The sequence below is a fragment of the Ignatzschineria sp. F8392 genome, from assembly GCF_002252045.1.
Classification (GTDB): domain Bacteria; phylum Pseudomonadota; class Gammaproteobacteria; order Cardiobacteriales; family Wohlfahrtiimonadaceae; genus Ignatzschineria.
Genome location: NZ_NEFF01000005.1, coordinates 57672 through 115342, shown reverse-complemented (window position 1 = coordinate 115342; position 57671 = coordinate 57672). Strand labels below are relative to the sequence as shown.

General features: G+C 40.6%; 40 protein-coding genes (2 of these 40 cut by a window edge). 17 read left to right on the top strand and 23 right to left on the bottom strand.

All coding sequences use genetic code 11. The annotated features are described in order from the left end of the window. Positions 1–771, bottom strand: partial view of a Trk system potassium transporter TrkA gene (gene trkA / locus B9T19_RS08610; RefSeq protein ID WP_094568223.1) — the 5' portion only. 609 nt of this gene lie to the left of the window's left edge; the window shows 771 of its 1380 coding nt (coding positions 1–771); its start codon is at positions 769–771; its stop codon lies off the left edge, out of view. A 1097-nt stretch (positions 772–1868) separates the two neighbouring features. Between trkA and mgtE the strand changes: the two genes are divergently transcribed. Together mgtE and B9T19_RS08600 are read left to right on the top strand one after the other, a co-directional pair. Beyond that, a complete protein-coding gene (mgtE, locus tag B9T19_RS08605; RefSeq protein ID WP_094568222.1) occupies positions 1869–2897 on the top strand; it encodes a magnesium transporter in 1029 nt (342 codons plus the stop codon). 415 nt (positions 2898–3312) lie between these two features. Next, on the top strand, positions 3313–4590 hold the full coding sequence (locus B9T19_RS08600; RefSeq protein WP_233146832.1) for an MFS transporter: 1278 nt from the start codon (positions 3313–3315) through the stop codon (positions 4588–4590). A 243-nt stretch (positions 4591–4833) separates the two neighbouring features. On the opposite strand, the gene B9T19_RS08595 is transcribed toward B9T19_RS08600, so the two are convergent. Next, positions 4834–5496, bottom strand: coding sequence for a fumarylacetoacetate hydrolase family protein (locus tag B9T19_RS08595; RefSeq protein WP_094568221.1), 663 nt, complete (start codon positions 5494–5496; stop codon positions 4834–4836). Between the two features lie 584 nt (positions 5497–6080). On the opposite strand from B9T19_RS08595, the gene B9T19_RS08590 reads away from it, so the two are divergent. Beyond that, on the top strand, positions 6081–6773 hold the full coding sequence (locus B9T19_RS08590; RefSeq protein WP_094568220.1) for a VIT family protein: 693 nt from the start codon (positions 6081–6083) through the stop codon (positions 6771–6773). Between the two features lie 126 nt (positions 6774–6899). Here B9T19_RS08590 and B9T19_RS08585 read toward each other — a convergent pair whose 3' ends face one another. The 4 genes from B9T19_RS08585 to fdnG form a co-directional block, all read right to left on the bottom strand. Beyond that, positions 6900–7808, bottom strand: a complete 909-nt coding sequence (locus B9T19_RS08585) for a formate dehydrogenase accessory protein FdhE (protein ID WP_094568219.1) — start codon at positions 7806–7808, stop codon at positions 6900–6902. Between the two features lie 292 nt (positions 7809–8100). Further along, a complete protein-coding gene (locus B9T19_RS08580) occupies positions 8101–8769 on the bottom strand; it encodes a formate dehydrogenase subunit gamma (protein WP_094568218.1) in 669 nt (222 codons plus the stop codon). 3 nt (positions 8770–8772) lie between these two features. Beyond that, positions 8773–9678, bottom strand: a complete 906-nt coding sequence (gene fdxH, locus B9T19_RS08575; RefSeq protein WP_094568217.1) for a formate dehydrogenase subunit beta — start codon at positions 9676–9678, stop codon at positions 8773–8775. Positions 9679–9694: 16 nt separating this feature from the next. Beyond that, positions 9695–12745 (bottom strand): formate dehydrogenase-N subunit alpha, encoded by a 3051-nt coding sequence (gene fdnG / locus B9T19_RS08570; RefSeq protein WP_094568216.1) that lies wholly within the window; start codon positions 12743–12745, stop codon positions 9695–9697. Positions 12746–13556: 811 nt separating this feature from the next. On the opposite strand from fdnG, the gene B9T19_RS08565 reads away from it, so the two are divergent. Beyond that, the gene (locus B9T19_RS08565) at positions 13557–14306 is read left to right on the top strand and encodes a Nif3-like dinuclear metal center hexameric protein (RefSeq protein WP_094568215.1); all 750 of its coding nucleotides are present in this window, start codon (positions 13557–13559) and stop codon (positions 14304–14306) included. A gap of 410 nt (positions 14307–14716) precedes the next feature. Beyond that, the gene (locus tag B9T19_RS08560) at positions 14717–18235 is read left to right on the top strand and encodes a translocation/assembly module TamB domain-containing protein (RefSeq protein WP_094568214.1); all 3519 of its coding nucleotides are present in this window, start codon (positions 14717–14719) and stop codon (positions 18233–18235) included. A 547-nt stretch (positions 18236–18782) separates the two neighbouring features. Here the strand turns inward: B9T19_RS08560 and B9T19_RS08555 are convergent. Continuing rightward, the gene (locus tag B9T19_RS08555) at positions 18783–20420 is read right to left on the bottom strand and encodes an FMN-binding glutamate synthase family protein (RefSeq protein ID WP_233146831.1); all 1638 of its coding nucleotides are present in this window, start codon (positions 20418–20420) and stop codon (positions 18783–18785) included. A gap of 519 nt (positions 20421–20939) precedes the next feature. Between B9T19_RS08555 and B9T19_RS08550 the strand changes: the two genes are divergently transcribed. The 3 genes from B9T19_RS08550 to B9T19_RS08540 all read left to right on the top strand — a co-directional run bounded on the left by B9T19_RS08550 (position 20940) and on the right by B9T19_RS08540 (position 25826). Then, positions 20940–21614, top strand: a complete 675-nt coding sequence (locus B9T19_RS08550) for a hypothetical protein (protein WP_094568213.1) — start codon at positions 20940–20942, stop codon at positions 21612–21614. Next, positions 21611–22165: a regulatory protein RecX gene (locus B9T19_RS08545; RefSeq protein ID WP_094568212.1), complete on the top strand. Its 555-nt coding sequence runs from the start codon at positions 21611–21613 to the stop codon at positions 22163–22165. Before B9T19_RS08550 ends, B9T19_RS08545 begins: the two co-directional genes overlap by 4 nt. Before the next feature lie 235 nt (positions 22166–22400). Continuing rightward, positions 22401–25826: an FAD-dependent oxidoreductase gene (locus B9T19_RS08540; RefSeq protein ID WP_094568211.1), complete on the top strand. Its 3426-nt coding sequence runs from the start codon at positions 22401–22403 to the stop codon at positions 25824–25826. A gap of 262 nt (positions 25827–26088) precedes the next feature. Here the strand turns inward: B9T19_RS08540 and B9T19_RS08535 are convergent, their stop codons facing one another. Then, positions 26089–26400: a YqfO family protein gene (locus B9T19_RS08535; RefSeq protein ID WP_094568210.1), complete on the bottom strand. Its 312-nt coding sequence runs from the start codon at positions 26398–26400 to the stop codon at positions 26089–26091. 199 nt (positions 26401–26599) lie between these two features. On the opposite strand from B9T19_RS08535, the gene rluA reads away from it, so the two are divergent. After that, positions 26600–27259: a bifunctional tRNA pseudouridine(32) synthase/23S rRNA pseudouridine(746) synthase RluA gene (rluA, locus tag B9T19_RS08530; RefSeq protein WP_094568209.1), complete on the top strand. Its 660-nt coding sequence runs from the start codon at positions 26600–26602 to the stop codon at positions 27257–27259. An 81-nt stretch (positions 27260–27340) separates the two neighbouring features. Here rluA and B9T19_RS08525 read toward each other — a convergent pair whose 3' ends face one another. Then, positions 27341–28528: a M20 aminoacylase family protein gene (locus B9T19_RS08525; RefSeq protein ID WP_094568208.1), complete on the bottom strand. Its 1188-nt coding sequence runs from the start codon at positions 28526–28528 to the stop codon at positions 27341–27343. 397 nt (positions 28529–28925) lie between these two features. Between B9T19_RS08525 and B9T19_RS08520 the strand changes: the two genes are divergently transcribed. Both B9T19_RS08520 and tpx read left to right on the top strand, forming a co-directional pair. Further along, a complete protein-coding gene (locus tag B9T19_RS08520) occupies positions 28926–29954 on the top strand; it encodes a PTS transporter subunit IIC (RefSeq protein ID WP_233146830.1) in 1029 nt (342 codons plus the stop codon). Positions 29955–30073: 119 nt separating this feature from the next. Continuing rightward, entirely contained in the window at positions 30074–30580 is a 507-nt protein-coding gene (tpx, locus tag B9T19_RS08515; RefSeq protein ID WP_094568207.1) for a thiol peroxidase, read from the top strand. Positions 30581–30727: 147 nt separating this feature from the next. Here the strand turns inward: tpx and B9T19_RS08510 are convergent, their stop codons facing one another. The 3 genes from B9T19_RS08510 to kynU all read right to left on the bottom strand — a co-directional run bounded on the left by B9T19_RS08510 (position 30728) and on the right by kynU (position 34573). Further along, positions 30728–31549: an alpha/beta hydrolase gene (locus B9T19_RS08510; protein ID WP_094568206.1), complete on the bottom strand. Its 822-nt coding sequence runs from the start codon at positions 31547–31549 to the stop codon at positions 30728–30730. Between the two features lie 63 nt (positions 31550–31612). Beyond that, positions 31613–33013, bottom strand: coding sequence for an amino acid permease (locus B9T19_RS08505; protein ID WP_094568205.1), 1401 nt, complete (start codon positions 33011–33013; stop codon positions 31613–31615). Between the two features lie 309 nt (positions 33014–33322). Then, the gene (kynU, locus tag B9T19_RS08500; protein ID WP_094568204.1) at positions 33323–34573 is read right to left on the bottom strand and encodes a kynureninase; all 1251 of its coding nucleotides are present in this window, start codon (positions 34571–34573) and stop codon (positions 33323–33325) included. Positions 34574–35149: 576 nt separating this feature from the next. Between kynU and B9T19_RS08495 the strand changes: the two genes are divergently transcribed. Then, a complete protein-coding gene (locus B9T19_RS08495; RefSeq protein ID WP_094568203.1) occupies positions 35150–35593 on the top strand; it encodes an Lrp/AsnC family transcriptional regulator in 444 nt (147 codons plus the stop codon). Positions 35594–35749: 156 nt separating this feature from the next. Here B9T19_RS08495 and B9T19_RS08490 read toward each other — a convergent pair whose 3' ends face one another. From B9T19_RS08490 to B9T19_RS08445, 10 genes are all read right to left on the bottom strand, one after another. Next, the gene (locus tag B9T19_RS08490) at positions 35750–36118 is read right to left on the bottom strand and encodes a glutaredoxin domain-containing protein (protein WP_094568202.1); all 369 of its coding nucleotides are present in this window, start codon (positions 36116–36118) and stop codon (positions 35750–35752) included. Between the two features lie 221 nt (positions 36119–36339). Beyond that, positions 36340–36795 (bottom strand): YaiI/YqxD family protein, encoded by a 456-nt coding sequence (locus B9T19_RS08485; RefSeq protein ID WP_094568201.1) that lies wholly within the window; start codon positions 36793–36795, stop codon positions 36340–36342. Positions 36796–36918: 123 nt separating this feature from the next. After that, a complete protein-coding gene (locus B9T19_RS08480; RefSeq protein ID WP_094568200.1) occupies positions 36919–37353 on the bottom strand; it encodes a universal stress protein in 435 nt (144 codons plus the stop codon). 314 nt (positions 37354–37667) lie between these two features. Next, the gene (locus B9T19_RS08475; RefSeq protein WP_094568199.1) at positions 37668–38945 is read right to left on the bottom strand and encodes a cytosine deaminase; all 1278 of its coding nucleotides are present in this window, start codon (positions 38943–38945) and stop codon (positions 37668–37670) included. 22 nt (positions 38946–38967) lie between these two features. After that, the gene (gene codB / locus B9T19_RS08470) at positions 38968–40203 is read right to left on the bottom strand and encodes a cytosine permease (RefSeq protein WP_094568198.1); all 1236 of its coding nucleotides are present in this window, start codon (positions 40201–40203) and stop codon (positions 38968–38970) included. Between the two features lie 338 nt (positions 40204–40541). Beyond that, positions 40542–41537, bottom strand: a complete 996-nt coding sequence (gene gap, locus B9T19_RS08465; protein ID WP_094568197.1) for a type I glyceraldehyde-3-phosphate dehydrogenase — start codon at positions 41535–41537, stop codon at positions 40542–40544. A 337-nt stretch (positions 41538–41874) separates the two neighbouring features. Beyond that, the gene (locus B9T19_RS08460) at positions 41875–43356 is read right to left on the bottom strand and encodes a leucyl aminopeptidase (protein WP_094568286.1); all 1482 of its coding nucleotides are present in this window, start codon (positions 43354–43356) and stop codon (positions 41875–41877) included. 397 nt (positions 43357–43753) lie between these two features. Next, complete coding sequence (miaB, locus tag B9T19_RS08455; protein ID WP_094568196.1) at positions 43754–45097, bottom strand: tRNA (N6-isopentenyl adenosine(37)-C2)-methylthiotransferase MiaB; 1344 nt, start codon at positions 45095–45097, stop codon at positions 43754–43756. A gap of 187 nt (positions 45098–45284) precedes the next feature. Next, positions 45285–46094, bottom strand: a complete 810-nt coding sequence (gene pgeF, locus B9T19_RS08450) for a peptidoglycan editing factor PgeF (RefSeq protein ID WP_158214388.1) — start codon at positions 46092–46094, stop codon at positions 45285–45287. Next, positions 46075–47073, bottom strand: coding sequence for an RluA family pseudouridine synthase (locus B9T19_RS08445; protein WP_094568194.1), 999 nt, complete (start codon positions 47071–47073; stop codon positions 46075–46077). The genes pgeF and B9T19_RS08445 overlap by 20 nt, the downstream gene beginning before the upstream one ends. An 84-nt stretch (positions 47074–47157) precedes the next feature. On the opposite strand from B9T19_RS08445, the gene B9T19_RS08440 reads away from it, so the two are divergent. From B9T19_RS08440 to B9T19_RS08430, 3 genes are all read left to right on the top strand, one after another. Further along, positions 47158–47955 (top strand): outer membrane protein assembly factor BamD, encoded by a 798-nt coding sequence (locus B9T19_RS08440; protein WP_233146828.1) that lies wholly within the window; start codon positions 47158–47160, stop codon positions 47953–47955. A gap of 670 nt (positions 47956–48625) precedes the next feature. Beyond that, complete coding sequence (locus B9T19_RS08435) at positions 48626–49906, top strand: 3-deoxy-D-manno-octulosonic acid transferase (protein WP_094568192.1); 1281 nt, start codon at positions 48626–48628, stop codon at positions 49904–49906. A 441-nt stretch (positions 49907–50347) separates the two neighbouring features. Next, entirely contained in the window at positions 50348–52561 is a 2214-nt protein-coding gene (locus B9T19_RS08430; protein ID WP_198959072.1) for an NADP-dependent isocitrate dehydrogenase, read from the top strand. Positions 52562–52730: 169 nt separating this feature from the next. On the opposite strand, the gene leuS is transcribed toward B9T19_RS08430, so the two are convergent. Further along, positions 52731–55316 carry a leucine--tRNA ligase gene (leuS, locus tag B9T19_RS08425; RefSeq protein WP_094568190.1) on the bottom strand — a complete coding sequence of 862 codons (2586 nt, stop codon included), beginning with the start codon at positions 55314–55316 and terminating at the stop codon, positions 52731–52733. Positions 55317–55918: 602 nt separating this feature from the next. Here leuS and B9T19_RS08420 point away from each other — a divergent pair. Further along, positions 55919–56689: an ABC transporter ATP-binding protein gene (locus tag B9T19_RS08420; RefSeq protein ID WP_094568189.1), complete on the top strand. Its 771-nt coding sequence runs from the start codon at positions 55919–55921 to the stop codon at positions 56687–56689. A 146-nt stretch (positions 56690–56835) separates the two neighbouring features. Further along, on the top strand, positions 56836–57671 hold the 5' portion of the coding sequence (locus B9T19_RS08415; protein ID WP_158214387.1) for a cysteine desulfurase family protein. The gene runs 805 nt beyond the window's last position; 836 of the gene's 1641 nt are visible here — the first part of the coding sequence; its start codon is at positions 56836–56838; its stop codon lies off the right edge, out of view.

The following is a 57671-nucleotide window of genomic DNA, read 5'->3' as shown; positions in this document are numbered from 1 at the left end:
ATAAGATTCAAGCGCTTCCGCTAATGCCGCGCCGATATTACCACCACCGGCAATGGTGACTTTTTTGGCAATTCTCTGTTTAGATTGAAAGAGCTCAATGACCTCTCTTGCATCTGAACGGGCACAGAGAAAATAGATCTCATCATCCTCTTCTAAAATAGTCTCATCATGAGGAATAAATTCGCTTCCTTCCCGATAGATAGCGACATAGTTAATATTGAGATGGCGTGTTCGGCGTTTAATCTTAGCAAAACGGCGTCCATAGAGTTGAGAGTTCTTCTCTACACCGATAGAGACAATAAGCGCTTCCCCCTTAGAGAAGCGTAAAACATCGAGTGCGCCCGGCAATTCAATAATGTTTTTAATATAGTTGGTGATTAAAATCTCAGGGCTAATGACAACATCGATATGGAAGGTGGAGTCGAGCTTATTTCCGAAAAGATCGCTATGGCGAACATAATCGCGTGAACGAACCCTTGCAACCTTTAATTTAATTCCAAAAACGGTATGAGCGATTTGGCAGGCAACAATATTCACCTCATCGCTCGATGTTACAGCAATAATCACATCCATATTTTCGGCGCCGGCCTCCTTTAATAAGATAGGAGAAGCCGCATTACCGCGGATTGTGCGGATATCATACCGCTCTTTAAGAGCAGCTAATGGGGCATATTGATTATCGATAATGGTGATATCGTTTTGTGCTTCTTTTGACAAAACATGGGCAACAGTAGAACCTACTTGTCCGGCACCAAGAATCAAAATTTTCATGACTGCGATTATTCCTTTTGAAAGACGCTTAAAATAATAGCTCAAAATAGAGGGATATTGTATCTGTTTTTCTAATTGACTGCTTCTTAGATTCTTTTACGAAGTCGTTATTAAGTTGCCATCTAGTTGCCACCTAGTTGCTATCTAGCGTTATCAAGAGATTATTGAGATGTGATGAGCACATTATCGGATTGGTTGTGGTAGATAGATTCATTATCTCACTATATCTTTCTTAAAGTAGGTGGCGAAATAGATGATGAAAAGAGGAGAGTTATCACAACGATAGCGGGAAGTGAGAGATGATGAGATAGATCGCTTGCTTTTCTCCATTTCATTGCTCTAAATCCATTTTTAGGGTATAATTCTTGTCTCAAAATACCTAGAAGGTAGACTTATCAATATCTCAAAAGCTCTGATTTTGCTGTAGTCTATATAGATAGATGCAGTAGACATATACGGTCACATATACGGTCAATGGGGTGAGGGTTTTGAGGTAGTAATGAGTCTACTTTTTTCATTTGATTTGATTAATACTCTTTCATGAAGTTTTCTACTTTAACTTTCTATTTCAACTTTCTATTTTAATTTTACTTCGATTTTTTTACTTCAATTTTGGTTTTAGTCTTTCTGTTTTAGACTTTTAGTTAAAATTATGGATAGGATTCTAATAGAGGGATTCTAATAGAGAGTTTGTAATAGAGTTTTTGCAATAGGAATAGAGGGTCAATAGTAGTTGTTAAAATTCACTGTTGGGGTAATTCTTAAATCAATTCAAATTAATTCAAATCAGATCAAGTAGGTTCAAGTTGGTTCAGATCGATTATTCAAAGATTATTCAAGTCGATTAGATTAAAGTAGTTTAGTTAGATAATGATTCCTCGTTAGGTGAGGTTGCTGTAGAGTCGGAAGCTATTGCCCAGAGAATATTCGAAAATATGGATGGGTTAAAAGAGATAATTGAGTGAAGATTGTCTCGAATATAGTGAAAACAAGGGGAGATCATCTCTTCTAGGAGCGCACCTTCAGATAAGCGATATACTTCACTCTATCTCATTAGAGATCATCATCGATCACATGTAGTCACAGGAGGATGCTTTATGGTTCATCATCAAAATGCAAAAAAAGCGCATGAGTTTGCAGAAGAGACGGTCGGATCGTTAATGGATTTCGATTTTATCTGCGTTCCTGAAACCTATACAGTGAGTGAGACCTTTAAATATTTGAGGAAAAACGTTCATGGTAAGGCGAATATTCACTACAGCTATGTGATCGATCCTTTAGGGGTGTTGGTTGGCGTCCTCTCATTAAGAGAGTTATTAGGCGCTGATGAGAATGCTATCTTAAAAGATATTATGGCGCCTACGACACTTAAACTCTCTTATGATCTTGACCAAGAGAAAGCGGCTAAAATTTTCCAAGACTCAGATCTTGTCACATTGCCTGTGATCGATACTAATGGACGAATGATCGGTGTACTCCATGTTGATGAGATGATGGATGTTTTGCAACAAGAGGCGACCGAAGATATCCATAAGATGGCATCGATCTCTGTAGATGAGGATGAAGAGGTTAAAGGCTTGCTCGAATCTTCCATGGGATGGCTCTATAAGAAACGTATTGGATGGCTTGTGATTCTTGTGTTTGTTAACCTCCTTTCTGGTGCTGGAATTGCCAGTTACGAAGAGTTGCTCAATCAACATATCTATGTTGTCTTCTTTCTTCCTCTATTAATTGCAAGTGGTGGAAATACAGGATCACAATCAACGACACTTGTTATTCGAGCTATGGCAGTCGGTGATGTTACGATGCGAGATTGGGGTAGGGTCTTTGCTAAAGAGGCTTTAGTATCATTTGCACTAGGAATTACAATGGCGGCAGCGATCGCGGTGATCGGTTACTATCGTGGTAGTGATTATGGTGCCGGAACAGAGACGGCGATTATTATTGCTTTATCGATGGTAATTGTTGTAATGTTTGGTGGTCTATTAGGGGCTATTATTCCTTTTGTCTTTAGATTATTTAAGCTCGATCCGGCAACCGCAAGTACACCCCTTATTACCTCAATTTGTGATATCGCGGGTGTCTTTATCTACTTAGGAATCGCTAGTCTTTTCTTGCAGTTATAGGTGAGTGGTCAGCGTGATCAGAGAATCTAAATGTATTATCTAACCATATTGTATAGATGCATAGATGTGTAGATGTATGAAAGAGAGTTAACTTATGCTCTATGAGAAGAAGTGATCGGTGATCCTTATCATCGATCCTTTTTTATTGTTTATGAGATAGTTATGGGATAATTCTGAGATCTTGAGATGAGAGGTAGGGTTTAACTTGAGGACTTAGTTAAGCGCTTGGATAAAGTTTTCAACTCAATAATTGAAGTTGAAGGTAAAATCAAAATCAAAATCAAAATCAAAATCAAAATCAAAGTTACAGTTACAGTTACAGTTACAGTTACAGTGATAGCTTACGTTAAAGCTTAAAGTGAAATTTAAAGCGAAGTTTAAAGTAAAGTTTAAATAAGAGTTAAGAGAGGATCGTGTGAAGAGAGAAGAGGGGTTTTTAACAACAATCGGCTACTATTTTTCTCGGCAGAATCTCTCTGTAGCACTTCTTGGTTTTGCTTCAGGATTGCCGATCTTGATGACACTCTCAACGTTAACCTATTGGCTCTCTACTTTAGGGGTGCAAAAGAGCGCAATTGGTCTTGCGTCACTTTTAGGATTGCCTTATCTCCTTAAGTTTTTATGGGCACCACTCCTTGATCTTTTTACTCTTCCTCTTTTAGGGCGTTTAGGGCATCGTAAAGGATGGATCTTACTTTTTCAGCTTATTATTGCCGGCATATTTGCACTTTTAGCATTTATCGATCCCACAGAGAATCCTTATCTTTTAGGCGTCTTAATCTTTCTATTAGCGACTGCATCGGCAAGCCTTGATATTGTGGTAGATGCTTATCGTATCGACTCTTTAGATGAGGAGACGCAAGCTTATGGTGCCAGCAGTTATCTTTTTATGTATCGTATTGCGATGCTGTTGATGGGGGCCGGAGTTTTAGCGCTCTCCGATTTTTATAGCTGGTCACTCATATTTCAAGGTGTAGCATTGCTCTTTCTCTTGATTTTTCTCTTAACGCTCTTGATAAAAGAGCCAAAAAGAGAGGAGGTTGTTACAGAGCCCAATGCGCCATTAGTGGTACCTTTGAAGCGATTTATGGAGGGTTTTGTCCAATTTTTTAAGCGAGATAAAGCGCTTCTATTTCTACTTTTGGTTATCTGTTATAAGTTGCCCGATGCTGTCTCTGGAATAATGGTTACTCCTTTCTATCATGAGATGGGCTACAGTGGTGCTGAAATTGGTGCGGTGACTAAGGTCTATGGCTTAATTGCAACATTATTAGGCGCATTTTTGGCTGCAACCATTATTCATAAATTGGGGCTCTATCGAAGCCTAGTTGTTTCTGCGATTTTAATCGGGATTACCAATTTGGGATATCTGCTAATTATCGCAAAACCTAACTTATGGATGTTGATTGTAGCCATCAGTGGTGAGAATTTTATCTCTGGCTTTTCAAGTGCGCTCTTTATTATGTTTTTAGGGCTATTGTGTGATCGTAATGCTTCTGCTACACAATATGCACTATTAAGTGCTTTGGCTTCTTTTGGTTTGCGCGTATTTGGTGGAGCATCGGGCTTCCTCGCGGAAGGACTTGGATGGGAGGGATTCTTTATCAGCACGGCGATTCTCTTTATTCCTAGTCTACTGCTGATTCTTCTTCTAAAGCCCTCTATTGTTAAAATGAGAGTCCCAACTTCTTAGGCTTTACCCTCTTAATCTTAAGTTTTTTTATAGGGGAACGTAGAGGTCTAGGACTGTATAAGAGAAGATCATAGCCATAATATCATTGACGTTTTTGAGCTTTGGAGTATTGGAGCTAAAGCGTTGATAATCGTTAGTTTAGGTTTATAGAGATCGCTGAAAGATCTCTATAAACTAAGTATCACTGAAAGTATCGCTAACTTCCGTTTCTATTGAGAAAGATTGGGAAAGGGTTAAGAAAGGTTAAGAAGCATTAACTTTAAAGTTCGCTGTAACCTGATCTTCTAAAGTTAATGTGAGTTGATCTCCAGGAGCAAGCTTACCAACTCCTTCAGGCGTGCCGGTGTAGATAATATCTCCTTTTGAGAGACCATAGATAGTCGAAAGGTAGGCAATAATCTCCGCAATAGGATAGAGCATCATTTTAGAGTGACCATTCTGTTTTAACTCACCATTTTGTTTAAAAGTGAAGGTGATATCGGTGGGATCTTTGATCTTATCAGCCGAAATAAAGGTGCTGACAATTGCCGCTCCCGGAAAGCCTTTACATTTTGTCCAGGGCTCGCCTCGCTCTTTGATTTGATCTTGGAGATCACGCGCCGTTAAATCGAGTCCTACACCATATCCGCCAATAACTGAGAGAGCGGATTCTTCAGAGAGATTTTTAGCATCTTCTTTAATGTAGATGACCAATTCCGCCTCATAGTGAATGGCATCTGAGAAGGAGGGCAGTGTAATAAGATCGCCCTCCACAGCAAGTGCCGAAGTGGGCTTTAAAAATACCAGCGGTTCTGTTGGTGTGGCGTTATTAAGCTCTGCAATATGTTTTGCATAATTTCTTCCGATACAGAAAATATTCTGAATTGGAAAATTACTACCTTCAATTGTTATTTCTGCTCTTTTCATCTCTTCTCCTAAGGTTGAATATTGAATGTTATAAGTTGTTTACACGACGCTTTTTTAAGCGTGATTGAATACTATTTTTTAGTGTAATAGATCTCCGGCAAGTATGTTAGCCCATTTATAGCTAAGGTGACTTTTTATACAGATTGTAATTGATACAGCTTTTTAGAGTTACTGCTATTTTTTTAGTAGAGGCTATTTGGTAGAAGTTATTTAGTAGAGATTATTCTTTAATCTCTCATTTTGAAAGAGAGATAATAGAAGCGAGATATAATATATTTAATCTATATAATGAAGGTTATAGGGATAAAATAAGAGAGAAATGAAAATAGATAGCTTAATTATCACGATAAATCTATCACGATAAATCATAAATTATCAATTATGAAACGTGATAGATAGCACCATCAAATAGTCGTTATAAGTTGGATAGGGCTGAGAAGATTAAAATAGAGATATATTGAATAGAACTCTATTGAATAGAAGTTTATTGAATAGAAGTCTATTAAAAAATATTTAAAATATTACGAAAGAGTAAATAAAAGAGTAAATAAAAGAGTAATTACAAAGAGTAGAGGAGCTACTTTATGGCAAAGAAAGAGAAGAGATCGACAGATATAGAGAACCGATTAAATGTACTAAGGGCAGGTGTTTTAGGAGCTAATGATGGCATTATCTCTACAGCCGGATTGGTTATTGGGGTTGCAAGTGCGACAACAAATTTAATGACTATCTTAATTGCAGGGCTTGCGGGTTTATTAGCGGGTGCCTTATCGATGGCAGGGGGAGAATATTCTTCTGTAAGTACACAAAAAGATGTAGAGAAAGCGGAAGTAGAGAAAGAGAAAAAGTTATTAGATAGCGATTATGATGGTGAAAAAGCCGCTTTAACGCACTACTATGAAGAGAAAGGGCTCTCATCAGATTTAGCATCGCAAGTAGCAACGGAGTTGATGAAAGAGGATGCCTTAGCTGCGCGTGTTCAGGCGAAGCTCAATATCACATTAGGAGAGTATGTTAATCCTTGGAATGCTGCATTCTCTTCTATTATCTCTTTCTCCTGCGGTGCGATTATTCCACTTCTCTTTATTCTTTTCTTGCCCCAAGAATTTAAGATTGTAGGGACCTTTGCTGCCGTCTCATTAGCTCTTGCTTTAACAGGGTTTGTCAGTGCAGCATTAGGGGGCGCACCTCGATTAAAAGCGGTTATTCGAAATGTAATTGTAGGGATGTTAACAATGGCTGTTACCTATGGTTTAGGGCATATAGCACATATTTAAGGGTAATTAATTACTACTGAGATTGAGTATTTTTGTGAAGAGTATCTATTATTATCCATAAAGAAAAGAGGGGCCAGCTCGTTATGATGTGAGTCAGCCCCTCTTATTTTATGCCTTTTAGTGGCATTATAATAGGTAAGGATTAACTCCAAAGGTTTGATAATTCTCTTCAGTTAAACGAATTGATAATGGTAATGTTAAGAGATCTTCGATAAAGGGATCTGCGAGTAGAGTTTTAGTGCGATCTGTAACCTTGAGGTAGGTCTGGCACTCATCACAAACTTCTGCATAGATTGGGCTTTTATCTCCCTCGATACGCTGTTGATAGAGCGATTTGTTGCTCATACACTCGGTACATTGACCTCTGACGACATGCCATTTTGTTTCACAAAATGAGCAGTAGAGATAGCGAAGCCCATCTTCACTATTATCGAGAACGCTACTAATTGCCGGCATTTTACAACAAGGACAGAGGTCTCGTTCTCTGAGCTGGTAGTTCTTATCAATCTCTAGTTGCGCTGCGGCATGATGAAGGGTTACCTGTAATGCTGCTAGGAGAAAGATACGCTCTTCTGCTGCAATCTTATCGAGTTCTAATGTTAAGAGCTGTTGAAGAAGGGTCTTGAGAGTGATTTGATCTTGGCTCTTCTCTTTAATCGTTGCAATGATGGATAATATATTGTGATAGGGATGATCAGCAGTTCCATCGATCTCTTGTGTGAATATCAATTTTAGTTTTTGGCAGATCGTTTTTAGTGCGACTTGGAATTGGGTGAGTGTTTCGTTTGTGATGGCAATAAAAGGAGGAGTCTCTTGAAGGGTAATCTTCTTTTTCTCTGTAGAGTTAAGGCTCGCTAATTGTTGGAATGCATTCTCTTGCACCATCACAATATGAAGTAGGAAGGGGAGCGCCGTCATATCGGGGTGATTTTTGATGGCCTCTTTGAGTACTTTTTGTCGGTAAGGATAGTGACTCCCTTTAGGGGGGAGGATCTGAATAATCTCTTTGATACCACCAACAGGGATATTAGTCATAATTTATTCTCTTTTGGGTTCTCTTAAAATTTAGATAGTTGATATTGAAGTGGGATATTGAAATCAACTAGTGAAGTCTAATAGACTAATAAGTCTATTAGTATAAAGTATGGATGAAATAAAGTGTTGAAGTAGGCATTGAAATAGGAGAGCTCCCTTAATCTTAGCATTACATCTCGCTTTACAAAGATCTTAGGAGCTCTCTTTTAGATACCATTACTCATTACTTTTCATAATGATATCTTGATATAGTTTTGAGTAATTTTTTAGTTGTTTGCTGAGTTTACCTGAACTATTTCTTTAAAGGCTCATTATCTTGGCTATTTTTGCTCTCTGATTGCTCAACACCTGCCATCACTTCTTTATACCAAAGTGGGTGATGTGATTTAGCCCATTTCTCTGTAACGACACCTTCTGTCATCGCACGAATAGTCCCTTTTACCCAGATTGCCGCATAGACATGCACAATAATTGATGCAATGAGGATTAAGGCAAACCAAGCATGAAGTAGAATCGCAACACGGCGAAGAGGAATACTGAAAGCATTCGCAAAATAGGGCTGCCACATCATGATTCCAGTAATGATTAACACAATCATTGAGAGTGTCATTACCCAGAACATCACTTTCTGGCCGGCATTATATTTCCCAACATTCGGAAGATGCTCACCTGTAATAACCTCTTTAACAGAGAGCGCCCACTTCACATCCTCTTGATTGATAAAGTTTCGCTTTACATAGCGGAAAAACTGGATAAAGAAGCCAATAAACATGATGACACCAACGAAAGGATGGACAATACGAGCCATCTGCGGTGTACCAAAGATTTGGCTAAACCAGAAGAAGCTAGGGTAGAAGAAAGCTAATCCTGAAAAAGCAAGGAGAATGAAGCAGAAAGCTACTACCCAGTGATTAATGCGTTCCGATGCGGAATATCGCTGTATAAGTCTCTCTTTTGCCATAATCTACTCTCCTTTACCTTTTGATTTTTTAGGATCAATAACTTCTTTTCCTTCATCAGGATCATCTGCACGGCTAGGTCCTACAGTAACGTAGTGTAAAAAGCCAGTGAAGACCGCCGCTGCAATACCAAATGTAGAAAGGGGTTTTAAGATACCTTTCCAGAGACTTGTAACAGGGCTGATCTTTGGATCTTTCGGAAGGTTGCTATAGAGCTCTGGTTTATCAGCATGTTGAAGAACATACATGACATGCGTTCCGCCAACGCCTGCGGGGTCATAGAGTCCTGCATTTTCATAACCACGAGCATTGAGATCTTTGATTCGATCTGAGGCATATACTTTCATATCCTCTTTAGAGCCAAATTGGATCGCGCCTGTTGGGCAAGACTTAACACATGCCGGTTCTTGACCAACAGCAAGACGATCAGAACAGAGAGAACATTTATAGGCTTTGTTATCTTTTTTGCTCAGACGTGGGATATTAAATGGACAGCCTGTAATACAGTAACCACATCCAATACAGTTCTCCTGATTAAAATCAACAACACCATTATTGTATTGAACGATCGCTCCAGGAGAAGGGCATGCCTTTAAGCATCCCGGATCTTCACAGTGCATACAGCCGTCTTTACGGATTAACCACTCCAATTTGCCATTTTCTGTCGTCTCATTAAAGCGCATTACCGTCCAAGACTCATTGGTTAAATCAGGAGGGTTATTGTAAGTACCATCACATGTCCCTACGACATCGCGCAGATCATTCCATTCAGAGCAGGCAACCTGACATGCTTTACAGCCGATACAAGCTGAAACATCGATCAATTTTGCTACTTCAATGCCTTGACGTACATCTGGGGATTTAGTTGAAGTCGCAGAACGACGTTTAATATCTAAAGATTCTAAAATCATTTTTATCTATATCCTTTTATGCATTGAGTGGCTCAACATTCACAAGGAATGTCTTATATTCCGGTGTCTGTGTATTTGCATCACCGACCGCAACAGGTAAGAAGTTGGTCAAGAAGCCTTTCTTCGCAACGCTCTCAAATCCCCAGTGAACGGGAATTCCAACTTGATGTACCGTTTTGCCATCAACTTTAAGTGGCATGATTCGCTTAGTGACAACTGCAACAGCTTCAACATAACCACGATTTGAAGAGACCTTAACACGATCACCTAACTTGATCCCTTTCTCTTTTGCTAATGCTTCGCCAATTTCGACAAATTGCTCTGGTTGCGTAATCGCGGCAAGAAGTGCATTTTTAGTCCAGAATTGGAAATGCTCTGTTAAGCGATAAGTTGTTCCCACATAAGGGAATTTGTCGTGTGTACCAAGCATGTCACGATCTCGCTTAAAGATTCTAACTGCCGGATTATTAACCGGTGTATAGAGCGGATTGTAGCCAAGCGGTGTCTCCATCGCTTCAAAGTGGGTTGGGAAAGGACCATCAACTAATTTATCGCTTGATGAGAGTCGACCAACACCTTCAGGATTCATAATAAATGGATCCATAGGGCTACCTGGAGCTGCGGTTGCATCAAAGTCAGGAACATCCCAACCGATCCAGCGCTCACCATTCCATTTGAAGAGACGGCGATGAGGATCCCAAGGTCGTCCCATGCGATCAGCAGAAGCTCTGTTGTAGAGTATGCGACGATTTGCCGGCCATGCCCAAGCCCAACCTAATGTAATACCAAGACCGGATGGATCGCTATTATCACGACGCGCCATCTGATTTCCTTCTTCCGTCCAAGATCCCGTATAGATCCAGCAACCTGCCGCCGTTGAACCATCATCTCGTAATTCAGAGAAGCTACCTAAAAGCTCTCCTTTCTTACGGATTAATTTGCCATTATCATCATAAAGATCTTCTAGTGCGTAACCATTTTGCTCTTTAGTGATCTCTTCTGAGCTCGGATAAAGTGGCTGAGCATAATCCCATTGGATATGCATAATAGGATCGGGGAAGGCACCACCTTCTTTTTTGTAGAGCTCACGTAACTTAAAGAGAAGGCGAGAGAGAATTTCTGTATCCCCTTTTGATTCACCAGGGCCATCAGCTGCTTGATAGTGCCACTGTAACCAGCGAGCAGAGTTGACAATAGAACCTGAGCCTTCAACGAAGCAGTGTGCAGGGAGACGATATACTGTTGTCATCACCTCTTTGGGGTCGATATTGTTATGTGCGCCATGATTTTCCCAGAAACTACCCGTTTCTGTTGTTTGTGGGTCAATCACAACAAGATATTTTAATTTCGCTAATGCTTGACGATTCTTATTGGTGTCAGGAATCGCCGCTAATGGGTTAAATCCTTGGCAGATATAACCATTCATCTCCCCTTGATCCATCATCTCAAAAGCTTTAATGATGTCATACATTTTGTCCCATTTAGGGAGATAATCGAAGGCAAAATTATTCTCTTTGGTCGCGTAAGGACCATAGAAAGTCTTCATCATACTATTGAAGAACTTCGGTGTGTTTTGCCAATAGTTCATCTGCCCAGGACGAAGAGCTTTGGGGGTTGTCTCACGAATATACTTCTCATAAGTATTCTGAGAATCGCTTGGAAGATTGAGGTATGCCGGGAGCTGCGTGGAGAGAAGACCTAAGTCTGTCAATCCTTGGATATTTGAGTGCCCACGTAAGGCGTTAACACCACCTCCAGGAACGCCCATATTTCCTAAAAGAAGCTGAACCATCGCCATTGTGCGGATCATCTGTGTTCCAACAGTATGTTGTGTCCAGCCTAATGCGTAGAGGATCGTGGAGGCTTTATCATTAGCGGCACATTCACCTAAAGTTTCAGCGATATAGAGGAAATCTTTCATCGGTGTGCCGGTAACGCGTTCGACCATCTCAGGAGTATAGCGATCGTAGTGGGCGCGCATCATATTGAAGACACAACGAGGATGTTGAAGTGTCTCATCTACTTTAGCGTAACCATTCTCATCGAGCTCATAGGTCCATGATTCCCGGTCATAGCGTTGTAACTCTTCATTCCAACCCGAGAAATAACCATCTTCAAAGTCATAATCGGGATGCATAATGAATTTTGCATTCGTATACTCTTTTACATACTCCAAGTTGATCTTGTTATTATCGATCAACCAGCGGATTAAGCCACCTAAGAAGACAATATCAGAGCCAGAGCGGATCGGAGCATAGAAATCTGCAACCGCAGAAGTTCTATTGAAGCGTGGATCGACACTTAATAATTTAGCGCCTCGTTTTTTGGCTTCAATCGCCCATTTGAATCCCACAGGATGTGCTTCGGCCGCATTTCCTCCCATTACGAGGATCACATCAGCATTACGAATATCGACCCAGTGATTGGTCATTGCTCCACGACCAAAGGTTGCCGCTAAGCTTGCAACTGTTGAGCCATGGCAGACACGTGCCTGGTTATCGATCGCAATCATTCCTAAAGCACGAATAAATTTACCAGTGACAAATCCATTCTCATTAGTAGTTGCAGAAGTTGCTAAAAATCCGGTGGAGGTCCAGCGATTGACAGTCACGCCATCGCTATTTTTTGTTTGGAAATTGGCATCACGATCATCCTTCATCCAGCGTGCAATCTCATCAATGGCTTGATCCCAAGAGATGGGTTCCCACTTATCAGAGCCAGGACGTCTTACCTCTGGATACTTAACGCGATTAGGGCTATGAACAAAGTCGATAACGCCGGCACCTTTAGGGCAGAGTGAACCACGACTTACCGGATGATCAGGGTCTCCCTCAATATGAATAATCTCAGCCTTGGAGTTTTTCGGTTTACCGCCCATAGAGTAGACTAACATTCCACAACCGACAGAGCAGTAAGTACAGACGGTTCTTGTCTCTTTAGCTTTTAAGATCTTATATTCTCTAACAGCTGCTTCTGAAATGCTCGGCATCATTCCTAATGCTGCGAGGCTTGTAGCACCAACGGTGCCCGCCGACACTTTGAAAAATTGTCGTCTTGATAATTCCATCGTTATTTCCTTTAAACTTTTATAGTTTAATGAGGTAGAAAGAGCTCATTAATTAGGTCAACTATCCTGATCTGATATTTCTCTGCAATTTCTCTCTACGGCCTCTATTTTATCGCTGTATACACCATTGCTCATAGAAAAATCGTTATTTCTGCTCAATCAATTTATGATAGAAAGCAATCGTCAAATTGCTTTTAATGATAAATGGATCTAATTATCAGGAGTTTAGGTTGTTATATTATGGATATAATTAACAGATAATGACTCAAATATATATTTATCGATATTGGAACTTTAACGATCGACTTCTGTTGAAGATTATAGATCTGCAGAAATACTCTCGAAAATAGTACCGAGAAATGCACCGAAAAATATATCGGCAATGCTACTATGCCGTTGCACTCAAGAGTCATAAAATGGTACAGAGTCCTAGATTATATCGTTATTGTTGTCAATAATCTATATGGCTGATTTACATTTATATGGAATCATTGTAAGCGAATCACTTTGAAGCATGATTGAGCATCATTAAAATATAAAATATCAAGGGTTAGATACATCTTTTAGTGAAAAAGGGATGCTCAATAGCTGAAAAAGACATAGAATAGAGCAATTGCTTCATTTGCCGGGGCTATTGGGATCTGCAAAAGGGGCTTGCAGAGAGTATTGCTCCATTAGATATTGACCAATCGGTATTTAAAAAACTTTAAAGGTTTAAAGGTTTAAAGTTTTAGAAGTTTAGGACACTAGGACACTAGAACATTAGAACACTAGAAGTTTAGGAAATTAAAAATTTAGAAAAACCATAGCTATGAATAACTTACAATTAGAAAAAATTATCAATGAGAAGTTAGAGAGTAACGGGATCAAAGATTATGTCCCTAATGGATTGCAGGTGGAGGGGCGATCGGAGGTTAAACATATTGTTGCCGGAGTAACAGCAAGTCTAGAGTTGATTGAATGTGCATTAGAGCGTAACGCCGATGCATTGCTTGTTCATCATGGCTACTTCTGGAAGAGTGAATCACCCCTTATTCGAGGGATGAAGTATGAGCGTATCAAAAAATTGATAGAGGGCGGTATTAATCTCTATGCTTATCACCTTCCATTAGATCTTCATCCTGAGCTTGGTAATAATGCACAATTAGCAGAACTTTGGGAAATTGAAAATGTAGCGCCTATATCTACGGATAACCCTCTAGTCTTAACAGGAGATCTTGCCGAAGTGGTTGATGTCGTCTCTTTTGCAAAGATGATTAAACATACTTTAGGACGAGAACCTTTTGTTGAAGCCTCAGGTCCTAAGTTAATCAAACGAGTTGCGTGGTGTTCAGGAGCTGCTCAAGATGCCTTAGAGGAGGTGGCGATGCAAGGTTATGATGCATTTATCACAGGGGAAGTTTCTGAGCGGACGATCTATATTGCGCGTGAGCTAGGAATTCACTTTTTTGCCGCAGGCCATCATGCAACAGAGCGTGCAGGAGTTGCAAAGTTGGGAGAATGGTTAGCTAAGCATTATGATTTAGAAGTTGAATTTATCGATATCCATAATCCTATCTAAACCTTTCAGGTCGTTGTATCGTAAATTGATCAATAGTGACTAACGGCGATCAAGTGTGATTAATTGGCTTGGTTGGTTATCGTTGACTATTGTTGGCTATTGTAAGTTTCTATCAGCTTTTATTCGCTTTTATCCATTTTCATTATCTTTTATTGGTTTTGATCAATTTTAGTTATTATGTAATACGGTGAAAGAAGAGCATCCATAAAGGATACAATCTTAATTTTAGAGTAATTTCATCTCAATTTTATCGCGATTTCAGGTAAAATAGATCTCCAATGTTGTTGGGGTTTTAGATAAATCTATTATAGGTAAACCCATTAGTAATAGATCTCTTATTGACAATCAGGTTGAAGCTTGAGATGTAGAATTGAGAGCAGCGAAGCAGATAGCATAAATAAAGGGTAGAGATGTCAAAACAGATTGAAGAGAATCCGAATAGTAAGATTCCACTTGCAAAGAATGGTAAGCAGGCGCTAGATCAATCTGCTTTAGATCAACCACATTCTCAAGAATCAATTGCTGAAACTCAAGTAGATGAAGAGGGAGTGGAGGAGAAGGGAAAGAAAAAGACTCCAAAAAGTAGAAAGAAGAGATCGTTGATAGGTCGCTTTTTTACCTGGCTTTTAAGTTCTTTTCTGATGCTCTCTACCGCGATTATCTTACTGCTCTTCTTCTTGGTGGACACTCAGGCAGGATTGAGGACTCTAACAGCAGCAGCGAATCGTTATGCTAGCGATTATATCTCGATAGGAGATGCAAAAGGACGATTAGGCCAGGAGTTTCAGTTAACAGATTTAAGATTAAATTTACCAAACTACCCGCCACTTAAGATTGCATCTTTGGATCTCGCTTGGGACTATGTCGCTCTTTTAGAGAAGCGTGTAGATCTTAAGGCTCTAAAAGTATCGGGAGCTGATCTCAATTTTACACCAATTGTTCCCGAGCCTGAGAAGGAATCTTCAGAGCCTTTCTCCCCGCTTTCGATCAAAGAGATCGATATCCCTATTAATATCGCTTTAGACTCTCTCGATTTTGCTGAAAGTACGCTACAGATTGGTGATTTCTATCTTGGTTTGAATCAGTTTGAGGTCGATGGTTTAGCATTAGTTGATAATAATGTCACATTAAAGCATGCGTTAGGAGATCTCCATATTTTAGTGGGAGATAATGTCGATCTACCTTTTGTTGTTGCGCTCAATGGAGATGTTGATCTTCCTAAAGAGAGTGCTGATCTCAATCTTGCGCTCTATGCTCAAGATGGGATCGTCAATGATGAGCACTTTAATGTGGCCCTCAACTCTCAGCTCGATGGTGAGCTGAATGATCTTAAGTTCAATATTGATGGGCGCGTTGATTGGTCAAATATGTTAAATGATCCTATTCTTCTAAAATTGGAGAATAGTGTTGTAGCGCAAAATAGGATCTCTACCTATCTACATATTAAAAACTTAGCCAATCAGATGATGCTAGAGAGCGTATGGCAAATCGATCAGCCTTACGATTTCGATCTCACGATGAAGATGAATGCACCCTATCTTTCACAGTTTCATCCCAATATTCGAGGTTCGATGATGGGAGATCTCTGTCTACAAGGGGACCTTATGCAGCCTCTTTTGAATGCCGATATGCGCATAGAGAAGCTTGATATCTTAGGGCTTCGACTCAATCTTTTAACACTGCTCGGATCTCATAATGAGAAGCATCAGGCAAAAGTTGCTTTGACATTAGATCAGTTGAAATTTAATGAGTTCTATCTTAAACATTTAGGTATCAATCTTGATGGAACTTTAACAGAAGAGTTCGATTTTGATATTACTATTCAAGATCTAGAGCGGGAGCTAGTCGCACAGGTAGAACGTCCTTCAAAGAATGAGAGGGTTATCGATAAAGTGATAGCATCGGGAAGTGAAGAAGAGATTTACTATGCGGAAAATATGCCGATCTCTTTCTCCCCTAAAGGCGCAACTGAGGAGCTTGTTAAGAATGTGGAGTATCGGGTACAGGGGCGTGCTGAATCACACCAATTTAATTTCTTGCTTGATAGTATTGGCGGGATGATTCATTCAAATGGAGTTGCGGCTCTACGTAACTTAACCACAGACCCGACCTTTGATCTCTACTTAGGAGAGTCAAAGATTACCTCTCCCTTTATTGGTGATTTTAAATTAAATCGCCCCGCCTACTTTCATCTTGGTGCCAAAGATCAACAGATTAAATTGAGTCCTGTCTGTTATCAGCAGGGGTATGTAGTCTTCTGTGCTGAAGGGGAGCGGACAAAAGAGGGGGTTAATACTGCAGTTGTGACACTCAACAATCTTCCATCATCGTTGCTAAAAGATTATCTACCTGACGATATCTCGATCAATACAAAAGCGAATGCCACGATTGCAGGACAATTTTCAACAGAGGAAGATTTTATCGGGGTTGCAAATATCTCTCTTTCAAAAGGGGATATTCGTTATCGTCTTCAAGGTCGGGAAATTGAGATTCCTCTCTCAACGACATTACTCGATGTGCAGGCACGCCCTAGTGGTGTTACAAGTACCCTCAATGTAGATTGGGGTAAATATTTACGAGTTGTAGGAGATGGTAAGATTAATGATCTCTTTAAGAAAAATATTGTTGATGCAAAAGTGAAAGCAGATGTGCCAAGTTTTGATTGGGTCTCGCCGCTTGTGCCGGCATTACAAGGCTTAGGTGGAGAGATACTATTTACTTCAGAGGTCAATGGGCCGATTGAACACCCTGAAATAGGCGCAAATTTAAGTGTCAAAGATGGCAGACTCTATATTGCTTCTCTCAATAGTCGTCTTAAAAATATTAATCTGAATGTTAATTTACAAAAAGGAACCCCTGTATTTCTGATTAAAGGTGCGGTTGGTACCGAGAAGGGGGCATTACAACTTGATGGGCTCTATAATATCTCTAACTTAACAGCTTCACTCAATGTGAAAGGGAATGACCTTCTATTAGCAAATAGTGATGATATTAAGTTAATGATCTCTCCTGATTTGAGCTTTAATGCTTTGGGCAAACCCGGGGGTGGCAAATATCGCCTTACAGGTTCAGTAAGAATTCCGGAACTCTTCTATCAACATAAAGCCTCAGAAGGGGGTGGATCTGTTGTGACCGTCTCGAGTGATACCGTCATTATTGGCGATGGTAATGAGCATAAGCGAAGTGAAGATTTTATGAATAATCTCTATATGGATGTCAATTTTATCTTAGGAGATCGTATTAAAGTTGGGGCAGAGGGGCTAACTGCAACCTTAAATGGGGGTGTCAAAGTTACGAAAGCTTATAATCAAACAATCCGTGGACTGGGTGTGATCAATATAGGTAAGGGGGAGTTTGATATCTATGGACAGGTATTAACGCTCGATAAAGGAAAGATACAATTCTCCGGAGCCTCTATTACTAATCCAGCACTCGATATTCAAGCATCTCGAAGTTTTGTTAATGAGATCGAAGGGCGAGAGGTGCAGGTAGGGGTTAAAGTCTTAGGGAGTGCCGAAGCGCCGAGAATAGAGCTCTACTCCTCACCGATGTTAACGGATATCGAGATCGCCTCTTATCTCTTCTTAGGGCGAAGTCCTAATCTGCAATCGCCTACGGAGAATCTTATGTTACTCAATATGGTACGTAAAATCGCAACGGGAGAACCTATTTCAGGCTCTAAAGATGGACTCGCAAGTCAGTTAGGGTTGAGTGATTTCGGCTTTATGGAGACCCCGGAAGGCTCTATTGGTGTTGGAATTGGAAAACGCTTTGCCAATAGCTTCTATGTGGGCTTAGGTGTCGGAGTTGAGGATAGTTCTGGTGCGTTTGCGATTTTAAGATATCGTTTCTTAAAGTACTTTAACGTTAACACCGCTATTATGAGTGAAGGTGGAAGTATCAACGTTAACTACCTTCGAGATTTCTAGAGGTCTTAAAGATCTGTAAGATCTTAGATTTTGTGGCGACGATGCTATTATGTAGTAGGCTAGTAGTGTAATAGTCTACTGATCATACCTACTGATTATAAGCGGATCATAAATTAATAGTGGAAAATTAATAGTAGATATGTAAGAGAGATATTTAAGAGGTAGATGTGTAAGAGTAGACATATGATGATACGATCGATTATGAGTATGATCATGGAGAGATGGGTATTACTCTTGATTGAGTTATATCAGTAGATGATCAGCAAAATGATTACTACAGATGATCTATAGATGATCGTTATAGATGACGGTAATGACCGGTAAGAGATCGGAGTCAGGGGTGCTATAAATAATGAGCAATAAAAAACTGACAATAAAAAATCGGGAGATGATCCCGATTTTTGTTTTGAGTAATAATAGTACCTTATGATTTTAATACTTTAATATCATAATAGCCTGATATTTTGATACCTTTCCTTCTATTATCAAGACGCTTATTTTCATAAGATTGAGCCTGTAGAGTGTAGAGTATAGAGCTCTACTCTTTCTACGCTACTTTAGGAATGATCACTCTTGGTTGGAATGATTCTGCTTGAGCAATATTCCAGATGCTTGAGTAGTAGTTACTATCAATATCTTCCTCTAAGAGCGCACCTTCCGCAAGGTAGTAATGCATATTGGAGAAGAGACGAATCTCATTTTCAGATGAACGCATCACTAGATGTTGCGGGAGTAGTTTCGATGGATGTGAAACCCCGGCAGAAGAGAGAATCTCTGAAAGTGCATGAAGCGTATTGTGGTGGAAGTTATAGACTCGCTCAATCTTATCTTCAACGACTAACGCTTTTTGTCGTAGAGGATCTTGCGTTGCAATACCTGTTGGACAGCTATTAGTATGGCAGCTACGAGATTGGATACAACCGAGAGCAAACATAAAGCCCCGAGCCGAATTAACCCAATCAGCACCAATTGCTAAAGTTCTTGTGATATCGAAAGCAGTGATGATCTTTCCACTTGCACCAATACGGATCTTCTTCCGTAATCCTGTCCCCACTAAGACATTGTGGACAAAGAGAAGTCCCTCTTGTAGAGGCGTACCAATATGGTCAGCGAACTCAATCGGCGCAGAACCTGTTCCCCCTTCTTTTCCATCAACGACAATAAAGTCTGGTAAAATTTTAGTCAATAACATCGCTTTTGCGATCGCCATAAACTCCCAAGGATGGCCTACACAGAGTTTAAAACCAACTGGCTTACCGCCACTCAATTCACGGAGTTGTTGGATAAATTGAAGTAGTTCAATCGGCGTAGAGAAGGCGCTATGATTGGAGGGAGAGATACAATCTCTATCTCTAGGAACACCTCTAGTTGCGGCAATCTCCTCACTAATTTTATCTTTAGGTAGAACACCACCATGACCCGGTTTTGCGCCTTGACTCAACTTAATCTCAATCATCTTGATCTGTGGATCAGCCGCTTGTTTTTCAAATTTTACAGGATCAAAGTGGCCATCTTCTGTACGGCAACCAAAATAGCCAGATCCTAGCTCCCAGATAAGATCTCCACCATGTTTGCGATGGTAGGGGCTAATGCCACCCTCGCCGGTATCATGAGCGAAATTCCCCATTTTTGCGCCACCATTGAGCGATTCAATTGCACGCGCACTGAGAGCTCCGAAACTCATCGCCGAGATATTGAGGATTGAGGCAGAGTAGGGATGTTTACATTCATCTCCACCGATTGTGACACGAAATGTCGCAGGATCAGCTGCCGGTACTGTTGCCATCGAGTGGGTAACAAATTGGAATCCTGGCTCATAAGTATTTTGCAATGTTCCAAATGCTTGTACCGAATCTTGTGCAATATTTTTGGCACGAGCATAAACCAACTTACGTTCAGCATGGGTGAAAGGAACTGCATCATTATCCGACTCAATAAAGTATTGGCGAATCTCTGAGCGGAAGTGCTTTAAGATATAGCGTAAGTTACCAATAATAGGGTAGTTTTTACGAACAGCATAGGTATTTTGTGATAGATCAACTATCCCAATAATTGAGAGAATAGCAGTAATGCCGGTTAATACCCACATTGTCGTACTCTGTTCTGCAAAGAAGAGGCCGTACACGGTAAAGGCTAAAACAAAAATAAGGGGTAAGTAACGCCCAAATCGAGCAGCGATATGCATATCAGGGAGCTCCTATATTAGCTAGGTAATGGGAAGGTTAAAAGCGTCATTATCATAACGCATTTTGGAATAATAATTTAGAAATTTTCTCTCGATTTTTCCATTAATTGCAGATTAATGAGAAGATGATTTTGGATAAAGTTAATGCTCTTTTTCACCGATTTTGTCTCTTAAGTCTCTTATACTACGTTGGTCTAACGTATTGATCTAAAAAACTGGATAAGAATAAAATAGAAGTAAGGATGAATTGTATTATCAAATAAATTGAGTTATCAATTTTGTGACATTTTAAACTCTCACTTTTACAAGCGATCTTTCTATCTTGTTTAATCTCCTATTATTAGGCAATGATAACCTTAATTGAAGTGGGTTTGGTTAAAATACTACCAAATTACTACATTACTAGATATAAAAAGAGGGATTAGCTTTAACAAATCCCTATAGGTGGTAGCTTACCATCAATTTTGATAGAGGTGTAATGATAGATTTTTATCACACTTATTGCGTATAATAATCGATATGAAAAAGAATGAGCTAAATCCGTGGGATGATCATATTGTCCCTCGTAAAAAATTGGATGAGAAACGGGTTGCTAAGAGCAAGCTTCGTAATGTGCAAGCTGAAATTGGTCAGTTATCGCGCAAAAGAAGTGATCTTAATCCTTATCAGGTACTCACGATCTACCTTAAAAGATCATTGCAATTAACCTATATTGAACCTTGGTTTCAAGCCTTTTTGCCACCTCGATTAAAGGGAAAGCTCTTTATCTCGACAATTGGCAAACGCTATTGGGTGATTGGTACTACGCGACCTGAATATCGAATGGCATTTACTTTTTATCAAAAAGAGATTCATAACTCTTTGGAAAATCATCTTAATAAAATTTCGAAGAAACGTTGGAAGATCCCTGGATTTAAGATCGCTGTAATGCCGGAGAATCCTTACGATAAGCTCTATCAGAAAGAGTTAGAGGCCTTGATGTCGATTAAATCTGTACCGATGAAATCGAAAGAGGAGAAGGCTGCATTTCGTAAAAAACGGCAAGAGGAGCAAGCGGCAAAAGCAGAGGCTGAAGAGAAACGCAGGAGTGCTGCAAGTCGTATTATTGGCACAATTTCGGAGGAGCTTGATCAATATCAGAGTCGTAGAGGTCGGATGGAGCTTCTTGCAACGGGATCGCAGGAGTTATCATGAAGGGTGAAAAGCGTCAGCTGATTGAGCAGATGATTGCAAAAAGCCAGCAGAAATCAGAAGCGAAAAAAGAGATAAGGATTGATAGTGAGAGTTTACAGACTTATTACGATGCCTTTTACCAAGGGCATGGTGCTTCGCTAGAGAGTGATGAATTACTACACCAATGGCGTTACTGGCGTGAGCGAGCGATGAATTTTTTGGTGCGTCGTGAACATAGTGAAGTGGAGCTCAGGCAAAAGTTGCGTCAAAGAGCATTACCTGAGTGGCTGTTCGAGCCATTGATTGAGTGGCTCTATAGTAGAGATTACTTAAGTCTTGAACGTTTTGCTTATAGTTATGCTAAAAATAGAGCAGATTTGGGATATGGTCCGATACGTGTCAGTTATGAGTTGAGGGCTGAGCATCAAGTGCCTGAGCGTTTTATCAATGAGGCTTTCCGAGAGATCAACTGGGACAGAGCAGAGGCGGTCGCTGCACGAAAAATTCGACATAGTGATCCTCTGAAGTATCGAGCAGCACTCTATCGACGAGGATTTAATAGTGATGGTTAGAGGGTTGTTAGGTCAGTCGAGGTGACAGCTTATAGTGAGATAATCATTGATCTAATAGAGCTTAATTGTGAGAATCTATCGATGATTGTGGTAGCGCTCCATTATGGGGGAATTGTGAAGAATCGCTCGAGGAAGTTTGATCGCTTTTGATCTAACTTCCTCGTTTTATTTAAAAAGTGGGTATAATAAGCGAAATTATTTTCAGTTGATTTCAGTTGATTTTAGAGGAATAGAGATGGCATTAGATGAACGATTGCAGCGATATGGCTTGAGTTTTCAAGACCTACAGAAGCGAGAAGGGCTAGTTGAAGTAGATACCCTTTATCAACAAATTCTCCCTGAAGAGACTCTATCGACCCTACTACAGTGGCGTCGTGGAGAAGCAGAATTTACTGCAATTGAAGAGTCTGAATTTCAAATTGAATTAGGTGCTCATCTCAACCGATTTATCGCAGAGCTCTTTCATATTGAGAAGGAGAGTGAAGCTTTAATTGATCGCGCAAAGCGCTATGAGCGATTGATGCTCTTTAAAGAGCAATTTATACAGCGGGGTGCTAAACGATACCGTCAAGAGATTGAGGGAACTTTCGCTGAGCATCATGCAGAGCTTCTGAAAAAGATTGGCGTTTCTGATCAAGATCCCGAATTAGAAGCCAAAATTGCAAAATTTGCCCTCTCTCTTGATCCAGAAAAGAATGCTGATGAGATCGTAGCGATTCATCAATGGGGTGCTTTAGCAGAGAAAGATCCTGAAGGTGCTGCGCGCGTTCAAGATTGGATCACGTTTAAATTTCCTGCCCGTCTCGACTTTGATCATCTAGTTGCCACAGAAGAGCGCTCTTTCCAGGGAATTCCTGTGAAGGTTGGAAGCCGACCGCTTCGTAAGCGAGATGGCTTTGATCTGACAGACCAGCGAATGGATCGTTATGAGATCGCAAGTGAGATTGCCTATTGTAAATATTGTCATGATCATGATGGTGATTTTTGTAGTATCGGCTTCCCGGTGAAAAAAGGGGAGCCTGAGCAAGGTTTCCGTAAAAATCCCTTCAATGAGACATTAACAGGTTGCCCATTAGATGAGATGATCTCAGAGATGCAAAGATTAGAGAAAGAGGGGCTCTCGATCGGTTCGCTTGCAATCACTATGGTAGAGAATCCTATGGTGCCGGCAACGGGGCATCGTATCTGTAATGACTGTATGAAATCGTGTATCTATCAGCGTGCGGAGCCGGTTAATATTCCACAAATTGAGACAGGCGTCTTATCAACAGTATTAGATCTTCCTTATGGGGTCGAGATCTATAACTTATTGGCGCGTTGGAATCCTCTTAAACGTGAAGATTACCTTCCAGCGGAGGAGAATGGCCGTAAAGTATTGGTGGCAGGAATGGGCCCCGCAGGCTTTACCATGACGCACTACCTTTCACAACAAGGCTGTCATGTAGTGGGAATTGATGGATTGAAGATTGAGCCTCTTCCCGCTGAGATCTTAACGCAACCAGTTAGAAATTGGGATGATCTTGAAGAGCGCTTAGGTGATCGTATCCTTGCAGGATTTGGTGGCGTAGCCGAGTATGGAATTACGGTACGTTGGGATAAAAACTTCCTAAAATTGATCTATCTGACTTTGGCACGTCGTCGCAATGTAGAGATCTATGGCGGTGTCCGTTTAGGGGGAACATTAACATTAGAAGATGCTTTTGATCTTGGCTTTGACCATGTATCGCTCGCAGTTGGTGCCGGTCTTCCTAGAGTTTTAAAGATTGATAACTCCTTAGCAAAAGGGATGAAGCAAGCCTCTGACTTCTTAATGGCGATGCAGCTAACAGGTGCCGCTAAAGATAGTTCAATTGCTAACTTACAAGTACGTCTTCCGGCAGTTGTTATCGGAGGTGGTTTAACTGCCATCGATACAGCAACAGAGGTTCAAGCCTACTATATTAAGCAGGTAGAGAAGGTGCTTCATCGAGTAGAAATTTTAGGGGAAGAGAAGATCCGTGAGAATCTCTCCCCAGAAGATGATGAGACCTTAACAGAGTTTTTAACTCATGGTCGAGAAGTGCGCGCTGAACGTGAACGTGCAGCAGCTGCCGGCGAAGCGCCAGATTTTAACCCCCTATTGCAGAAGTGGGGCGGTGTAATGATTGCCTATCGGAGAACATTGCAGGAATCTCCAGCTTATACTCTCAACCATGAAGAGGTCACCAAAGCTTTTGAAGAGGGTATCCATTTTGGTGAAGAGCTCAATCCATTAGGCGTTGAACTTGATCAGCATGGACATGTGAAAGCAATCCGCTTTACCAAATCGGGTGAGGAGGAAGTTGTTGTTCCGGCAAGAGCGGTATTAGTGGCGGCAGGAACTTCTCCAAATACTATTTATGGTACTGAATATCCCGGTTCAATTGAGATCGAAGAGAAGCATCATTTCCAAGGATATGATCTTGATGGCAATCTCGTTCCATATCAATGGGGTACAAATAATAAAGAGGCTTTTGCACCTTTTACCTCTTATCGTCGTGGTGAGAAGCGCGTCTCCTATATTGGTGATACACATCCTGTTTTCAATGGTAATGTGGTTAAAGCAATTGCAAGTGCGAAAAAATCATCGCGCATTATTATGCAAGCACTCGATCGTCTACCTGAAAATAGTAAGTCTAATAATATTCTCTCTTTAGAGATGAAAGAGGGCTTAACGGCAACGATTCAGTCGATCGATGCCTCTAACCCAACTGTTTGTGAGGTTTGGGTAAAAGCACCTATGGCGGCTAAAAACTTTAAGCCAGGGCAATTCTTCCGGATGCAGACTTTTGAAACAGGAAGCGAAATTGTTGCCGGAACCCGTCTGCAGATTCCGCTTTTAACAGTTTCAGGAACAGGCTCTACAGAAGATGCGATTCGTCTACTGGTCTTCCAATGGGGAACGGGTCAACGATTGATTCCTTCATTAAAACCGGGAGATCAAGTTATTCTCGCCGGACCTACAGGTGCTCCTACTGAGTTACCCTCAGGTAAAACTATTTTAGTAGTGGCAGGACGCTGGGGCGCAGCGGTGATGCTCGATATCGGCTTTGCTCTTCGAAGTGCCGGCAATAAGGTGATCTATATTGCGGCAATGGGTTCTAAAAATGATGTGGATCATATGGATGAGCTAGAAGAGGGTGCAGATCAAATTATCTGGGCGGTAGGCAAAGGAGATCCTATTGAAGCGCGTCGTCCCCAAGATCACTCTGTTGTTGAATGGGATGTGATTAAGCTTATCAAATCGCTCAATGAAGAGGGAATTGTTGATATGGGTGAAGTTGATCGCTTAATGGCGATGGGTTCTACCGGCATGTTAAAAGGTTTCCAAAAAGAGCTCTCTGAAGGTGGATCACTTAAAGATCTCTTTAAAGAGGATCTGCATGTCACCGGAACTATCGGTAGCCCGATGCAATGTATGATGAAAGGGGTATGTGGTCAGTGTCTACAGTGGCAAGTTGATCCTGCAACAGGAGAGCGCACCAAAGCAGTCTTTACCTGTTCACAGCAAGATCAGCCTCTTAAAGCGGTTGATTTAGATAACCTTACAGCACGTACGAGCCAAAATAGATTGCCAGATATTATCTCTTCTCACTGGTTGAGCTATGTTTTAGAAGAGAAGGCAAAAGAAGAGGGTATCTAATAAAGACTTATTGATAACATTCATCGATCATCATGGGTCGCCATCTTGATTGATGAAGTTATCAGTCAGATACTAGTCGATACTAGTCAGCTGTTAGAAGAGAGATACTTCATAATCCATTCATTAGCTTACAATGCTTATAAAGATGATAAAGCTTATTATTAAGTTAGTCAGTGGAGATGTGAAGATCTCTCTTTTCACTTTTCTCTCATCTATTCTATTTTTCACGCACCTTCTATTTTGTATTTTTTATTTTGTTAAATCAGAAAGGGAGCAGTTCAATAACATCGTAGGCGGGCGTTTCATAAGGATGTGCTGATTTAAGAGCGGCAATTGCATCATGGATATAGGGTTTAGCGACAACAAGTTCCACGCGCCATTCAGGAACCCGTTTTAATTGAGCAATCTCGCCAGAGTAGGGGTTGCTGCCGGGAAGTGGTTTAAATTGTCCTTCTCCTAAGACTTGCCATGCACAATGGGAGTAGTTGCCAATTTTACCCCCTTTTGCGGCAAAGATTGCTTCTTTGACTGTTTCTAAATGTGTATCAGGAACAAAAAAGAGTAGTTTATACATTATTTTCTCCAACTTTGTTAAATTCTTTCTTTGTTAAAGTTATTATCGTTAATTATCTCGAATCTAGAGAGGATATCCGCCCCATTAAACTTATTTAGCGGGCTTTTCAATAATGATATCATCACTAAGTTCGCCATTAATGGCAAGGTGATTCGCTTTGACATTATTTTGATAGAGATCTAGATCTAGGAGATCTAACATGGAATTTTATTATAATCCCCCCATCGAGCCTTGGTTAAATATTCTCTACCAAGATGAGGAGATTATGGTTGTCGATAAACCGGCAGAATTGCTCTCTGTTCCTGGGAAAGGGGCAGAGCTTCACGATAGTATTATTACGCGGGTTCAGTGGGAGTTTCCCACTGCCGAGACGGTCCATCGACTAGATATGTCAACAAGCGGTATTTTAGTGATTGCTCTTACGAAAGCTGCGGAGCGAGAGTTGAAGCGTCAATTTCGGGAGCGAGAGACTTACAAACGCTATATCGCCGATGTTTTTGGCATCATGGAGGAGGATGGAGGGATCATTCATCTTCCGTTGATCTGTGATTGGGAGCGTCGGCCTAGACAGATGGTCTGTTTCGAGCGAGGAAAAGAGGCAATCACGGCTTACCATATCCTCTTTCGTAATCGACAGGAGAATTTTACTCGCATATCGCTCAATCCTTTAACGGGACGATCTCATCAATTGCGCGTTCATCTGCTCTCCTTAGGGCATGTGATCTTAGGCGATCGCTTCTATGCTCAAGGTGCAGCATTGCAACAGCGAGCGCGATTAGCGCTTCATGCTTCTGAGTTAAAATTTATTCATCCCTCAACAAAAGAGGCGCTCCACTTTAAGGTAGCGCCACCTTTCTAGCCTGTTTTTTCCAAGTCATAAGCTTTAAGTAAAATCTTTTAACCTCTATGAGCCTATGAATCTGTGAACCCATAGAATCTATTAGTCGATAGGACAGAAGCGATAGAGAAGATTTACCCAATAGTTAGCAACAATAGGGATTAACTGATCATTGAAATCATAGTGAGGATTATGAACAGAACAGCCATGCGCACCATCGGTTCCATTCCCTACAAAGAGATAACTTGAGGGAAGCTGTTGAGAGAAAAAGGCAAAATCTTCACTCCCGGTCATTGCTGGAAAGTTAGGAATAATCTTCGCTTCACCATAGCAGTCGATCGCAACTTCTTTAGCAAATTGAGTCTCTTTTACGCTATTGTGAAGGATAGGATAGGCCCTCACATAATTGATCTCTGCCGTTGCACCATAGCTTGCTGCTTGTGATTGAATGAGCTGTTTAATGCGCTCCTCCACTAGATCTTGAACATCGGCATTAAGATTGCGAACAGAGAGCTGAAGGGTGACACTATCTGGAATAACATTGAAAGTTGTTCCCCCATGAATAGATCCAACTGAAATAACGGTCATCTCTAAAGGTGAAACATTACGTGCCACAATCGATTGAAGATTAAGAACGATAGAGGAAGCTGCAACAATGGGATCAATAGTGAAATTAGGCATTGCCGCATGGCCCCCTTTCCCCTGAATCTTTACGGTAACACGATCTGAGGAGGCGAGTGCCGCACCACTTTTAAAGCCGAAATGACCGAGCGGGAATCCCGGCATATTATGAAATCCAAAGATCGCCTCACAAGGATATTTTTCAAGAACACCGGCTTCGATCATCGCTTTTGCTCCTCCAAGCTCCTCTTCTGCCGGTTGAAAGAAGAGATTAAGCGTACCTTTAAAGTGAGGGTTTTCTGCAATATATTTTGCAGCCGCGAGAAGCGTTGCGGTATGACCATCATGGCCACAAGCGTGCATAATTCCTTCTCTCTGACTCTTGTAGGGGAGTTGATTCTCTTCCTGAATCTTTAAAGCATCCATATCGGCACGAATACCCATCTTCGGGCCATCCCCTCTTTTGAGTTGCCCTACAACCCCGGTCTTACCAACGCCCGTTTCGACATGATAACCCCAGCTTTTTAGAGATTCTGCAACTAGCTTAGCCGTTTTAAACTCTTCAAAACCCAACTCTGGAAATTGATGGATCTGCTGCCGAATTATCATCATCTCTTCTGCAATAGTTTGTAGACCTGGGAGTAGATGATTACTATTAAGATGATTCATGTGAGGCCTCTCTCTATCTATGATTTAATGATTTAGGAATAATGTTTAGAAAATAGTGCAATCTACAATATAACGAGATCTTAAGATCTACTCAATATTGATTGAGAGATCAATTTAGCGATTGCAATCAGAGAGTGCATCAGAGATTGTGTTATAGATCGAGCAGGAATCAGATTAGGTGCTGATTTAAACCTTGAGTAAGGAGCTATATTGCCTGAGAGTTTAAAGATATTGAGTTGAAATTTTAGGTGGGAGGTTCAATATAGATGGAATAGTAGATGGAATAGTAGATGGAATAGGTAGAAGAGATAGAGATTTATCTATTAGGGACAGTTGTACTAGCATTAGTGAGTTGTATAACCATTAAAAATATTGATATTCAGTGAGGAGAGAAGAAATGGCACGTGGTGTGCGGGGGTTTTTAGCAGAAAAAGGGGTCACATTATCCCCAAAGATCTATTTTATAGATGCATTGAGCTATATGGCGCTTGGGCTCTTTTCATCACTCTTAATGGGACTTATTGTCAAAACATTAGGGCAACAATTGGGGTGGGAATCATTTGTCGAGTTAGGAAGCTTTGCAATGAAGCCGGAAATTGTTGGCGGTGCAATAGGTGTAGCGATTGCAGCGAGTTTAAAAGCGCCACCATTAATTCTCTTTTCTGCCGTATTTATAGGGGCTTTTGGTAATAATATTGGCGGACCTGCCGGGGCTTATGTGGCTGTTCTGATCGCAGTGGAACTTACAAAGTTGATCTATAAAAGTACTAAGCTCGATATTATTATTGTTCCGTTTATCGCTTTTCTAGTCGGTTTCTGGATTGCAAAGTGGATTGGAATACCGATTCATGACTTGATGCGTGGTTTGGGAGATCTGATTAATTGGGCAACAGAGCAACGTCCGCTTGTGATGTCTATTTTAGTTGCAACCGTTATGGGTTTAGCATTAACTGCACCTATTTCGAGTGCTGCGCTCTCCTTTATGTTGGGACTAGATGGTTTTGCTGCCGGAGCGGCCGTGATTGGTTGTAGTGCGCAGATGATCGGTTTTGCAACGAGTAGCTATCGCGATAATGGCTTTGGTGGATTGATCGCTCAAGGTGTCGGCACTTCAATGTTGCAGATCGCGAATATTATCCGTAAACCTCTTATTTTAATCCCTCCGACTGTTGCCGGAATGATCGCCGCCCCCATAGGTGTCGTTCTCTTTAAGATGACCAATAATGCTGCCGGTGCTGGAATGGGTACAAGTGGTTTTGTTGGCCAATTTATGGCTTTTGAATCGATGGGGTTTTCAATGACAACAGCAATTTATGTCTTGATCTGCCACTTTATATTGCCAGCAGTGATCTCGCTTCTTTTAGCTTATTGGTTCTATCAGAAAGGATGGTTGAAATTAGGTGATATGAAGCTCAATTATGAGTAAGTTAGATTGGGGGTGATCTGTTGTTGTATCTATTTTAAACAAGGAATTTGTCCCCTTTACAGCGGTAGGTGTGCTAGTATGCAGAAAGTATCCATTTAGCAATGCGCAAGGAGAGAGTTATGACAAATAGAACAGGTATTACCATGGGTGGCAATCCTATTACACTGATCGGCACAGAAGCGGTCGTTGGGGAAAAGGGTGCTAATTTTACAGTTGTAGATTTTGCTTTAAAGCCTGTCACGTTAGATGATTTTGCCGGCAAAATTAAGATTATCTCTGTTGTTCCATCAATCGATACGGGTGTTTGTGCGATTCAGACAAAGAAATTTGAAGCAGAGGCAACTGCATTGAAAGATACAGTGGTCTTAACTATCTCGGTAGATCTACCCTTTGCACAAAAGCGTTTCGCCGGTGAAAATAGTATCGAAAATAACCATCTTCTTTCAGATTATCAAACACATGATTTTGGTGTTGAGTATGGTTTTGAGATTGAAGGATTAGCGCTTCTCTCTCGAGGTATTGTTGTATTAGATCGTGATAATGTGATTCGTTATGTTGAGTATGTTAAAGAGGTTACAACAGAGCCTGATTATGAAGCGGCATTAGCTGTTGCAAAATCGCTCTAATTAACGCTTTAACGCTTTAACACTTTAATTAGAGATAAGAGATATCCTGACAGATCCACCCTCTATCTTTTATAAAGAAGGATAAGAGGACAAGAGGAGCAGAGGGATTAAAATATCTATTAAGGCAGCTCTTAAGCTGCCTTTTTTCTAGGCAGAGAATCGATCGAGCCGGTTAAAGAGGTCATCTAAGATAGTATAGTGATCGCTTGGTAGAAGGATTAGCTCGCTCTCTGCTCCTTCAGTAGATAATTTTTGGTGGTAGGTGAGGCTCTGATAGATCAGCTCAGGAAGTTCATTTTGACCGACTATAATTTTTATCTCTTTGCCCATTGGTGCCGGCAGTGATTGGGGTGAGAGTAGCTCAATCTCTTTGGGACTCAATTGTAAAGCTCGATTGAGGTGACTTTTAGCGATCGATTCGAGTTGATAGAGTCCGCTTAGAAGCCATACCTCATCGATTAATGGATGATTAGCATTGAGGGCAGCAAGATGGGCTCCTGCAGAGTGACCGATAAGGAGGGTAGGTTCTGTTTGATCGATTCTCTTTTCATAGCGGTAGAGATAATCGAGAGCAATGGTTATTGCCCCATTAATTTCGGTTAACGTTGCTGTTGGTGCTAAGGGATACTCTATTAAGAGTAGATGGTAACCTGCAGCTAAAATTGGTTGCGAGATAAATGCAAAATCAGTTTTATCACACCATTGCCAATATCCTCCATGGATAAAGAGGATTGTACCTTTCGACTCTTTTTGATTGAGAAATAGATCATAAGTCGCTCGATCCTCTAGAAAAGATCGGTGCTGTAATGCTTTCTTATCATTGATCTTATCGTGCTTTGTTAAATAGCTACAGTTAAAGATATGGGGATAACGTTCATAAGCGATTTTACTTCGTATTTTAAAATCGTCTAAGATTCTCCCCTCATCGGCAACTGTAGCACTATTATCGTAATGATATCGCTTTTTCATCCTTCTCTCCGATACTCTTAAGGCCTACTACTTAAACCTTAAGAGTATTTTTTATGGGTGGATTTACCCTAGAGTTTGAGTTGATCTCTCTTGATGACGCTTTTTTTGCTGCTTAATAAAGTAGAAGATCACAAGAAGAATCAGAAAAGGAATGCCAAATTTTAGGGTGGAATGGAAGATATCGGTAAACCATGTCGTGATAGTGATAGCTATGATTGCCCCTAAACCAAGTAATGTACCAATAGGATATCCCGGCATCTTAAATTTTAATTGAACCTTTTCTCGTCTCATCGCTCTTCTAAAGAAGAGGTGAGTAAAGAAGATCATTCCCCAGGTAAAGAGTGCACCAAACATAGAGAGAGCGATCATAATGGGAAATGCAGTATCGGGATTAAAGGTATAGACAATCGCTGCAACGGCAATACCACTTGCGGAGAGCGCTAATGCATGCATTGGCACCCCATTTTTATTAATTGTCCCAAAAACTTTAGGCGCATCCCCAGCACGTGAGAGGCTAAACATCATTCTTGTAGAGATGTAGAGCATACTATTCATCGCTGAAAGCGCAGCGATAATGACGATAAAGTTTAAGATGCTATCAGCAAAGGGAACATTGAAGGATTGCATTACAGTTACAAATGGACTGGTTGCTTCTGGGGTAATTAAACTCTTCCATGGCACCAACATAATAATAAGGGCAAGGGAGAGGATATAGAAGATAAAAAGACGCATCAATGTAGCTTTAAAGGCATGACGAACTGCTTTTTCAGGATCTTCCGCTTCTCCTGCTGCAACTGCAATCATTTCAATACTAAGATAGCTGAAGATAGAGATAATGACACCGATCCAGACACCAGAAAAGCCATTAGGGAAGAAGCCATCATCTCCGATCAAATTCTCTTTTACTTCTGCGCTATTTTTAAAACTTACAATAACGCCAATTGCCATAATGATAAAGGCGATAATTGCAAAGACTTTGATGGCTGAGAACCAATATTCCACTGATCCAAATGCTTTAACACTATATGCATTTACATAGATGAGTGCGGCAGAAAAGAGAACTATCCAGATCCAAGCAGAGATGTCGGGGAACCAAAATTTCATATAGTCGGCAACTGCGGTAACCTCAGTCCCTACCGCTAAGACGATACAGGCCCAATAGCTATAACGAATGAGAAAGCCAGCTAAAGGATGAACATAATGTTCTGCATAAGCCCCAAATGAACCTGAGGTAGGATGTTGAACGGTCATCTCAGCTAAGCACCCCATTAAGAGGAGAGCGATAACACCCCCAATTGCATAACTAACAATAACACCAGGGCCTGCAAAAGCGATAGCGAATTTACTACCGAGGAAGAGTCCTGTACCAATAGCGCCACCGATAGCGATCATCGCCATCTGCTTGCCTGTTAATTTTTTATGAAGACCTGCTTCACGAGCTTGAATTTTATCAAAGCTACTCATTGTATCCTCCTAAGATCTTATATGATGACGATCTTAAATTCCTCTGTTTTTGATGGTGGCTGATAACTTCTGCCATTTTTATTCTTTTTGTTCTTGTTATTCTTTTACTAAGAAGTATCCTATTTTTCTGCCATTAGCTATCTCTTTCGATTTTAATCCCATTTTGCTCTTAAGTTTACTTTTGTTGATAGATAGTGGCCGCTATTGTCGATTAGGGTTAATAAAATTGATATGAATCAGCCGATATGAACCAATCGATATGGCGTCAGTTTCATCTGTCTCGACAATAGCGCATGATGAGATATGAACTTAGGTCACATCTCCCCTTTGTTGATAACGAGGATTCTCCCACTCTCTATTTTCAAATACCGCCTTAATATGGGCGACAGCATTCCAAATATCGCTATAGCTGAGATAGAGTGGTGTTACACCAAAACGCATGACCTCAGGCTCTCGATAATCACCAATAACACCGCGGGCAATAAGAGCTTGAATGACGGCATACCCCTCTTTATGTTCAAAGCTAACATGGCTACCACGATAGTGATGATCTAAAGGTGTAATCAGTTTTAAACCATATTGATGACACTCTTGCTCAACTAGTTGGATAAAGAGATCGGTAAGGGCCAATGACTTTTTACGAATCTCCTCCATATCTGTCTGTAGGAAGATATCGACACCTGATTCAATGAGTGACATGGAGATAATTGGTTGTGTTCCACATAGATAGCGACGAATGCCTGATGCTGCCTCATACTTTACAGCCATATCAAATGGGCGTTCATGCCCCCACCAGCCAGAGAGAGGTTGCCAAAAGCGAGTTTGATAACGAGGATGAACCCAGAGCATTGCGGGGGATCCAGGGCCACCATTGAGATATTTATAGGTACAGCCAACAGCAAAATCGGAATCACTGCCATTAAGATCGATGGGAACTGCACCGATAGAGTGACAAAGATCCCAGATCACTAATGCGCCTTTCTCATGTGCGATTCTATTTGTTTCTGCCATATCATAGAAGTAGCCGGTACGGTAATTGACATGAGAGAGAACAATAGCGGCCGTCTCTTCATCAATTGTATGGGCGAGATCATCAGGATGATCAATCAGCTCAATGCGATAACCGCGATCTAAAAATTGGGTAAACCCTTGGATAATATAGAGATCTGTTGGGAAAGAATCTCTTTCGGCAATAATGACTTTACGTTGAGGATTCTTCTCTTCTTGAATATGGATCGCGCTCGCTAATACTTTGAAGAGATTGAGGGAGGTTGTATCGGTAATGACAGTCTCTCCTGTTTTGGCACCGACAAGTTGACCTACTTTATCCCCTAAGCGTGTCGGAAGATTCCACCAATCATTGCTATTCCAACTATTGATAAGATCATTTCCCCACTCTTTCATAATCACTTCTGCTGCGAGTGCTTCTGCTGATTTCGGACGGGCACCGAGAGAGTTCCCGTCGAGATAGATAACGCCTTCTGGAAGCGCAAATTGCTCCTTAAAGTGGGCTAATGTATCGTTCTGATCATGCTGCAGACAATCTTGAAGTGTGATCATAATATTCTCCTTGGTACTTTAGTTGTTTTATCGATTACTTTCTATTATTTTTTTACTATTTTTACTATTTCCACTGTTTTTTTTAATAGTATTTAAATTATGTTATTGATCGCTTTACTGTTTATCTATAAATGATTAGTATGATTTTTATGATTTATCTATAAATAATTTATTTATAAATGGTGAGAGTATTAGCTCTATCCCCACCCCATCTATTTTTAGAAAGCTTATGAAAAAAAGCTTACTAAAACTGGCGATCATTAATTAGTGTTAGCCCTCATTTACAGTGCCTTGTCGACATTTAGTGGCTGATATTATTATCCATTTTCTTGATTTAAATCGTGTGATTTTTCAAAATCAAATAATGAATAATTAACGAAAATTTAATTATCTTTTAGTCGTTTCTTAATCATTTTCATCATATCTTCTAATTTATCTTCTATTTTATTCTCTTTTGAGAATCACAGTTCCAATTTAGCACGAAGTTTAATGAATTTTATTGCAAATAAATAACTCAGAAAACTATTTTTTAGAATTAAATACGGTAAGATGAGATAAAAAGAGAGGAGATTCTAAATGAAACTAGACGAAATAGATTTAAAGATTTTACGTGCACTGAAAGATGATGGTCGATTATCGAATCAAGATTTAGCTGAAAGAATATCGCTTTCCCCTTCAGCGTGTCATCGAAGAGTCAAAGAGCTTGAAAATAGTGGGATTATTAAAGGATATCGCGCTGTTTTAGATGAGAAGAAGTTAGGTAGAGAGATTGAAGCCTTTGTTGAGATAGGTCTTATGCATCTCGATGAATCGGGCCATCAACATTTTTGTGATCACATAGCGACACTCCCTGAGGTCATTAATGCTTATATCATCACTGGAGAGTCAAATTATCTGCTTCATGTGAGAACCAATAATTTCTCCACTTTCTCCTACTTCATTACTCATAAATTGAATAAGATCTCCGGTATTATTAAGATCCATTCAAAGATCGTGATTAGTGATGTTAAGAAGATGTAGAAACAGATCGTTAGAAGCAGATAGTTAACAGCGGATAGTTAGAGACAGATAAGTAGAGCCCGAAAGAGTAAATTTTATTGATCTACTATTTCGGGCTCATAGTTTATGGGGTAATAAGAGGGTTATGGAATAAGAGAAACCTTATTGTGATAAGGTTTAAGCTTCGTGAGCAATCTTCTCAAGATATTGATTGATAGCATCCGATTCATACATCCAGTTTACCGTACCATCACTATTTTCAATGCGAAGGCAGGGGACTTGACGTTTTCCACCTTGTGTCAGTAATTCTTCTGCAAACTGTGCATTATCCTTTGCATCTCTCAATTCAATATTGAGATTGAGTCTTTTAATGGTGCGACGCACTTTAACGCAGAAAGGGCACATGTGGAATTGATAGAGTGCAAGATGAGCTGTTTTTTGATCCATCTTTGCTTGCGCTTCCGCTGATCGTTTAACGGGAGTAGGGGCAAAAGTACTATCAAAAAAGAGAATTGCTTTACCTAGAATATTACGTATCAGTTTCATATTAAATCCTTTTATAATAACTCTATTAACATGGTTCCGTAAGGAGAGATAGAGAAGGGATGGCGAGAAGAGGCCAAAATAGAGAAGGGCTTAGTGTATCAAGCTTTCCGAGAAATGAGAAACGGAGAAATGGTGAAAGAGGGAAGTCAAAAAGGGGGTTATGTCCTGTAAGCTTCTATTTGGATCATCTCTATTTAGATCATCTCTACTCAGGTCATCTCTCAAGCACGGTGATGATCACGCAACCAGCGATCGAGACTATTACTGAAGTTTTGGCGATCTCGTTGATTGAGTGGTTCAGGGCCTTTAGTCTGTATCCCACTACCACGAAGTAATTCGTTAAAATCTCGCATCGCAAGTTTGGCATTGATGCTTCCTAAATCATAAAAATCTCCACGAGGATTGAGAGCAATTCCCCCTTTATCGAGAACATCTTTCGCTAATGGGATATCGGCTGTGATGATGAGATCATCTTTCTCTGTTATTGCGACGATTCGTTGATCCGCTACATCAAACCCTGATAGGACCTGTATCGCTTGAAGGTATGGGGAGCGGGGTAATTTTGTGGGCTGATTGGCGATAAAGATAACTTTTATCCTTTCACGAATCGCTGTTCGGCAGAGAATCTCCTTTAAAACATTAGGGATAGCATCAGCATCTACTAAAATTTGTGCCATTTTGATCGCCTTCTTAATCTCTATTTTTATAATTTGTCTTGGGGGAGTGAATAACTCACTATAAAGTAAAAGAGCCCTTTGGATGAAGAGCTCTTTATATCGTTATTATCTTTTCATTTTTGTTTAGCGAACAATCATGATATCGCAAGTTGAGTGGCGAACGGTGCTTTCAGAGACAGATCCAACAAACATTCTCTCTACCATGCCGTAACCTGTTGCCCCCATGACAATAAGATCTGCATTCACTTCAGGCGCGATCTTCTTAGCGATCACTGATCTTGGTGAACCTTCTTTCTTCAAGGTTGCGATATCTGTAAGTCCAGCATCTTTTGCTTTTTGCTCTGCATCTGCAAGAATTTTTTTCGCATTATCTTCTGCATACTCTTCAAGTGGCTCACGGTAAGCAATCGCTAATGAATATGAGCGAACATCAATAACGTGAGCAATCACTAACTTGCTTGTATAGAACTTTGCTAATTCAATTGCACGATCGAGTGCTTTAAGAGAAGCATCAGAACCATCAACAGGGACTAAAATCGTTTTATATTGTTTACTCATATTAAACTCCTAATATTGGGTTGAGGCTAAAGATAGATCGATATTATGTATCAACATTGTCTCGGATACTCGGGTAACGAATAATAGAGACTTTATATCAAACACTTAATATCAAGTATTATATTTGCCACTTTCTTTTAAGTTATTCTTTTAGGTTATTTATTGATTCAATAGCTTAACGAGCGATCCCTAAAAGGTGCTATTGACGCGCTCTTTTCGACTATTAATCATTTTCATTATACCCAACTTAATGATTATTTACAGAAGATTAAAAATAGAAATAGCGACCAAGATCAATGCAATTTTAGAAGTGATTAACGACGATAGTCGATCTTCTCTTCTGATTGAAGGTAGATGTGTGTTTCCGGCAACGTTGTTGTCGCTATAATCTTACCTCTACGGATAGAGTAGCGGGTTGGAACCTGGCGTCTTAAGGCATCAAAACCATTCTCTGCAGGAAGAATTAAGCAGTTTGCATCGAATCCCTCTTCAATACCATATTTTTCTAGATGAAGTACCTTCGCGCTATTGTTGGTAATAAGATCTAAACCATTATTGAGTTCAGGATATCCCATCATCTGTCCAACATGCATTCCCATATGAAGAACTTGTAACATATTCGCCGTTCCAAGTGGGTACCAAGGATCAAAAACATCGTCATGACCAAAAGCAACATTGAGTCCTGCTTTTAAGAGCTCTTTAACGCGCGTCATCCCTCTACGTTTAGGGTAACTGTCGAAACGACCTTGTAGATGAATATTGACTAATGGATTGGCCACAAAATTGATTTTTGAGAGACGGAAAGCGCGAAAGAGGCGGGATGTATATGCATCATTATAAGAGCCCATCGCAGTTGTGTGGCTCGCTGTGACTCTCTCTCCTATTTCATCACGATAAGCAAATGCAGCAACAGATTCAACAAAGCGAGATTGTTCATCGTCGATCTCATCACAATGGATATCGATGAGGCGATCATATTTTTTAGCAAGTAAGAAGAGGTACTCTAATGATTGCACGCCATATTCACGCGTGAACTCAAAGTGAGGGATTCCACCGACAACATCGGCTCCCATCTTTAATGACTCTTCAAGAAGCGCTTCTCCCTGTGGAAAGGAGAGGATTCCCTCTTGTGGGAAGGCAACAATCTGGAGGTCGATAAACTCTTTTACCTCTTCTTTAAGCTCAAGCATCGCTTCTAATGCAACTAATGAAGGATCAGAGATATCGACATGAGTTCTAACATGTTGAATACCATTAGCGATCTGCCATTTTAATGTCTTTAATGCTCGAGTTTTAACATCTTCATGATTTAAAAGCGCTTTTCGTTCTGCCCAACGCTCAATACCTTCAAAGAGTGTTCCGGAGAGGTTCCATTTGGGTTCTCCAGCTGTTTGAGTGGTATCGAGATGAATGTGAGGTTCGATAAATGGAGGAATTAATAACCCCTCTTCCGCATCAATCTTTTTGATCGATTCAGAGACCTCAAAAGGCTCATCTTGTGGTAAAATTTTTGTAAATTTCCCATCAGCAATAAGCACTTTCCAGAGTCCGGCATGATCACGAAGGTGTGTATTTTCAATCAGTAGTTGCATCTTGCTTACCCCTATTTCCTATCTATTTAATATGGTTTTTAGCACCTAATGTCTTCTCGAGAAGTGTATAGGTGATTAATGATGCGATCACAGAGTTTAGAGGAACTATGCCTCCGAGAAGATAACTTGCTAAAACGCCGGCAATTACGGCGATAATCGCATTCCAATTCATAAAGATGGCATTCATCTCTGTAATCTGCTCATACCGTTTTCTCTGCATGAAGAAGTCGGCGATCAAGATTGTTCCAACGGGAGGAATCGCAGATGATAAAAAGATGAGCCAGTCGACAAAGTTATTATAGAGCCATAGTGAACTAATGGTACCGATAAATCCTAAAATCATAGAGAGCTTGCGACTAGAGATCCCCGTGATGCTTGAAAAGCCCAGTCCTGATGCATAGAGTGCATTATTATTAGTCGTCCAGATGTTGAGTCCTAAAATAAGAATTGCCGGGATAATTAAGCCTTGGATCAGCATTACATCAAAAATATCAGCTTTTCCTAGGGCTAAGGTGCCAATAGCACCAAAAATAAACATGAGAGAGTTACCGATAAAGAAAGCGAGTACTGCGGCAATAATGGCTGTTTTAGCATTGCGCCCAAAGCGAAGAAAATCTGCTGTTAATGTGCCGGCACTAATAAAAGAGCCAATAACAATACTCAGAGCGCTTGCCATAGTGAGTGGGTCAGTTGGCTCAACAGCGGCAAGCGCTTGAACGCCACCAACGGAATCGACCGCTTCCCAAACAGAATAGATTCCCAAGATGCTCATTGAGGGGACGGCTAAAATTGAGAGTGCCGCAATTGCGCCGATACCAAAATACATAGTTCCTGTCATCAATGCTCCGGCAATGGCGATCAAAAGATAGAGGTTGATGCCGGTTACTTCGCTAACGGGAATAACAAACATTGCGACACCAACGCCAAACCAGCCAACTTGTGTGCCAGCAAGAAGTAGAGAGGGGAGCCAAGCCCCGCGACGACCAAAAGCGTAGCGCGCTAAAAGATGAGTTGTTAATCCCGTTTTGACACCAATATAGCCTAAAAATGCGGTATAGATCGCTAAAAATGAGTTACCAATTAAGATCGCGATAAAGAAGTTATTGAGATTCAAGCCCGCTCCTACACGTCCACCCGCTAGCATACTTGCTGAGAAGAAGGTAAGGCCTAACATAATAAAGGAGAGGGAGATGAGACTTTTTCGTTGTTCTAGAGGGACAATACCTTGGCTATAGTTGATATCTTGAGGTTGAGACATCGATGGGACTCCATGAATGATTGATAAAATAAAGTTCTATGAATTATAGGTCTGTTTTGTCCAATTGGGAGTAATCACTATTTTGATTCGCCTCTTTTGTGCGTACAAAACTTTCCCATAATAGATCTTTTTTTTAAAAAGAGAAGTAAATAGCTAGATATTAGACACTTATCTTAAGTGAGTTTAAGTAGTTTAAGTAAGTTCAAGTAAGTTTAAATAAATAGATAGAGATAAAAAAAGAGATCTAACCTCTATATATGAGTATTAGATCTCTCTATCATGACGATTTTAATATTTGGAAGGTAATTTTAAAAAGGTAATTTTTTGGGAAATTAAAATTACTTAGAGATATGCGCTACTAAGTCGAGAACTTTGTTAGAGTAACCGATCTCATTGTCATACCAAGATACAACTTTAACAAAAGTATCAGTTAAAGCGATACCCGCTTTTGCATCAAAGACAGAGGTGCATACTTCACCTAAGAAGTCTGTTGATACAACTGCATCTTCGGTATAGCCTAAAACACCTTTTAACTCACCTTCTGCCATCTCTTTCATTTTTGCGCAGATTTCATCATAAGTTGCAGGCTTCTTCAAGTTAACCGTTAAGTCAACAACAGAAACGTTAGGGGTTGGAACGCGGAAAGACATACCGGTTAATTTACCGTTAAGTTCAGGGATAACAACACCCACAGCTTTAGCCGCACCTGTTGATGAAGGGATGATATTTTGTGATGCACCACGGCCACCTCTCCAATCTTTAGCAGAAGGACCATCAACCGTTTTTTGAGTCGCAGTTGTTGCATGAACTGTCGTCATAAGACCTGATTCAATACCCCATGTATCGTTAAGTACTTTAGCGATAGGTGCTAAGCAGTTTGTTGTACATGATGCGTTTGAAACGATATCTTCGCCTTTATAGGTGTTCTCATTAACACCGATAACAAACATCGGTGTCTTATCTTTTGAAGGGCCCGTCATTACAACTTTTTTAGCGCCTGCTGTAATATGTTTGCGTGCTGTTTCATCAGTTAAGAAGAGGCCCGTTCCTTCTACAACAACATCAACATTGATCTCATCCCACTTAAGGTTTTCTGGATCTCTTTCAGATGTAACGCGGATCTTCTTGCCATTGACCACTAAGTGACCATCTTCAACTTCTACTGTGCCATTGAAACGACCATGTGTAGAGTCATATTTGAGCATATAAGCCATGTAATCAACATCGATTAGATCATTGATTCCAACCACTTCAATATCGTTGCGTTCGCATGCAGCACGAAAAACAAAGCGACCAATACGACCAAAACCATTAATACCAACACGAATTGCCATGATGTATCTCCTTTTGAGAGTCAATTTACAGATTAGATAGTTTACGTATGATAACTGAATAATTGCGATTTTCTACTTTCACTTCTCATTGCACAATTATGTCACTAAACAGTTGTAACTACCTAATAGGCTGTAATAGAGGTTAAAATAAGAATAAAAAACCAAAATAAAAATCGGAATGAAAATAAAAGCTATAACATCAGAATAGATTTATAAAGTTAAAATATTAGCGATAGAAGACCCTAAGTAATAAAGCTTTTAATTGAAGGCTTCAAATAGGGTCTTCAGTAAGAGTTTAACGATAATTTCTTATTAATCTCAATCTATTCTACCTAATTTAATCTTGATAGTTCTTGATGAAGTCAAGAAGTAGTGGAACAGGACGTGCTGTTGCCCCTTTTTCTTTACCTGAAGTCCATGCCGTTCCGGCAATATCAAGGTGAGCCCAAGGGTAATCTTCTACAAAGCGCTCTAGGAAACAAGCTGCGGTAATTGATCCTGCACCGCGACCACCACTGCTAATATTCCCCATATCAGCAAAGTTGGAATCGAGCATGGGTTGGAAGATATGATTCCAAATAGGGAATTCCCATACGTAATCGCGAGTTGTCTCTGCGGACTCTTTTAACTTATTGCTAAGTGAATCATTATTACTAAAGAGTCCTGATACCTCATGACCTAATGCCACGATAATTGCACCTGTTAATGTTGCAATATCGACAATCGCTTTAGGTTTAAATTGTGTTGCATAGGTTAGGGCATCACAGAGAATGAGACGGCCTTCAGCATCAGTGTTGAGAATCTCAATTGTCTGACCAGACATTGAAGTAACAACATCCCCCGGTTTTACAGCTTTGCCAGATGGCATATTCTCTGTTGCTGGGATTAAGCCGATCACATTCGCTTTTAAGTTGAGCTCAGCAAGTGCTCTGAAAGTTCCTAATACAGAAGCTGCGCCGCCCATATCGTACTTCATCTCATCCATCGCCGCGCCCGGTTTAAGTGAGATGCCTCCCGTATCAAAAGTGACCCCTTTACCGACTAAAGCGATAGGTGCCTCATCTTGCATCTCATCATGGATATATTCGAGTACAATAAAGCGAGGTTTCTCTTTTGAACCTTGTGCTACTGCGAGAAAAGCACCCATTCCTAATTTCTTGATATCATCTTTATTGAGAACGGTTGCTTTGATGCTTGGGTATTTTTCTGCAAGTTTTAGCGCAGCTTCGCCAAGATCTTTAGGTGTCATCATATTTGCCGGCATGTTAGCTAATGTTTTTGTTAAAGACATACCGTTAACTAATGCTTGGCCATAGGCAACTGCTTCTGCAATATCTGCTTCTTCATTGCTATCTAAAATTGTAATTGTTTTGAGCTCTAGCGCTTTAACTTTCTCTTTTTTCTCAGCTGCAAATTGATAGAGGACATCGCCGATAGATTGGATGAGTGCTGGAATTGAGGTTGCTTTACGCTTGCAATTTTCGAGTAATGCAAAGGTAGCATCTTTTGCAGGGGTTGATTTAATCCAGCGAGTTGCGGCTGCAACAGCTTTACGCATAATGTCGATATTATATTTCTCTTCTTTACCAAGACCGACCACTAATAGGCGTTTAGCCTTCATCGCACTTAGTCCGAGAAGTGGAAGTACTTCTCCCATTTTACCGCTAATATCGCCACTTTCTACTAATCTTCCAAGCTCTCCATTTAAGAGAGTATCTAATTTCTCTGCTGTAGCAGTTAGTTTCCCTTCAAAAGCGCCGACAACAAGACAATCAGTCTGATGTTGGTCGAGGGCGCTATGTGCTGCGTGAAAAGTCATTTTATTGATATTCATAATATTCCTTTAAACAATCCTTGAGAGGTAACTCTTTTGTGGAAGACTTTTAGTCTATCTCAATGAAGAGAATCTTACTCTTCCTTCAACGATCCTCTTAAAATTTTGCTTGTTGCGATTTTAATAGGGTCGTTAAAGAGTAACGCGGTTAAGAGATCTGTTCTTTGTTAATGGTCAAAATATGTAACATAGAAATTATCTACTGTTGCTAATGAGATTATGTGGCTTTAATTTCTATATTCAACTGGTAAGTTATTTAATTGTACAAATAGGCATTATACGGATGGGCATTGTACAAATTGTAGAGAAGGGGGAGTCAGTGGGAAGAGGGTAGATAGAGAAAGAGAGATCGACATTGAGTTGATCTCTCTTTTAAGTCTTACTACTCTGCGACAACTAAACGCCCACGTAAGGAGTTAGGTTGAGCTTCTGTAATAACTACATCACAGAAGTGGCCAATGAGTGAGCTAGGCGCTTCAAAGTTCACGACACGATTATTTTCGGTTCTTCCAGCAAGTTCTTTCGGGTTATTGCGGGATGGGCGATCAACTAAAATGCGTTGAACGGTGCCGACCATCGATTGTGAAATAGCGGTTGCCTGCTCAGTTAACTTTGCTTGAAGGCGGGCAAGGCGCGCTTTTTTCTCTTCTAAAGAGACATCATCGGGTAGATTGGCCGCTGGTGTTCCCGGTCTTGCTGAGTAGATAAAACTAAATGAATGATCGTAATGGATATCCTCTACGAGTTTCATTGTTGCCTCAAAATCTGCCTCACTCTCTCCAGGGAAGCCGACGATAATATCGGTGGAGATAGAGATATCTGGGCGAATTGCACGGAGCTTCTTAATTTTGGCTTTATACTCTAATACCGTATGGTTTCGTTTCATCATCATCAAAATATGATCTGATCCTGATTGAACAGGAAGATGGAGATGAGAGACAAGCTTTGGAACACGCGCATAAGCTTCAATTAGACGATCATTAAAGGCAATTGGATGAGATGTGGTATAGCGAATTCTCTCAATACCTTCAATCTCAGCGACATACTCAATAAGAAGTGCCAGATCTCCAATTTTGCCATCGGGCATCTCACCTTGGTAATCATTCACATTTTGCCCAAGGAGTGTAACTTCACGAACCCCTTGTTCAGCAAGTGACGCGATCTCACCAAGCACATCAATAAAGGGGCGCGAGATCTCTTCGCCACGCGTATAGGGGACAATACAGAAAGAGCAATATTTATTACACCCTTCCATAATTGAGACAAATGCGGTAACGCCTTCAGCGCGAGGCTTAGGAAGGTGGTCAAATTTCTCAATTTCAGGGAAAGAGACATCGACCTGAGTTCCATTACCTTGCCAAACGTCATTGAGCATTTTGGGGAGGCGATGGAGCGTTTGAGGGCCAAAGATAATATCAACAAAGGGGGCGCGCTTCTTAATCGCCTCCCCTTCTTGTGATGCCACACATCCGCCAACAGCGATCACAATGTGAGGGTTCTCCTCTTTATGTTTGCGCCAACGACCTAATTCAGAGAAGACTTTCTCTTGTGCTTTTTCACGAATTGAGCAGGTATTGAGTATAAAAAGGTCTGCTTCTTCAATCTTGTCGGTCTGTTCTAAGTTGCAAAATGCTTTGAGTGAGTCTGCCATCTTCTCTGAGTCATACTCATTCATCTGGCAGCCCTGGGTTTGAATATAAAATTTCTTATATTGTACTGTGGACATAACTAGTTATAAATCTCGCAAGTTTGTAGATATCGATCGATGATCCCGATAATTTTTAACGCTCTATTTTAGCCTATTTCTCTAATAACTTCAGGTTAGTTTGTTGGCGATTTCTGATCTGTTTTGTCTGTTATCGCTTTGGACACTCAATTGTGGTTGTTGGAGATAGAGGCTCACCTTTTACAATTTAGCCCTCTTGAATCCAGATATAACTTGCCATGCGTCCCGACTTAATGCCATCTCGGCGATAAGAGTAGAAGAGGGCGGGATCTGAGTAAGTACAAAGATCCCCTCCATAAATTTGTGTTTCAGGGATACCTAGATTCTTTAAACGTAATTTTGCGAGTTGATAGATATCAGCAAGATACTTTCCGTTATTGGGAGAGGGGATAAATAGTGAAGGGTGATCTCTCTCTACATTGCTGATATTTTTCAGTAGGGTATTACGATATTGAAAGGCGGATTTCACTTCAGGACCAATCTCAAATGCTTTTTGGGAGATTGCAGGGCCTAGCCAGACAAAGAGATCGTCACTTTTTTGCTTTAAAGCGTGAATACTATTCTCAATAATATCCATTAAGAGCGAGCGCCACCCAGCATGAATAGCGGTCACAATACTCTCTTCTCGATTAGAGATGAGGATTGGCAAGCAATCTGCGGTTAAAATCATTGCCGGTTGATTGAGCTCACTGGTGTAAGCTGCATCAGCGCCGGCACCATTCCACTCTGGTAAAATGGGGACGCAGAGATTGGAGTGAATTTGGGTCAATGAGAAGTGGATGCCGGGAATCTTAAAGGTCTCTCTGAGGCGCTCTCTATTAGCCAATACATCTTCACGCCGGTCAGCAGAACTTAAGCTCAAATTAAGACCAGCGTAATCTCCTTGAGAAACCCCACCTTTGCGCGTTGTTGTAAAAGCCTTTATTCGTTGAGAGAGGGGCCAGTTCGGAGCAACAACTACGATACCACTCTCTTCTTTAATGATCTTGCTGCTCATAAGCGATACTCTCCTCTCGAATGGCATCTACTAGATTTTTGAGATCATTAGGCCAAGGTTGCTCAAAGAAGAGGGTCTCTCCTGTGCGGGGATGTTCGAAGGAGATCGAGTAGGCGTGGAGTGCCTGACGTTTAAATCCTCTTAAGACATTTTCAGCGTGTTGCCCAAATTTTTTGGGTATCCGAAGACGTGCGCCATAATCACTGTCGCCGACAATAGGATAATTTATATGTTGCATATGGACACGTATCTGATGAGTTCTGCCGGTCTCAATGTTGACCTCTATAAGGGTGTGGGCTCTAAAGCGCTCTTTGACGCGAACATGAGTGATTGCTTCTTTCCCCTCATTATTCCCCTCTTCATCTGTCTCTGTTACCCACATATGTTTCCGGCGATGGGGATTGCGGCCGATAGGAGCATCAATGGTACGTCCCGAGATCATTTCACCAATAACAAGGGCATGATAGATCTTTGTGGGGGTTCTTGCTTTAAATTGCTCAATAAGATTCTCTTCAGCTGCTGTATTTTTTGCAATCACTAAGATGCCGGAGGTCTCTTTATCAAGACGATGTACAATGCCGGCACGACTTAAGTTTGCTAATTCAGGGCAGTGATGGAGGAGCGCATTTGCAAGTGTTCCTTGTTGGTTTCCAGCGCCGGGATGAACCACCATGCCGGCAGGTTTATTAAGTACAATAATGTCATCATCTTCAAAAATAAGATCGAGATCGATCTTCTCGGGGATAATTTCTTCACTATCTGATTGATTTTTTTCGATAGTTAGTTGAATAATATCTTGAGAAGAGACACTATCTCTTGGGCGAGGTACTTCACCATTAAGAAGAACCTGGCCATTCTTAATAAGACGTTGCCCTTGGCTTCGAGATAGATTAGGCTGAAGAAGCGGGAGGATCGCATCAATGCGCTCACCAGCTAGATGTTCGGGGATTGTGATAGTAAAAGTTTCTGACTGTTTCATAATTTATCTGTATAATCTCGAAGAATTAATTCAATTTGTTGGACCTATAGTAATAAAATGAAAGCGAAAACACTAAAAATTTTTATGATACTAATTACTGCTGGCGTTATTTCCGCTTGTGGTTCGACCTCTGCTAAAAAAGATGATAAGTACTACGCTATGACGGGGCAAGATCTTTTAGAAGAGGGTAATAAAAACTTAGAGGGAGCTAGTTACGAGGTTGCGGTTCAACACTACGAAGCGATTGAGGCAAGATTCCCCAATACTAGTCTTGCTGAGCAGGCAAAATTAAATAAGATTTATGCTCACTACCATAATCGTGATCATGATAAAGCTTTAACAGAGATCGATACCTTTATTAGACGCTATCCACACCATGAGAGTATCGACTATCTCTACTATATGCAAGGTTTGATCAACTTTGATAGAGCAAGATCGATCCTTGATAAATTGCTTCCTCCTGATCGAGCGAAAATTGATCAGAATCAGATGAAGGAGTCGCTTCAATCATTTATGACAGTGATTGAACGTTATCCTGATGGTGACTATGCAGAAGATTCTGCTGAACGTGTCATCTATCTTCGTAACTTATTGGCAGAAGCGGAGATTCATAAAGCAAAATTCTATCTCGATCGTCATGCTTATGTGGGTGCTGCAAATCGCGCACAATATGTTCTTGATAATTATGATGCGACAACATCGGTATCGGATGCTCTCTATATTCAAGCAAAAGCCTATCAAGCGCTCGGTTTAGATGAGCTTTCTCAGAAGAGCCTTGCGGTGTTACTCCACAACTTCCCATATGATAAGCGCCTTGTAGAGTTTGGTTATACCATTACACCTACTGGTGCGGTTTTAACTGAAAGTGTTGTTGAAGAGTAGCCGAGTGCGCCTTGTTATGGTGGGCGGTATCTGTAGTATCACTTCTATTTATTCTTAAAAAGAACCCCTTAATAACCCTTCTCTTTCGATTGACGTTATTAAGGGGTTCTTTGATTTTGTCGTTCTTAAATAGAGTTGGAGTTGTACATTGAGGTGTGCTAAAAATCGCTATCTATCTTCGCTATCTATCTTTTGTTGTCACATTAGTCATCCTATAAGAAGACCTGTGGAGAAGGTATGTGAGAAGTAGAAGGGATGGCAGAGTCAGCGGTAGAGTCGTAAAAACTGATTTTGTTAGAAAAATATTGGGTATAATCTTCTTTATCGCGATGGAGTCTCTTGTTTTTAAGATCACTTATGTGCAATATTGATTGTTTATCTGAATTAGTGCGTGAATAAATGGGTGAATAGATAGGCACTAGGTGTTTAGTAGCTATTGTGATTGATTAAGATTGATTTGTCGTCAAATGAGAGCCGTAGATAAAAATCGAAATTACAGATATTACGGATATTACAGATACGGGTATTGTAGAGTATTGCAACTATCGAGTAGCGATATGTGTAATTGAAAAGAAATGACGATAAAAAGATAAATCGATAAGTGATAAGCGATAAGAAGATGCAAAAAGATAGTAGACGATATATTAAAGTCTGGATGGAATAGCAATATATGATAGTTTTGACACTCTATAGGTTGTTGTGGTGGGTTCTTTTACCCATTATTATTGTCACTCGGCTTTTTCGAGATTGGCGCTCTCCATTAGGTGTACGTTCCTTTTTACATCGCTTTGGTTTTCATAAATTGCCGGCAGCTGATCTAGTGATTCATGCTGTTTCATTGGGGGAAGTGCGTGCCGTCACCCCATTAGTTCGAAGATTATTGCAGGAGAAGCAGTGCTCAATTCTTTTCACGGCAACTACTTTAACTGGTAGTGATCAAATTATTCGCACATTTAAGAAAGAGATCGCCTCTGGAGCTCTTTATCACTCCTATCTGCCCCTCGATTTTGGTCCTTCTGTTTCTCGCTTTCTGGCGCAGGTAAAACCTAAAGCGATCTTAATTATGGAGACCGAGATTTGGCCTAATTTAATCTATCAAGCAGGAAAGCGTCACATTCCTCTACTTATTATTAGCGCATGTCTCTCTGATCGTTCTTATCGTCGTTATCAAAAAATTGCGCCAGCGATGCATCGGCTCTTGAAGTCTGTGGATGTTTTAACACAGACCGATGAAGATACATTGCGCTTTGAAGTTTTGGGGGCGAGATCGGTAGAGCGGATGGGGAATATTAAATATGATCTTACCGTTTCAGATACCCTCTATCAAAAAGTAGAGCCTTTAGTGGCACATCGCTCGCCTCACTCGATCTATTGGATCGCTGCAAGTACTCATGAAGAGGAGGAAGAGATTGTTGTTGAGGCCTATATTAAGGCGCGTCGCCGAGCACCGCATCTTAAATTAATTTTGGTACCACGCCATCCTGAGCGCTTTCAAGAGGTGCGCTATCTATTAGAGGAGTATGCAGATGCGCATGATTTTAAGCTCTCCATTCGTAGTGAGGGGGATCTTTTAACGCTCAATCCAAATGCAGATATTTGGTTGATCGACACTTTAGGAGAACTACTACTCTTCTATCTCTTTGCTGATATTGTGACGGTTGGCGGTAGCTTTGTCCCAATTGGTGGACATAATATCTTAGAGCCAGCCTATTTTGCTAAACCGATTATTGTTGGGCCCCATATGGACGAGAATCGGGAGACCTTGTTCAACTTTCTCGAAAGTAGAGCATTGATACAGGTAGATGCAGATCAGCTAGCGGAGGTTGTCATCGACTTTGCAAATGATTCCTCTCTCCGTGAAAGTTACGGCGCTGCCGCACAGAAAACAATGGCTCAAAATCAAGGTGCTATCGAGGTTATCATGGCAAAGTTGAATGAGCTTCTTGATTAAGTCTCAGATTAAGCTTCATTTTTATCCATCATTGGGGATCATTTGCTAATTCTCAGCCATCTCTTATATACTGCTAAAGTTCTTTGCTAATCCTTCATCTCTTTCTTCATCTATTTAATGGCCTTTTAATGGCCTTTTAATGACCTTTGTAATATGGTCAGCTTCTGGGTGATATCAATAGAGAGAAAGACCTAATAATGAACAACAAATTAGATTGTTGCGATAGTTTTAGGGATAGTTGTTATTGAGTATCAATGAAGCGGGTCTCAAATAGAGTGATTATCAATGGACTTCTCCATGATTAATCTGCATGAGAGGCTATAGGAGAAAGAGGTAGGGTAGCAAATATTTGATAATAAAATAATTTAATGCAATATTGATCAAATAATTTTAAGTTAGATATTATATATATTCACATACTGATAAGGATAGATAACAAATATGGCAAAATCTAAGATTTTTTATACAAAGACAGATGAAGCGCCAGCGCTTGCAACCTACTCATTTCTTCCGATCGTAGAAGCTTTCACTTCTCCTGCTGAGATCGATATCGAGGTCAAGGACATCTCACTTACGGGAAGAATCTTAGCACTTTTCCCTGATCTTCTCACAGAAGAGCAACGTGTTGAGGATGCTCTTTCAGAGTTAGGTCATTTAACGCAAGATCCTAAAACAAATATTATTAAACTCCCTAATATTTCGGCATCTATTCCGCAGCTGAAGCGTGCAATCGCAGAGTTACAAGCTGCAGGATTTGCAATTCCTGATTTTCCTGAAGAGCCAAAAGATGAGAAAGAGGCAGAAATCAAAGCACGTTATGCGCGTGTGTTGGGGTCTGCTGTCAATCCTGTATTGCGTGAAGGGAACTCGGATCGTAGGGCACCGGCAGCAATTAAGGAATTTGCGCGCAATAATCCGCATTCAATGGGTGAGTGGAAAAAAGATTCAAAAACAGCTGTTGCAACAATGAGTGAAGGGGATTTCTATGGAACGGAGCAATCTGTCACGATCCCTGAAGCAACAGAGTATAAAATCGTCTTTAAAGGAGCGGAGGGTGAGAAAACTCTAAAAGATTATGCGCCCCTATTAAAAGGTGAAATTATTGATTCCTCGGTGATGAATCTTGCTAAATTAAAAGCATTTGTTGCTGAGGCGATTAAAGAAGCAAAAGAGAAAGATGTCCTTCTCTCAGCGCATTTGAAAGCAACGATGATGAAAGTATCAGATCCTATTATGTTTGGTGCGATAGTCGAGGTCTATTTTGCCGATCTGTTTGCACAATATAGCGATCTCTTTAAGGAGTTAGGAGTCGATACCCGTAATGGTCTTGGAGATATCTACGCCAAGATTAAAGGTCATGAGAAAGAGGCAGAAGTGGTTGCAGCAATCGATGCGGCAATTGAGAAAGGTCCACGTCTTGCAATGGTTGATTCTGATAAGGGAATTACCAATCTTCATGTCCCTTCAGATGTTATTGTTGATGCCTCGATGCCGGCGATGATTCGTGCTGGGGGTAAAATGTGGAACCGTGATAATAAAACGGAAGATACCGTCGCTATCATTCCTGACCGTTGCTATTCAGGCGTTTTTGCGGCAACAATTGAAGATTGTATTGCCAATGGTGCCTTAGATCCTCGTACAATGGGTACGGTACCTAATGTTGGTTTAATGGCGCAAAAAGCAGAAGAGTATGGCTCACATGATAAGACATTCCAGGCAGAGGCTGATGGTGTTATCGATGTTGTAGCGAAAGATGGCACAATTTTGATGAGTCAAAAAGTAGAGAAGGGTGATATCTTCAGAATGTGTCAAGCGAAAGATGCACCTATTCAAGATTGGGTAAAATTAGCAGTAACGCGTGCACGACTTTCAGATACGCCTGCTGTTTTCTGGTTAGATCCACAGCGTGCGCACGATCGTGAGATGATCAAAAAAGTTGAACGTTACTTAAAAGATCATGATACAAATGGTCTTGATATTCAAATTATGGATCCTATCTCTGCGGCAAAACATACGTTAAAGCGTATTAGAGAAGGAAAAGATACGATCTCTGTAACAGGTAACGTTCTACGTGATTATTTAACGGATCTCTTTCCTATTCTTGAGCTTGGTACTTCAGCTAAGATGCTCTCAATCGTTCCGTTGATGAAAGGGGGCGGTCTTTTTGAAACAGGAGCAGGTGGTTCTGCACCGAAGCATGTAGAGCAATTTTTAACTGAAGGATATCTTCGTTGGGATTCTTTAGGTGAGTTTTTAGCATTAGCAGAATCACTTAAACATTTAGGTCGCACTCAGGATAATCCAAAAGCCTTAGTCTTGGCTGATGCACTTGATCTTGCAAATAGTAAGTTCTTAAAAGAAGATCGTTCACCAGCAAGAAAATTGGGACAGATTGATAATCGCGGTTCGCACTTCTATCTTGCTCTCTATTGGGCGGAAGCATTAGCAAACCAAGATCAAGATGCAGAGTTAAAAGAGATCTTCACTAAAGTGCATCAAGAATTAGCGGAAAATGAAGCGAAGATTAATGAAGAGTTGATTAGTTCTCAAGGTAAAGCGCAAGACATTGGTGGCTACTATCGTCCAATTGATGAAAAAGCAATTAAAGCGATGCGACCTAGTGAGACCTTCAATGCTGTTTTAGCGGCGCTTTAATCATCGATCAATAAAAAGCGATCATCAAAAATTAAAAATAGAGAAAATAGTTTTTGATTGAGTACAAAAGAGAAACCCCGACAAGATTACTTGTTGGGGTTTTTTAGAGCTTTTTATAGCTTTTGATACCATTTTTTATTCTACGGTTTTATTCTACAGAACTCTCTGATCAGTTTGCCACTATATTGACTAAGCGGTTAGGCACGACGATAATTCTACGAATCTCACCTTCAATAAATTTAGCCGCATTCTCATTTGCAAGAGCTGCTTTTTCTATCTCCTCTTTTGAGGCAGAGGCTGGAACAATAATCTCTCCTCTTAAGCGGCCATTAACTTGCACCATATATTTCACTTCATCAGAGACTAATGCTTCCGCAACAACTTCAGGAAGTGGATGGTTAAGAATATCATCGCCAAATAATGTCTCCCAGATCGTGTGTGTAATATGGGGAACAATAGGACTCAGTAGGCGAAGCATAATAGAGAAGCCTTCCTGTTTAACTGCCGCTTCATCTCTAGAGTCACCCAATTTACTTAAAATATTGAGCATAATCATATTAGCAGAGATGACGGTGTTAAAGTGGAATCGCTCATAGTCGTAGAGTGCTTTCTTCAGCTCTTGATGAATCTCGCGACGGGCATCTTTAGCGTTCTTTTCTGTTAATGCTTCACAGCTGAGGGTTAAATCTTTTAAGATCGCCTGATTCTCATAAGCGAAGTTCCAAACACGACGTAAGAAGCGATCTGCACCTTCTAGTCCAGATGCTGACCATTCAAGTGTCTGCTCAGGAGGAGAAGTAAACATCATAAAGAGACGCGAGACATCTGCACCATACTCTTTAACAATCGCTTCCGGGTCAACTCCATTATTTTTCGATTTACCCATCTTTTGGATGCCATAATAGGTAACAGGTTCACCATCTGCTTTTAAGAAATACTCTTTCTCACCATTATTTTCACGAACTTCAACATCTTTAATATTGAACCACTCGTAGCCTTTTGAGCTATGGCGGAAGAATGAAGGAGAGACAACCATTCCTTGAGTTAAGAGTGCCTTGAAGGGTTCAGGGCCCACTTTTTCAATATCGCCTAATAAACCTTCATTACGCATTAGCTTATGGAAGAAGCGTGAGTAGAGAAGGTGGAGGATGGCATGCTCAACACCCCCAATATATTGGTCAACAGGAAGCCATGCTGTTGCCGCTTCAGGGTCGATCATTCCTTTCTCATAATTGCTACATGCAAAACGAGCGTAATACCAAGAGGACTCAACAAAAGTATCCATTGTGTCAGTTTCGCGCTCAGCTGCACCACCACATTTTGGACAGGCTACATTTTTGAAAGAGTCTAATTTATTAAGTGGGTTTCCACTTCCATCAGGAATACAGTCGGTCGGTAGGACGACAGGCAGATCTTTTTCAGGAACAGGGACTTCGCCACAGCTTGGGCAGTTGATGATAGGAATTGGGCAACCCCAGTAGCGTTGACGTGAAATTCCCCAGTCGCGTAAGCGATATTGCGTCTTCGGTTTACCTAAACCTTTAGACTCTAATGCTGTACCAATTTTACTAAAGGCTTCTTCAAAATTAAGACCATCAAACTCACCAGAATTGATCAATGTGCCATGTTCTGCGAGTGACTCATGCCATGTATCGGTGCTGATGTCCCCATTTTCTGGTTTGATAACAACTTTGATAGGGAGGTTATACTTTTTAGCAAAGGCAAAATCACGAGCATCATGTGCCGGAACGGCCATTACCGCGCCATCACCATAAGCCATTAAGACATAGTTAGCGACCCAGATCTCAACCTTTTCACCTGTTAGGGGGTGGGTTGCAAATTCCCCAGTTGGCATTCCTTTTGCTTCTTGTGTTGCAAAGTCAGCTTCACTAGTGCCTGTTTTTTGACATTCTTTAATAAACTCTGCTAATTGAGGATTCTTTTCTGCTGCTTTTGCGGCAATAGGATGCTCAGGAGCGACTGCAACATAGGTAACACCCATCAATGTGTCGGGGCGAGTAGTGAAGACATTAAATTGCCCACCTTCATGGAGGAATGTTACCTCCATCCCTTCAGAGCGCCCAATCCAATTTGCCTGCATTGTTCTGACTTGCTCAGGCCACTCTTCTAAAAGTGCGAGATCTTCCAATAACTCATCGGCATAATCGGTAATTTTGAAGTAGTACATAGGGATCTCACGGCGTTCCACAAGTGCATCAGAACGCCAGCCACGCCCATCAATAACCTGCTCATTAGCAAGTACTGTTTGATCTACAGGGTCCCAATTAACGATCCCTTTTTTACGATAGATAACCCCTTTTTTATAGAGTTGGAGGAAGAACCATTGCTCCCAACCATAATATTCAGGATCGCAAGTAGAGAACTCGCGGGACCAATCGAAGCCAAATCCAAGCTCTCTAAATTGTTTACGCATATAGACAATATTCTTCTGCGTCCAATCATTAGGAGAGACCTTGTTATCGATCGCCGCATTTTCAGCCGGCATCCCAAATGCATCCCAACCAATTGGTTGCATGACATTGTAGCCACTCATCTTTTTATAGCGGGTGATAACGTCACCAATGGTGTAGTTACGGACATGGCCCATATGGAGTCTACCGGATGGGTAGGGGAACATCGAAAGACAGTAGTAATTTGGCTTATCGGTTTTATCTTCTACTTTAAAAGAAGCATTCTTTTCCCAAAATTCTTGCGCTGATGCTTCAATTACGGCCGCTTCGTAGGTTGGTTTCATTCAAAAAAATCCTTTATTTTATAGTCATTTAATAAAGTTTAAATAGGGTTTAATCGTCTTTAAGCAGAGTTTTAATACTCAGTTTTTAATACTCAAATGTGCTTAACAAGCTTAATATTAATAATTTTTAATAATTTCGCTAACGATATCGTTAAATATTGTTTAAAGCTGCCACTAGACAGTTTGATACAGATTTTTCGATTATACATTTTAATCCTAGTTTAGGACCTAAATTCTGAATCCTAAATCCTAAATCTTGAATCTCGGAGGAATATCTATCAATGTATGGCGATGCATCTATCTTGATAGATCAAATATATTGTTGCATCTATATATTGGTATCAATTGTAGGTTTTAGTCAGCAGTTTTCGGGCAAATAATCTAGAAAGCATGTAAAAACCGCTACTAAAGTAGTGTTGAAAATGGTGGTAATATGCCACTTTCTACAGCTATTTTTTGATTTCGTTATTATACACTATGTTTTGGCCCTTTTGTCCTATTGGCTCGGGAACTTTCTAAGAAATGTTCAGTCGTTTCTTGGTGAATGTTGTTATAATAAAGAGCTTGCCTTATCTTATTTGAATATTAGGAATCATCATATTATGAGCAGTCAGCCTACGTTAGTCGTTGAAAATATCCATAAGTCTTTTGGGGATAGAGAGATCTTAAAAGGGATCTCATTGACCTTAAATAAGGGAGATGTTGTCTCGATGTTAGGGGCTTCTGGCTCCGGTAAGAGTACTTTTTTACGATGTATTAATTTGTTGGAGAATCCAGATCAAGGAGAGATAACGCTCAATGGCGAGAAGCTCATTTTAGTACCAGGGCCTGATGGTTTAGTGGCAAAAGATCCTAAAGCATTACAGAAGATGCGTACTGAATTAGGGATGGTATTCCAAAACTTTAATCTTTGGGGCCATATGACGGTGCTTGAGAATATGATCGAAGCCCCTATTCATGTTTTAGGGCTCTCAAAAAGGGAAGCAAAAGAGCGCGCATTAGCGCTTTTGGCTAAAGTAGGGATGAGTGAGCGAGTGAATGATTATCCTATTTCCTTATCAGGTGGGCAGCAGCAACGTGTTGCAATTGCGCGCGCTTTAGCGATGGAGCCGAGCGTTATTCTCTTTGATGAGCCGACATCAGCACTTGATCCAGAATTAGTGCATGAGGTATTAACAGTGATGCAAGATTTAGCAAAAGAGGGGATGACGATGATTGTTGTTACCCATGAGATGGATTTTGCGCGTAATGTTTCCAATCGTGTCGTCTTCTTCCATGAAGGTAAAATTGAAGAGGAGGGAGCGCCCCATGAACTCTTTACGAATCCTCAGTCAGATCGCTTTAAGCAATTTATTAAGCATTATAATCGTTAGAAATTCTCCTTTTGAGGGTAAAGAATTACCAATTAAAGGCTCTTTGTGAGCCTTTTTCATTTCTGATGTAGCATCCTGTTATAGAGATAACTGTTATAGAGATAATTATGAAATCAATATTAGAAAGTTTTGGGATTGATCCATTTATGAAACAGCGCGATGATCAGCAAAATCATGCTTTGCAAAAGGGATCAATAGGGAAGAGCGACTCTAAATTACCGACTAAACCCCAATTTTCAGGAATTATCTATCTCGACTATGCGGCAACGACGCCGGTTGATCCAGAGGTGATCGACTCGATGGTCAGCGCAATGGAGTGTGATTGGGCAAATGTAGGAAGCCCTCATGAATTGGGGATGCTGACTAAACAGAGAATTGAGGATGCGCTTTCAGAGATAGCGGCACATTTTAATCTTCAGAGTGATGAGATTATTATTACAAGTGGTGCGACTGAGTCGATTAATCATGCGCTAAAAGGGGTATTGATGGCGCAAAAGAAACGGGAAATTATTACGACTACGATCGAGCATAAAGCTACACTCAATACGCTCCAAGCATTGATGAAACAGGGATATCGTGCAAAATTTATTGCACCTAATGCGGAGAGAGTCATTACCGCGGAGATGATTGAGTCTGCAATTACCGAGGAGACAGCATTAATTTCACTCATTTGGGTGAATAATGAGACCGGCGATAAGTTACCTGTTGAAGAGATTGCGCAGATCGCGCGTCGATATAAGATTCCGATCCATATTGATGCTACGCAAGCAGCCCCCCATTTTCAATTTGATGCGACACAATTTGATTTAGTGAGTCTTTCAGCTCATAAATGTTATGGCCCTAAAGGAATAGGGTTACTCTATCGACGTGCATTTCCTAAGTTGCCGATGAAACCTCTCATAGATGGTAGCGGAGGACAAATGGCGTTGCGGGCGGGGACGATGATGAATGAGTCGATTATCGGATTTGCTAAAGCGCTTAA

Bases quoted from the DNA above. Each gene is read 5' to 3' on its own strand.
- B9T19_RS08555 (WP_233146831.1), bottom strand. From the start codon at position 20,420: ATGCATATCGCTGCTCGATTTGGGCGTTACTTACCCCTTATTTTTGTT.
- rluA (WP_094568209.1), top strand. From the start codon at position 26,600: ATGGAATTTTATTATAATCCCCCCATCGAGCCTTGGTTAAATATTCTC.
- B9T19_RS08480 (WP_094568200.1), bottom strand. From the start codon at position 37,353: ATGAGTAAACAATATAAAACGATTTTAGTCCCTGTTGATGGTTCTGAT.
- B9T19_RS08595 (WP_094568221.1), bottom strand. From the start codon at position 5,496: ATGAAAAGAGCAGAAATAACAATTGAAGGTAGTAATTTTCCAATTCAG.
- B9T19_RS08440 (WP_233146828.1), top strand. From the start codon at position 47,158: ATGATACTAATTACTGCTGGCGTTATTTCCGCTTGTGGTTCGACCTCT.
- miaB (WP_094568196.1), bottom strand. From the start codon at position 45,097: ATGTCCACAGTACAATATAAGAAATTTTATATTCAAACCCAGGGCTGC.
- B9T19_RS08505 (WP_094568205.1), bottom strand. From the start codon at position 33,013: ATGAGTAGCTTTGATAAAATTCAAGCTCGTGAAGCAGGTCTTCATAAA.
- pgeF (WP_158214388.1), bottom strand. From the start codon at position 46,094: ATGAGCAGCAAGATCATTAAAGAAGAGAGTGGTATCGTAGTTGTTGCT.
- B9T19_RS08420 (WP_094568189.1), top strand. From the start codon at position 55,919: ATGAGCAGTCAGCCTACGTTAGTCGTTGAAAATATCCATAAGTCTTTT.
- B9T19_RS08445 (WP_094568194.1), bottom strand. From the start codon at position 47,073: ATGAAACAGTCAGAAACTTTTACTATCACAATCCCCGAACATCTAGCT.
- B9T19_RS08490 (WP_094568202.1), bottom strand. From the start codon at position 36,118: ATGAAACTGATACGTAATATTCTAGGTAAAGCAATTCTCTTTTTTGAT.
- leuS (WP_094568190.1), bottom strand. From the start codon at position 55,316: ATGAAACCAACCTACGAAGCGGCCGTAATTGAAGCATCAGCGCAAGAA.
- B9T19_RS08525 (WP_094568208.1), bottom strand. From the start codon at position 28,528: ATGAATCATCTTAATAGTAATCATCTACTCCCAGGTCTACAAACTATT.
- B9T19_RS08535 (WP_094568210.1), bottom strand. From the start codon at position 26,400: ATGTATAAACTACTCTTTTTTGTTCCTGATACACATTTAGAAACAGTC.
- B9T19_RS08520 (WP_233146830.1), top strand. From the start codon at position 28,926: ATGGCACGTGGTGTGCGGGGGTTTTTAGCAGAAAAAGGGGTCACATTA.
- tpx (WP_094568207.1), top strand. From the start codon at position 30,074: ATGACAAATAGAACAGGTATTACCATGGGTGGCAATCCTATTACACTG.
- B9T19_RS08435 (WP_094568192.1), top strand. From the start codon at position 48,626: ATGATAGTTTTGACACTCTATAGGTTGTTGTGGTGGGTTCTTTTACCC.
- fdxH (WP_094568217.1), bottom strand. From the start codon at position 9,678: ATGATTTTAGAATCTTTAGATATTAAACGTCGTTCTGCGACTTCAACT.
- B9T19_RS08495 (WP_094568203.1), top strand. From the start codon at position 35,150: ATGAAACTAGACGAAATAGATTTAAAGATTTTACGTGCACTGAAAGAT.
- B9T19_RS08430 (WP_198959072.1), top strand. From the start codon at position 50,348: ATGGCAAAATCTAAGATTTTTTATACAAAGACAGATGAAGCGCCAGCG.
- B9T19_RS08460 (WP_094568286.1), bottom strand. From the start codon at position 43,356: ATGACTTTTCACGCAGCACATAGCGCCCTCGACCAACATCAGACTGAT.
- gap (WP_094568197.1), bottom strand. From the start codon at position 41,537: ATGGCAATTCGTGTTGGTATTAATGGTTTTGGTCGTATTGGTCGCTTT.
- B9T19_RS08590 (WP_094568220.1), top strand. From the start codon at position 6,081: ATGGCAAAGAAAGAGAAGAGATCGACAGATATAGAGAACCGATTAAAT.
- B9T19_RS08485 (WP_094568201.1), bottom strand. From the start codon at position 36,795: ATGGCACAAATTTTAGTAGATGCTGATGCTATCCCTAATGTTTTAAAG.
- B9T19_RS08580 (WP_094568218.1), bottom strand. From the start codon at position 8,769: ATGGCAAAAGAGAGACTTATACAGCGATATTCCGCATCGGAACGCATT.
- B9T19_RS08510 (WP_094568206.1), bottom strand. From the start codon at position 31,549: ATGAAAAAGCGATATCATTACGATAATAGTGCTACAGTTGCCGATGAG.
- codB (WP_094568198.1), bottom strand. From the start codon at position 40,203: ATGTCTCAACCTCAAGATATCAACTATAGCCAAGGTATTGTCCCTCTA.
- B9T19_RS08475 (WP_094568199.1), bottom strand. From the start codon at position 38,945: ATGCAACTACTGATTGAAAATACACACCTTCGTGATCATGCCGGACTC.
- B9T19_RS08545 (WP_094568212.1), top strand. From the start codon at position 21,611: ATGAAGGGTGAAAAGCGTCAGCTGATTGAGCAGATGATTGCAAAAAGC.
- B9T19_RS08540 (WP_094568211.1), top strand. From the start codon at position 22,401: ATGGCATTAGATGAACGATTGCAGCGATATGGCTTGAGTTTTCAAGAC.
- B9T19_RS08550 (WP_094568213.1), top strand. From the start codon at position 20,940: ATGAAAAAGAATGAGCTAAATCCGTGGGATGATCATATTGTCCCTCGT.
- B9T19_RS08585 (WP_094568219.1), bottom strand. From the start codon at position 7,808: ATGACTAATATCCCTGTTGGTGGTATCAAAGAGATTATTCAGATCCTC.
- B9T19_RS08565 (WP_094568215.1), top strand. From the start codon at position 13,557: ATGAATAACTTACAATTAGAAAAAATTATCAATGAGAAGTTAGAGAGT.
- fdnG (WP_094568216.1), bottom strand. From the start codon at position 12,745: ATGGAATTATCAAGACGACAATTTTTCAAAGTGTCGGCGGGCACCGTT.
- mgtE (WP_094568222.1), top strand. From the start codon at position 1,869: ATGGTTCATCATCAAAATGCAAAAAAAGCGCATGAGTTTGCAGAAGAG.
- B9T19_RS08560 (WP_094568214.1), top strand. From the start codon at position 14,717: ATGTCAAAACAGATTGAAGAGAATCCGAATAGTAAGATTCCACTTGCA.
- kynU (WP_094568204.1), bottom strand. From the start codon at position 34,573: ATGATCACACTTCAAGATTGTCTGCAGCATGATCAGAACGATACATTA.